The sequence below is a fragment of the Actinoplanes sp. NPDC049265 genome (assembly GCF_043197135.1).
GTDB lineage: Bacteria > Actinomycetota > Actinomycetes > Mycobacteriales > Micromonosporaceae > Actinoplanes.
In genome coordinates this window covers 196,158-252,399 of sequence record NZ_JBICSP010000010.1, presented here as the reverse complement: position 1 = coordinate 252,399, position 56,242 = coordinate 196,158, and the positions used below count along the sequence as shown (strand labels likewise).

At 67.9% G+C, this 56,242-nt stretch carries 51 protein-coding genes, 2 tRNA genes and 3 pseudogenes (2 of these 56 only partly in view); 28 read left to right on the top strand and 28 right to left on the bottom strand.

The window, feature by feature from the left end; translation table 11 throughout:
* A protein-coding gene (locus tag ACGFIO_RS24415; RefSeq protein WP_392828900.1) for a PP2C family protein-serine/threonine phosphatase crosses the window boundary here: on the bottom strand, positions 1 to 664 show its 5' portion. 449 nt of this gene lie to the left of the window's left edge; the window shows 664 of its 1,113 coding nt (coding positions 1-664); its start codon is at positions 662 to 664; the stop codon falls past the left edge of the window.
* 141 nt (positions 665 to 805) lie between these two features.
* Here ACGFIO_RS24415 and ACGFIO_RS24410 point away from each other — a divergent pair, with 141 nt between their 5' ends.
* The 8 genes from ACGFIO_RS24410 (at position 806) to ACGFIO_RS24375 (ending at position 6,873) form a co-directional block, all read left to right on the top strand.
* Complete coding sequence (locus ACGFIO_RS24410) at positions 806 to 1,348, top strand: phosphoribosyltransferase family protein (RefSeq protein WP_392828898.1); 543 nt, start codon at positions 806 to 808, stop codon at positions 1,346 to 1,348.
* A gap of 75 nt (positions 1,349 to 1,423) precedes the next feature.
* The gene (locus tag ACGFIO_RS24405) at positions 1,424 to 1,870 is read left to right on the top strand and encodes a helix-turn-helix transcriptional regulator (RefSeq protein WP_392828897.1); all 447 of its coding nucleotides are present in this window, start codon (positions 1,424 to 1,426) and stop codon (positions 1,868 to 1,870) included.
* Positions 1,871 to 1,880: 10 nt separating this feature from the next.
* Complete coding sequence (locus ACGFIO_RS24400; RefSeq protein ID WP_392828895.1) at positions 1,881 to 2,294, top strand: VOC family protein; 414 nt, start codon at positions 1,881 to 1,883, stop codon at positions 2,292 to 2,294.
* Positions 2,295 to 2,391: 97 nt separating this feature from the next.
* On the top strand, positions 2,392 to 2,835 hold the full coding sequence (locus ACGFIO_RS24395) for a hypothetical protein (protein ID WP_392828893.1): 444 nt from the start codon (positions 2,392 to 2,394) through the stop codon (positions 2,833 to 2,835).
* Between the two features lie 614 nt (positions 2,836 to 3,449).
* Positions 3,450 to 4,304 (top strand): LamG-like jellyroll fold domain-containing protein, encoded by an 855-nt coding sequence (locus tag ACGFIO_RS24390; protein ID WP_392828891.1) that lies wholly within the window; start codon positions 3,450 to 3,452, stop codon positions 4,302 to 4,304.
* A gap of 387 nt (positions 4,305 to 4,691) precedes the next feature.
* Positions 4,692 to 5,012: a PadR family transcriptional regulator gene (locus tag ACGFIO_RS24385; protein ID WP_392828889.1), complete on the top strand. Its 321-nt coding sequence runs from the start codon at positions 4,692 to 4,694 to the stop codon at positions 5,010 to 5,012.
* Positions 5,009 to 5,839, top strand: coding sequence for a hypothetical protein (locus tag ACGFIO_RS24380; RefSeq protein WP_392828887.1), 831 nt, complete (start codon positions 5,009 to 5,011; stop codon positions 5,837 to 5,839). The genes ACGFIO_RS24385 and ACGFIO_RS24380 overlap by 4 nt, the downstream gene beginning before the upstream one ends.
* A 101-nt stretch (positions 5,840 to 5,940) precedes the next feature.
* Complete coding sequence (locus ACGFIO_RS24375; RefSeq protein WP_392828885.1) at positions 5,941 to 6,873, top strand: hypothetical protein; 933 nt, start codon at positions 5,941 to 5,943, stop codon at positions 6,871 to 6,873.
* A gap of 13 nt (positions 6,874 to 6,886) precedes the next feature.
* On the opposite strand, the gene dcd is transcribed toward ACGFIO_RS24375, so the two are convergent.
* Positions 6,887 to 7,465: a dCTP deaminase gene (gene dcd, locus ACGFIO_RS24370; protein ID WP_392828883.1), complete on the bottom strand. Its 579-nt coding sequence runs from the start codon at positions 7,463 to 7,465 to the stop codon at positions 6,887 to 6,889.
* A gap of 54 nt (positions 7,466 to 7,519) precedes the next feature.
* Here dcd and ACGFIO_RS24365 point away from each other — a divergent pair, with 54 nt between their 5' ends.
* A complete protein-coding gene (locus tag ACGFIO_RS24365) occupies positions 7,520 to 8,020 on the top strand; it encodes a pyridoxamine 5'-phosphate oxidase family protein (protein ID WP_392828881.1) in 501 nt (166 codons plus the stop codon).
* Between the two features lie 27 nt (positions 8,021 to 8,047).
* Positions 8,048 to 8,118: transfer RNA gene (locus ACGFIO_RS24360), tRNA-Gly, on the top strand.
* A gap of 152 nt (positions 8,119 to 8,270) precedes the next feature.
* Here the strand turns inward: ACGFIO_RS24360 and ACGFIO_RS24355 are convergent.
* The 4 genes and pseudogenes from ACGFIO_RS24355 to ACGFIO_RS24340 all read right to left on the bottom strand — a co-directional run bounded on the left by ACGFIO_RS24355 (position 8,271) and on the right by ACGFIO_RS24340 (position 12,488).
* Positions 8,271 to 9,449 (bottom strand): annotated as a pseudogene (locus ACGFIO_RS24355) (tyrosine-type recombinase/integrase).
* 2 nt (positions 9,450 to 9,451) lie between these two features.
* A complete protein-coding gene (locus ACGFIO_RS24350; RefSeq protein WP_392829026.1) occupies positions 9,452 to 9,673 on the bottom strand; it encodes a helix-turn-helix domain-containing protein in 222 nt (73 codons plus the stop codon).
* A gap of 168 nt (positions 9,674 to 9,841) precedes the next feature.
* The gene (locus ACGFIO_RS24345) at positions 9,842 to 11,497 is read right to left on the bottom strand and encodes a YfjI family protein (RefSeq protein WP_392828879.1); all 1,656 of its coding nucleotides are present in this window, start codon (positions 11,495 to 11,497) and stop codon (positions 9,842 to 9,844) included.
* 511 nt (positions 11,498 to 12,008) lie between these two features.
* Positions 12,009 to 12,488 carry a hypothetical protein gene (locus tag ACGFIO_RS24340; protein WP_392828877.1) on the bottom strand — a complete coding sequence of 160 codons (480 nt, stop codon included), beginning with the start codon at positions 12,486 to 12,488 and terminating at the stop codon, positions 12,009 to 12,011.
* On the opposite strand from ACGFIO_RS24340, the gene ACGFIO_RS24335 reads away from it, so the two are divergent.
* Positions 12,487 to 12,900: a hypothetical protein gene (locus ACGFIO_RS24335; RefSeq protein ID WP_392828875.1), complete on the top strand. Its 414-nt coding sequence runs from the start codon at positions 12,487 to 12,489 to the stop codon at positions 12,898 to 12,900. The genes ACGFIO_RS24340 and ACGFIO_RS24335 overlap by 2 nt on opposite strands.
* A 165-nt stretch (positions 12,901 to 13,065) precedes the next feature.
* Here the strand turns inward: ACGFIO_RS24335 and ACGFIO_RS24330 are convergent.
* Positions 13,066 to 13,310 (bottom strand): annotated as a pseudogene (locus tag ACGFIO_RS24330) (DUF6284 family protein).
* 412 nt (positions 13,311 to 13,722) lie between these two features.
* Here ACGFIO_RS24330 and ACGFIO_RS24325 point away from each other — a divergent pair.
* Together ACGFIO_RS24325 and ACGFIO_RS24320 are read left to right on the top strand one after the other, a co-directional pair.
* Positions 13,723 to 14,589 (top strand): GntR family transcriptional regulator, encoded by an 867-nt coding sequence (locus ACGFIO_RS24325; protein ID WP_392828873.1) that lies wholly within the window; start codon positions 13,723 to 13,725, stop codon positions 14,587 to 14,589.
* Positions 14,586 to 15,275, top strand: coding sequence for an HAD family hydrolase (locus ACGFIO_RS24320; RefSeq protein WP_392828871.1), 690 nt, complete (start codon positions 14,586 to 14,588; stop codon positions 15,273 to 15,275). Before ACGFIO_RS24325 ends, ACGFIO_RS24320 begins: the two co-directional genes overlap by 4 nt.
* Before the next feature lie 12 nt (positions 15,276 to 15,287).
* Here ACGFIO_RS24320 and ACGFIO_RS24315 read toward each other — a convergent pair whose 3' ends face one another.
* On the bottom strand, positions 15,288 to 15,521 hold the full coding sequence (locus ACGFIO_RS24315) for a winged helix-turn-helix domain-containing protein (RefSeq protein ID WP_392828869.1): 234 nt from the start codon (positions 15,519 to 15,521) through the stop codon (positions 15,288 to 15,290).
* A 306-nt stretch (positions 15,522 to 15,827) separates the two neighbouring features.
* Between ACGFIO_RS24315 and ACGFIO_RS24310 the strand changes: the two genes are divergently transcribed.
* The 3 genes from ACGFIO_RS24310 (at position 15,828) to ACGFIO_RS24300 (ending at position 19,963) form a co-directional block, all read left to right on the top strand.
* A complete protein-coding gene (locus ACGFIO_RS24310; RefSeq protein WP_392828867.1) occupies positions 15,828 to 17,519 on the top strand; it encodes a class I SAM-dependent DNA methyltransferase in 1,692 nt (563 codons plus the stop codon).
* Positions 17,506 to 18,258 carry a hypothetical protein gene (locus ACGFIO_RS24305; protein WP_392828865.1) on the top strand — a complete coding sequence of 251 codons (753 nt, stop codon included), beginning with the start codon at positions 17,506 to 17,508 and terminating at the stop codon, positions 18,256 to 18,258. Before ACGFIO_RS24310 ends, ACGFIO_RS24305 begins: the two co-directional genes overlap by 14 nt.
* Before the next feature lie 103 nt (positions 18,259 to 18,361).
* Positions 18,362 to 19,963 carry an ATP-dependent endonuclease gene (locus tag ACGFIO_RS24300; protein ID WP_392828864.1) on the top strand — a complete coding sequence of 534 codons (1,602 nt, stop codon included), beginning with the start codon at positions 18,362 to 18,364 and terminating at the stop codon, positions 19,961 to 19,963.
* 582 nt (positions 19,964 to 20,545) lie between these two features.
* Here ACGFIO_RS24300 and ACGFIO_RS24295 read toward each other — a convergent pair.
* The 3 genes from ACGFIO_RS24295 to ACGFIO_RS24285 form a co-directional block, all read right to left on the bottom strand.
* Positions 20,546 to 21,244, bottom strand: a complete 699-nt coding sequence (locus tag ACGFIO_RS24295; RefSeq protein ID WP_392829025.1) for a hypothetical protein — start codon at positions 21,242 to 21,244, stop codon at positions 20,546 to 20,548.
* A gap of 175 nt (positions 21,245 to 21,419) precedes the next feature.
* A complete protein-coding gene (locus ACGFIO_RS24290; RefSeq protein WP_392828862.1) occupies positions 21,420 to 23,516 on the bottom strand; it encodes a hypothetical protein in 2,097 nt (698 codons plus the stop codon).
* A complete protein-coding gene (locus ACGFIO_RS24285) occupies positions 23,509 to 24,234 on the bottom strand; it encodes a hypothetical protein (RefSeq protein WP_392828860.1) in 726 nt (241 codons plus the stop codon). The genes ACGFIO_RS24290 and ACGFIO_RS24285 overlap by 8 nt, the downstream gene beginning before the upstream one ends.
* Positions 24,235 to 24,391: 157 nt before the next feature.
* Between ACGFIO_RS24285 and ACGFIO_RS24280 the strand changes: the two genes are divergently transcribed.
* Positions 24,392 to 24,895 carry a hypothetical protein gene (locus ACGFIO_RS24280; RefSeq protein WP_392828858.1) on the top strand — a complete coding sequence of 168 codons (504 nt, stop codon included), beginning with the start codon at positions 24,392 to 24,394 and terminating at the stop codon, positions 24,893 to 24,895.
* Between the two features lie 73 nt (positions 24,896 to 24,968).
* On the top strand, positions 24,969 to 25,652 hold the full coding sequence (locus ACGFIO_RS24275; RefSeq protein WP_392828856.1) for a Crp/Fnr family transcriptional regulator: 684 nt from the start codon (positions 24,969 to 24,971) through the stop codon (positions 25,650 to 25,652).
* A 346-nt stretch (positions 25,653 to 25,998) separates the two neighbouring features.
* Here ACGFIO_RS24275 and ACGFIO_RS24270 read toward each other — a convergent pair whose 3' ends face one another.
* The 3 genes from ACGFIO_RS24270 to ACGFIO_RS24260 all read right to left on the bottom strand — a co-directional run bounded on the left by ACGFIO_RS24270 (position 25,999) and on the right by ACGFIO_RS24260 (position 29,284).
* The gene (locus ACGFIO_RS24270; RefSeq protein WP_392829023.1) at positions 25,999 to 26,457 is read right to left on the bottom strand and encodes an excisionase family DNA-binding protein; all 459 of its coding nucleotides are present in this window, start codon (positions 26,455 to 26,457) and stop codon (positions 25,999 to 26,001) included.
* 474 nt (positions 26,458 to 26,931) lie between these two features.
* Complete coding sequence (locus ACGFIO_RS24265) at positions 26,932 to 27,966, bottom strand: hemolysin family protein (protein WP_392828855.1); 1,035 nt, start codon at positions 27,964 to 27,966, stop codon at positions 26,932 to 26,934.
* The gene (locus ACGFIO_RS24260) at positions 27,959 to 29,284 is read right to left on the bottom strand and encodes a hemolysin family protein (protein ID WP_392828854.1); all 1,326 of its coding nucleotides are present in this window, start codon (positions 29,282 to 29,284) and stop codon (positions 27,959 to 27,961) included. The genes ACGFIO_RS24265 and ACGFIO_RS24260 overlap by 8 nt, the downstream gene beginning before the upstream one ends.
* Positions 29,285 to 29,372: 88 nt before the next feature.
* On the opposite strand from ACGFIO_RS24260, the gene ACGFIO_RS24255 reads away from it, so the two are divergent.
* Positions 29,373 to 30,041: a GPP34 family phosphoprotein gene (locus ACGFIO_RS24255; RefSeq protein WP_392828852.1), complete on the top strand. Its 669-nt coding sequence runs from the start codon at positions 29,373 to 29,375 to the stop codon at positions 30,039 to 30,041.
* A 64-nt stretch (positions 30,042 to 30,105) separates the two neighbouring features.
* Here the strand turns inward: ACGFIO_RS24255 and ACGFIO_RS24250 are convergent, their stop codons facing one another.
* The 3 genes from ACGFIO_RS24250 to ACGFIO_RS24240 form a co-directional block, all read right to left on the bottom strand.
* A complete protein-coding gene (locus ACGFIO_RS24250) occupies positions 30,106 to 31,794 on the bottom strand; it encodes an RCC1 domain-containing protein (RefSeq protein ID WP_392828850.1) in 1,689 nt (562 codons plus the stop codon).
* 78 nt (positions 31,795 to 31,872) lie between these two features.
* Complete coding sequence (locus ACGFIO_RS24245; RefSeq protein WP_392828848.1) at positions 31,873 to 33,948, bottom strand: heterodisulfide reductase-related iron-sulfur binding cluster; 2,076 nt, start codon at positions 33,946 to 33,948, stop codon at positions 31,873 to 31,875.
* 91 nt (positions 33,949 to 34,039) lie between these two features.
* Positions 34,040 to 34,303: a cell division protein CrgA gene (locus ACGFIO_RS24240; RefSeq protein ID WP_392828846.1), complete on the bottom strand. Its 264-nt coding sequence runs from the start codon at positions 34,301 to 34,303 to the stop codon at positions 34,040 to 34,042.
* Between the two features lie 197 nt (positions 34,304 to 34,500).
* On the opposite strand from ACGFIO_RS24240, the gene ACGFIO_RS24235 reads away from it, so the two are divergent.
* The 4 genes from ACGFIO_RS24235 to ACGFIO_RS24220 all read left to right on the top strand — a co-directional run bounded on the left by ACGFIO_RS24235 (position 34,501) and on the right by ACGFIO_RS24220 (position 41,294).
* Entirely contained in the window at positions 34,501 to 35,310 is an 810-nt protein-coding gene (locus tag ACGFIO_RS24235; RefSeq protein ID WP_392828844.1) for a DUF881 domain-containing protein, read from the top strand.
* Positions 35,311 to 37,748: 2,438 nt separating this feature from the next.
* Positions 37,749 to 40,337: a class E sortase gene (locus ACGFIO_RS24230; RefSeq protein ID WP_392828842.1), complete on the top strand. Its 2,589-nt coding sequence runs from the start codon at positions 37,749 to 37,751 to the stop codon at positions 40,335 to 40,337.
* A gap of 11 nt (positions 40,338 to 40,348) precedes the next feature.
* Complete coding sequence (locus ACGFIO_RS24225; RefSeq protein WP_392828841.1) at positions 40,349 to 40,639, top strand: hypothetical protein; 291 nt, start codon at positions 40,349 to 40,351, stop codon at positions 40,637 to 40,639.
* 4 nt (positions 40,640 to 40,643) lie between these two features.
* Positions 40,644 to 41,294, top strand: a complete 651-nt coding sequence (locus ACGFIO_RS24220) for an aminodeoxychorismate/anthranilate synthase component II (RefSeq protein WP_392828839.1) — start codon at positions 40,644 to 40,646, stop codon at positions 41,292 to 41,294.
* Positions 41,295 to 41,432: 138 nt separating this feature from the next.
* Here the strand turns inward: ACGFIO_RS24220 and pknB are convergent, their stop codons facing one another.
* The 7 genes from pknB to ACGFIO_RS24185 form a co-directional block, all read right to left on the bottom strand.
* Positions 41,433 to 43,223, bottom strand: coding sequence for a Stk1 family PASTA domain-containing Ser/Thr kinase (gene pknB, locus ACGFIO_RS24215; protein ID WP_392828837.1), 1,791 nt, complete (start codon positions 43,221 to 43,223; stop codon positions 41,433 to 41,435).
* Positions 43,220 to 44,578, bottom strand: coding sequence for a protein kinase (locus ACGFIO_RS24210; protein ID WP_392828835.1), 1,359 nt, complete (start codon positions 44,576 to 44,578; stop codon positions 43,220 to 43,222). Before ACGFIO_RS24210 ends, pknB begins: the two co-directional genes overlap by 4 nt.
* Before the next feature lies 1 nt (position 44,579).
* Positions 44,580 to 46,082: a peptidoglycan D,D-transpeptidase FtsI family protein gene (locus tag ACGFIO_RS24205; RefSeq protein WP_392828833.1), complete on the bottom strand. Its 1,503-nt coding sequence runs from the start codon at positions 46,080 to 46,082 to the stop codon at positions 44,580 to 44,582.
* Complete coding sequence (locus tag ACGFIO_RS24200; protein ID WP_392828831.1) at positions 46,079 to 47,533, bottom strand: FtsW/RodA/SpoVE family cell cycle protein; 1,455 nt, start codon at positions 47,531 to 47,533, stop codon at positions 46,079 to 46,081. The genes ACGFIO_RS24205 and ACGFIO_RS24200 overlap by 4 nt, the downstream gene beginning before the upstream one ends.
* A 79-nt stretch (positions 47,534 to 47,612) precedes the next feature.
* Positions 47,613 to 49,046 (bottom strand): PP2C family protein-serine/threonine phosphatase, encoded by a 1,434-nt coding sequence (locus ACGFIO_RS24195; RefSeq protein WP_392828830.1) that lies wholly within the window; start codon positions 49,044 to 49,046, stop codon positions 47,613 to 47,615.
* A complete protein-coding gene (locus ACGFIO_RS24190; RefSeq protein WP_392828829.1) occupies positions 49,043 to 49,528 on the bottom strand; it encodes an FHA domain-containing protein in 486 nt (161 codons plus the stop codon). The genes ACGFIO_RS24195 and ACGFIO_RS24190 overlap by 4 nt, the downstream gene beginning before the upstream one ends.
* A 5-nt stretch (positions 49,529 to 49,533) precedes the next feature.
* Positions 49,534 to 50,322, bottom strand: a complete 789-nt coding sequence (locus tag ACGFIO_RS24185) for an FhaA domain-containing protein (RefSeq protein ID WP_392828827.1) — start codon at positions 50,320 to 50,322, stop codon at positions 49,534 to 49,536.
* 165 nt (positions 50,323 to 50,487) lie between these two features.
* Here ACGFIO_RS24185 and ACGFIO_RS24180 point away from each other — a divergent pair.
* The 4 genes from ACGFIO_RS24180 (at position 50,488) to ACGFIO_RS24165 (ending at position 53,874) form a co-directional block, all read left to right on the top strand.
* Positions 50,488 to 50,570, top strand: a tRNA-Leu gene (locus ACGFIO_RS24180).
* A gap of 658 nt (positions 50,571 to 51,228) precedes the next feature.
* Complete coding sequence (locus tag ACGFIO_RS24175; RefSeq protein ID WP_392828825.1) at positions 51,229 to 52,302, top strand: NAD-dependent epimerase/dehydratase family protein; 1,074 nt, start codon at positions 51,229 to 51,231, stop codon at positions 52,300 to 52,302.
* A complete protein-coding gene (locus ACGFIO_RS24170) occupies positions 52,299 to 53,105 on the top strand; it encodes a WecB/TagA/CpsF family glycosyltransferase (RefSeq protein WP_392828823.1) in 807 nt (268 codons plus the stop codon). Before ACGFIO_RS24175 ends, ACGFIO_RS24170 begins: the two co-directional genes overlap by 4 nt.
* Before the next feature lie 178 nt (positions 53,106 to 53,283).
* Positions 53,284 to 53,874, top strand: a complete 591-nt coding sequence (locus ACGFIO_RS24165; RefSeq protein ID WP_392828822.1) for a hypothetical protein — start codon at positions 53,284 to 53,286, stop codon at positions 53,872 to 53,874.
* Positions 53,875 to 53,883: 9 nt separating this feature from the next.
* On the opposite strand, the gene ACGFIO_RS24160 is transcribed toward ACGFIO_RS24165, so the two are convergent.
* The 3 genes from ACGFIO_RS24160 to ACGFIO_RS24150 all read right to left on the bottom strand — a co-directional run bounded on the left by ACGFIO_RS24160 (position 53,884) and on the right by ACGFIO_RS24150 (position 55,554).
* Entirely contained in the window at positions 53,884 to 54,324 is a 441-nt protein-coding gene (locus ACGFIO_RS24160; protein ID WP_392828821.1) for a hypothetical protein, read from the bottom strand.
* 160 nt (positions 54,325 to 54,484) lie between these two features.
* Positions 54,485 to 54,703, bottom strand: coding sequence for a DUF397 domain-containing protein (locus ACGFIO_RS24155; protein ID WP_392829021.1), 219 nt, complete (start codon positions 54,701 to 54,703; stop codon positions 54,485 to 54,487).
* Positions 54,673 to 55,554 (bottom strand): helix-turn-helix domain-containing protein, encoded by an 882-nt coding sequence (locus ACGFIO_RS24150; protein ID WP_392828819.1) that lies wholly within the window; start codon positions 55,552 to 55,554, stop codon positions 54,673 to 54,675. The genes ACGFIO_RS24155 and ACGFIO_RS24150 overlap by 31 nt, the downstream gene beginning before the upstream one ends.
* Before the next feature lie 354 nt (positions 55,555 to 55,908).
* Between ACGFIO_RS24150 and ACGFIO_RS24145 the strand changes: the two are divergent.
* Positions 55,909 to 56,182, top strand: a pseudogene (locus tag ACGFIO_RS24145) (hypothetical protein); the annotation flags it as partial.
* A 21-nt stretch (positions 56,183 to 56,203) separates the two neighbouring features.
* On the opposite strand, the gene ACGFIO_RS24140 reads toward ACGFIO_RS24145, so the two are convergent.
* Positions 56,204 to 56,242: the end of a PASTA domain-containing protein gene (locus ACGFIO_RS24140; RefSeq protein ID WP_392828817.1), read on the bottom strand. It continues 717 nt past the right edge of the window; 39 of the gene's 756 nt are visible here — the last part of the coding sequence; its start codon lies beyond the right edge, outside the window — the gene reads right to left on this strand; the stop codon is at positions 56,204 to 56,206.

Genomic DNA, 56,242 nt, shown 5'->3' with positions numbered 1-56,242 from the left:
CGCCGACACTGCGCGCCACGGCCCGGTCGAGATCGGTCACGATGGCCCGCAGATCGGCCCGCTCGTACGCGACATGCCGGTACGACCCCAACACGATGCTGGCCAGCCGGACCGCGTCCAGACCCTTTCCGCGTACGTCGCCGATGATGATCCGGACCCCGTACGGCGTGTCCAGCGCCTCGTAGAGGTCTCCACCGATGTCCGCCGCGGCCGTGGCCGAGATGTACCGGCCGGCCACCGCCAGCGCACCCACCTGCGGCCCGATCGGGCGCAGGACCGCCTGCTGGGCGACCGCGGCCAGGCGCAGCAACTCGCCGATCTGGTCGGCCTGCCGCTGCCGGATCGTCGCCACCGCCGACGCGATGCCGGTGGCCAGCATGATCCCGACCACATTGGCCAGCCCGGCGACGCTGTGCTCACTGTCCGTGCTGGCGAACACCATGCCGGCCACCGTGGCCACGGCACCGATCCCCAACGTGGCCTGCCAGCCCGCGAAAACGGCGGCCAGGAACGGCACGGTCGCGAAAAGTCCGATGAAATTCGCGCGGCTCGGCTCGGTCAGCTCCATGGCGGACAACAGCCCGAGCAGCACGAAAGCCGCGCCGAGACCGGCGCGGGATCCTGGGCTCAGCGGGCTACGGCCCGACGCAAAGAAATTAGCCATGGGTACGCGGACAGCATGCCTGATCGAACCCGGCAACCGCACCAACTTGACCCGTAGTCTGATGAGGTTCTGACCGGCGGAGCAGGTCCGGCTCGTTCGGTCGGCGGCGACACCCCTCACCGGCGATGTCAGGATGTGCCGGTGACATCCGATCTGCGTGACCGACTGATCGCCGCCTTCCGCTGGACCGACCCCGGTCCGGACAGCGAGGTCCTGGTCAGCGACCGCTCCGGCTGGTGGCGGGATCCCCATATTCTCGACGGTTTGGGGCAGGCGCTGGCCGGCCTGTTCGCCCACGAACAGCCCACGGTCGTGGTGTCGCCCGAGGTGACCGGATTCCTGGTCGGGCCGCTGGTCGCGCGGGCGCTGGGCGTCGGTTTCGTGGAGGCGTACCGGCACGGCGCCCGCCGGCCCATCGCCGAGCCGATGACCTGGGCCGACGTACCCGCCGACCATCGCGGTGAGCCGCAGCGCCTGGGCGTACGCTCCCGCCTGATCGGCCCCGACGACCGTGTCCTGGTGGTCGACGACTGGGCCGCCACGGGCTCGCAGTCCCGGGCGATCTACAAGCTGGTGTCCGAACTTGGGGCGATTCCGGTGGGTACGGCGGTGATCATCGACGAGTGTCCGCAGAACGTGAGCATCCGCGGCCTGCTGACCAGCGACGACCTCACCTCTACATAGGACTTTTCCACCTCCCGGGCGCGTGTTCCCGGTATCTACTTCCATCGCGCCTGTCCACCAGGCACCCTGGTGTCCGTGGAGGCGACCGACGCGAAGCACGAGCAGCGGCTCCGTGACCTGGCTCTGCTCCGCCGGGTCCGGGACCGGATCGACCGCGAGTACGCCCAGCCGCTCGACGTGGAGGCACTGGCCCGCGGCGTACACATGTCGGCCGGGCACCTGAGCCGGGAGTTCCGGGCGGCGTTCGGCGAGTCGCCGTACAGCTATCTGATGACCCGCCGCATCGAACGCGCGATGGCCCTGCTGAGGCGGGGCGACCTGTCCGTGACGGATGTCTGTTTCACTGTCGGTTGTCAGTCCCTGGGCACGTTCAGCACCCGTTTCTCCGAACTCGTCGGCATGTCACCCAGCGCGTACCGCAAGGATGCCGCCGACCAGGCCGCCGGCATCCCGCCGTGCGTGGCCAAACAGGTCACCAGACCGGTCAGGAATCGAGAAGCACAGGCCCTCCACCAGCCCTAACGTGGATCGCATGAGCCTGATCATCCACAACACGCTGCTTCCGGCCAACGACCCCGACGAGTCCCTGACCTTCTGGCGCGACGCCCTCGGTTTCGAGGTCCGCAACGAGGTCGGCTACGGCGGAATGCGCTGGATCACCCTCGGTTCCAGCGACCAGCCCGACATGTCGGTGGTCCTCTACCCGCCTAAGTCCAACACCGGCGTCACCGACACCGAACGCAAGACCATCGCTGAGCTGATGGCCAAGGGCAGCTACGCCACCATCGTCCTGGCCACGTCCGACGTCGACAAGACGTTCGACCGCATCCAGGCCACCGGCGCCGAGGTCGTCCAGGAGCCCACCGACCAGCCGTACGGCATCCGCGACTGCGCCTTCCGCGACCCCTCCGGCACGATGGTCCGCATCAACCAGACCCCCGTTTAGGCGTGGCACGATTCAGGGAGTTGGGGCTCGGCCGGGTTGCCTAATGTTCTTGGCGGGCACCAGGGAGGTGTCCGGGGGGCGAAGGGACACGACGGTCATGAGCTTTGGCGAGACGTTCTTCGAGGGCCAGGAGATGGGCTATGTCGAGGAGCTCGACACCAATGAGGACGGCCTGATCGACACCATCACGTACGACGTGGACCACGACGGTCAGATCGACTTCACCGAGACCGACGCCGACCGCGACGGCACGACCGACAGCATCTACGGTGACCTCGACCACGACGGTGTCAACGAGGTCCAGCAGTTCGACACCGACGGCGACAACCGCGCCGACGTCTTCCTCTACGACACCGACCTGAACGGCGAGGCCGACCGGGCCGAGTTCGACGGTGACGGCGACGGCAAGATCGACCAGGTCTTCGTCGACAAGGATGAGGACAGCTTCGCCGACGTCGCCTACTACGGCGAGCCCGGCCACGCGACGGCGGTCGACGTCAGCGACGAGAACTACGCGATGCACCCGTACGCGAACGCCTGACCCCCACCGGGGCACGCCGGGCCGCGCACGCCGCTCTCACCGAGCGACGTACGCGGCCCGCCCCGCATCCAGCCGAGAGCACCCACCACACCGTGACGGATTGACGGTCTGTGTTGCTGGGTGTCAGTCACGCCGCGGGAATTGGTCGTCGGCTGATGAGGGTGCTTGCATGCGTTGGTCCTGTATTTGGATTTCCTGCCGCGATCGGTGGGCGCCTGGGTTGTAGATCTCGTCGATGGGGCCCATCAGCCTCGCGCCTGTGCCGCTGCGGCGGACGCGACGGGCCAGCCAGATGAGGCCGGCTGAGATCGCGGCGAGGCTGCCGACCACGATCAGTAGGGCCAGGACCGCTTCGATGGGGCACAGTCAATCACCTGCGCCGGCGCTGGATGGGTGGAAGCGGTCGGCGCTGAACGGGGACTGGTCGGCACCGAAGGCTGTAGCTGCGGTGGCGCTGACGTCGGCGGTGCGGCCGCCGCGTGATCGCGTCACCCAGGAGGGTGGCGGCCTGTGGGGGCGTCACCACTCGCAGCTGCACCCGCCACCGCGCTCCGCATTCCGGACAAGCTGGACCCTGCGTCGCGTCGATATCTGGCTATCCGGACAATAACCCCATGTCTCACAGCCGTCGTCTGGCCGGCCCGATCGCCGCAGTGCTCGTCTTCGGCGCGGGCGTGATCGGCGCCGTGCACCTGACCCGGGCCGAGGCCATGCCGGCCCGGGATCCGGCGCCCGAGCAGGTGCGGTTGCCGCCGCCGGCGGCCGGCGTGATCACCAGCAGCGGGAGTCCGTCCGAGCGCGAGCAGCCGGGCCGGATCGCGGTCGCCGCCCGGCCGGTCAGCGTCCGCTACACTTTCGACGGCGGCGTCGACAAGCCGATCGTGGACGCTCAGGGCGGCCACGAGCTGCGGGCCGTCGGGCAGAACGGCGGCCTGCTCAGCCTGGTGCCGCAGGGCCCGGGCCTGGCCGTCGAGTATCCGGACCGGTGCACGATGCCGCGGGAACGGGACTGCCCGCGCGCCATCCTGGAGGGCCGCCGGGACGACGCGCTCAACCCCGGGACCAGGTCTTTGGAGTACGGGGCGTCGGTGCTGATGACGCACGCCGACCTGGCCGACGGGGCGAATGTCGTCCAGAAGGGCTACTCGGTCGGCGGGGTGAGCCAGTTCAAACTGCAGGTCGACCACCGGCAGGGGCATCCGAGCTGCGTCATTGCCAGCCGCGCCCGGATCTATCGGGCCGAGCCGCCACTGGACGTGGCCGACGGCGCATGGCACCAGCTGACCTGTACCCGTACGAAGGACCGCCTCGCCCTGGTCGTGGACGGCAGCGAGCGGGCGGCCGTACCCGTCCCGGCGAACCTCTCCATCGCCAACGCGGAACCGCTGCGCATCGGCGGAAAGGGTGCGAACCGTGGCAACGACCAGTTCGCCGGCCTCATCGACAACGTCTTTCTGACGATCGCCTAGCGATCCTTCTTGTTGTTCGTCGCCCGGATGATCGCGACCAGCGCCGCGGCGCCGCCCGCGACAACGATCAGGCAGAACAGCAGGACAAGGATGTGCCACGGTCTCAACGCGCCCATGACGACACCCTAGAGGTCGGCCCCCAGCCGGCCCGGCAGCCTGTGGACAGCCAGTTCCCGCTGTGGCGGTCACTGCCGTTGCGGCCTGGCGCCCCGATGCATATGTGTGCTCAGAGCGGCTCTGAGCACACATATGCATCACGCTTGTGGCCGGGGGCGTGACCACGCATCGGGCCTACGCCAAGATCAATCCGGGGGTACGAGCGGCCACGACGCGACCACTCGACGCGGTTCTCGACATAAGTAGTTGAGCGACATATATAGTCGACGCATGCGTGAACCCACGTACTTCATCCTCGCTGCGCTCCAGGACGAGCCGCGGCACGGCTACGCGATCATCAAGCGGGCCGACGAGCTGTCCCACGGGCGGGTGCGCCTGGCCACCGGCACGCTCTACACGGCCCTCGACCGGCTCACCACCGAGGCGTACATCCAGGTGGTCAGCGAGGAGATCGTCAACGGGCGGGCGCGGCGCTATTACGCACTCACCCCCGCGGGCCGCGACGCACTCCAGGCCGAGGCCGAGCACCTGGCCGCGGCCGCCCGCGTCGTCACCCGCCCACAACCCCGGCCCGCGGCAGGCCTGGCATGAGAAACCTCGAGCGCCGGTACGCCCGGCTGATCCGCCTGTACCCCGCTGCCTACCGGGCCGCCCGTGGCCCCGAGATGCTGGACACGCTCCTCCAGGCCGGCCCGAGCGCACGCGAGACCCGGGCCCTGATCGTCGGGGCGCTCCGGGCCCACGCCGCCCGCGACCACGCCCCGTCCCGCCGGCTGGACTGGCTGACCGCCTTCCGCGCCGCCGCCCTGATGCTCCTGGCCGGCGACCTCGTCGACCTGGGCGGACACCTGATCTCGGCGTTCTGGGGGCCGAGCCTGGCGGCCCTGGTCCTCGGCGCGGTGGCCCTGGTGACCGCCGTCCGCGGCCGCTACCTGATCGCGTCGGCCGCGGCCCTGCTCGGGATCGGGGCGGCGGTGATCTGGCCGCTGTACGGAGGGGGCGGGCTCGGCCTGCCGCTGCGGTCCCCGCTGGCCGTCCTGCTGCTGATCGTCCTGCACCGGTACCGGCCGGCGCGAGCATCCGGCGCACTCCGCTACCTGCCCCTGCTGCCGATCCTGCTCGCAGTCGGCGACCAGCTTTACGGTGCGATGTTCCCGGCCGTCTCCGGCATCCTGCAGCGCGGCGCCCTGCTCGGTGTGGTCATGGCCGCCCTGCTGTGGCTGACCATCGACGAACGGGTGACCATGGCCGTCGGCCTGCTCTTCCTCAACACGCTGCTCATCCAGCTGGCGCTGATCACGGTCGGCGGCCCACCGCACCTCCCGGCGATGCTGCTGGGGCTGGCCGTCACCGCGCTGCCGCCACTGGTCCTGTTGAGCACCGCGGCCCGTCGTCGAACACAGTGGACTACGCCATAGTGGCCGCTATCGATCTCCGCTAGGCTTCGATCGCTTGTTCGATGGGCCAGGGTTCATTCGCTCTGGTCGTACGGGGAATCGAGAAGAAGGAGCCACCACCCATGCGCACCATGCTGCGCGCGGGCGCCATCGCGCTCGCCGCCAGTTCCGTCCTGCTCGCCGGCGGCGTCGCCGCCCAGGCCGCACCGGCCGCCGCGGACGTGACCTTCACCGTCGGCAACCTGATCTTCGAGCCCCAGCAGTGGGGCCACACCGGCAGCCTCGAAGTCACCATCACCAACCACACCGACCAGGACGTCGACAAGGCCGTGACGGTGCTCGAGCCGCTGGCCGGCACGTTCGACGACGCGACCGGCACCCAGGGCTGCCTGATCGCCGCTCCGCAGGACGGTCGCCAGGCCTGGGACTGCTACCTCGGCACGATCCCGGCGGGCGAGAGCGTCACGGTGAACGTCGTCTTCTACTCGCCCGCCGCGGGCAAGCCCGTCGCCCGGCGCGCCACCACGTCCGGCAGCATCGAGATCGACGGCAAGACCGTGGCGTTCCCCGCCGTCTTCCGCTCCACCAGCGGTTCGGTGGCCAACCCGGTCGCGTACACCCCCGACCAGACCGCCAACCTGACCGTGACCACACCCGGCAACGTCACGCTGACCCGCCAGGACGACGGCACGTTCGCCGGCCGCATCCCGGTCACCCTCACCGGAAACGGCGACGCCGGCCACCAGTTGCTCGGCGGCCAGATGGCGGCGCCGGCCGGCCTGACCGACTGGCCGTACGCGGTCGACGGAAACTGCGGTCCCGGCGACGTCGACCTGCCGGTCCCGCCCGGAGGCACCGGCGTCGGATGCGCCTTCTTCGAACGGCTGGCCCAGGGCCAGACCCGCACCTACGACTGGCTGTTCACCGCACCGGCCGATTCCCAGCCCGGCCCCCTCGGCACCGCCACCACCTCGGGCCTGCTCAACAGCCCGCTGATCGGGGCCCAGACCGACGGCGCCAACAAGGCGACCTTCACGGTGACGATCGCCGGCTGACGCCGCGAGACCCTCAGCCGGTCGGCCAGGTGCGGAAGTTCTGCGCCGACCGGCTCGGGGTCGGGCCGCGCTGCCCCTGATAACGGCTGCCGTACACGGCCGAGCCGTACGGGTGCTCGGCCGGGCTCGACAGGCGGAAGATGCAGAGCTGGCCGATCTTCATGCCCGGATAGAGCTTGATCGGCAGGTTGGCCACGTTGGACAGCTCCAACGTGACATGGCCCGAAAAACCCGGGTCGATAAACCCGGCCGTGCTGTGCGTGAGCAGACCCAGGCGGCCCAGGCTGCTCTTGCCCTCGAGACGGCCGGCCAACTGGTCGCCCAGCGTGATGACCTCCAGCGTCGAGGCCAGCACGAACTCGCCCGGGTGCAGCACGAACGCCTCACCCTCGCCCACCTCGACCATCGCGGTCAGGTCGTCCTGCTGCACCGACGGGTCGATGTGCGTGTAGAGGTGGTTGTTGAACACCCGGAAGAAGCGGTCGAGGCGCACGTCGATGCTGGACGGCTGCATCAGCTCCGGCGCGAACGGCTCCAGCGAGAGGTTTTCCGACTTGATCTCGGAGACCAGGTCACGGTCGGAGAGCAGCATCGCAACACCATACTTCGGTGGCTGATTCGTACGTGTGTTCGATATGATCGGGCGATGGCAACCTGGTCCAGCTTCGCCGCCGCCGCGCCCGCCCTGGCCGCCGGCGTGCGCATGCTGCTGCAACAGTACGGTCCCGGCCTCGGCTACCTCGCGACCGTGCGCCCCGACGGCTCACCCCGCGTCCACCCCGTGTCACCCGTCATCACCGACGACGCCCTGTATTGCTTCGTCGTCGACTCCCCCAAACGCCGCGACCTAGAACGCGACGGCCGCTACGCCCTGCACTCCTACCCTCCCGAGCAAAACGACGACGAAGCCATGCTCAGCGGCGTCGCCACCCCCGTCCACGACCCGGTCGTCATCGCCCGCCTGGCCGACGCCCTCAACGCTTCCCCCGTCATCGACTGGCGCCTCTTCGAGCTCACCATCGATACCGCCATGCTCCGCCACCACGGCGCCGCCGGCGCCCTCCCCTTCGCCACCCGAGTCCCCCCGATCACCCAGAAGTGGCACGACCCGGCGGCCCACTTAGGCCGTTCACTGGTCCCATCCTGATCGGGTACAGTGGCGGGGCCACACCTCGCGGGTGTAGTTCAATGGCAGAACATCAGCTTCCCAAGCTGACAGTGCGGGTTCGATTCCCGTCACCCGCTCAAAGCCGAAAAGCCCCTGTCCGCAAAGAGCGCGGGACCAGGGGCTTTTCGCATATCTGCTCCGGGGCCGAGCCCCGGAAACCCCACGTCGCGGTGACCGCCCTGGGAGCGTCAGGTGCCGGGTCGTGCCATTAGCGTGCCATTGGCTTCGCCTACGCGACCTCGTCGGCGCCCTCGGCCGGCTGCGGCGGCTTCCTTCGAGACGGCTTGCGGCGGGCTGCCTTGACCGCCTGGTCGATCGCCTCAGCTATGCCCTGGTCGGCCTCACGGCTGGCGTGCTGGTAGATCAGGGCCGCTCTTGGGCTGTCGTGGCCCATCCGGGCCATGACGTCTCGGAGGCTTGCGCCGGGTGCGCGCGAGGCCAAGGTGTTTCCCGTGTGTCGGAGGTCGTGGAAGTGGAGTCCGGGTGCTCCTACGGTCGCGACCGCCTCGGACCACTTGACCAGCTTGTTGAAGGTGCCGCGCCACACCGTTCGGCCGTTCTCGCCGGTGAAGACGAACGCCTCGGCGCTGTTCTGTACGTGGGAGGCCATGTGGGCAGCGACGGCCGGCATCACGGCCTTGGGGAGCGCAACGACTCGCATTCCTGCCCGTGACTTCGGTGGGCCGAGGACCAGGCCGACGCCGCGCTGTTCGACAAACGCCTGACGTACGCGGACGGTGCCGGCCGCGAGGTCGATGTCGCATCGCTGGAGCCCCATCGCCTCGCCCCAGCGGAGAGAGGCGAACGTCGTAACCAGGATCAGCGCACGGAATCGGCCGGGCATTCGTTCGGCCAGGGCGAAGACCTGCGGGACGGAAAGCACGGGCCGCTCGGCGGCCTTCTCCTGGTCGGCACCTTTGATACGGCAGGGGTTGATACGGATCAGCTCGTCTTCCTTTGTCGCGGTCATGAGGACTGCGCGTAGCAGCCGGTAAGCCTTGGCGGCCATCGTCACGGAGACGCCCTCGGCGAGAAGCCGGCTACGCCACTCGCGGACCATCGGGGTGTCGAGGCGGTTCAGGGGGACGCCGCCGAGGTACGGAGTGATGTGCTTTCCGAGCGTTCAGGTGTAAAGGTGAACCGTCCTCGGTCGCAGGTTGGGGCGCTCGGCGATCCAGCGCTCGGCGTAATCCTGCAAGCGGATCTTGCCTCGCTCGGGATCGATCCACTCCCGTTTTGCCATCTGCGTCTCGACCAGCGACAGGTAGCGCTCGGCCTCAGCCTTCTTCGCGAAGGTGGTTTCTCCCGGTCGCATCGTGCCGTCGGGGGCGGGGTAGCGGACCTGATAGCGGCCAGATGGGAGCTTTCGAACGCTGCCGAATCGGCGATGTCCTTTGCTGTTCGCCATGGTCAGGCAACGCTCCTCAATCCGCGCCATACGGACTCGGGGGTCATGGGCTCTACGCGGCCGGCTTGGACGAAGGCTGCGAGGTCGGCCGGATCGAAACGGACGGAACGGCCGAGGCGGTGGAAAGCGACACGCCTTTCTGCGACGGCGCGGCGCAGGTAGCGAACGCTCATGTTGAGCCGTTGTGCGGCCTCTTCGATCGTCAGGAGCTCTGTTGGGAGCATCGGAACAGGTGTAGTCGGATTCGTGATCCGCTTAGCCATCGAGGTCCCTTTCCGGGGCGGTACTTCGGCGAGGCAGGGAAGGGCGAAGCGCGGCTGACAGAACCGACAGAACTGACAGAACCTCGATCGGGATGGGTTGTGTCAGTTCTGTCGGTTCCGTCAGGCCGACTACGAGGCTCGGCGCGCGCCGAGCGGGTGCACGGTCGCGGCCGGTCGATGCACCTCGGGATGCACGAGGTAGCTGGGCGAAGGTGGACGGCCGCCGGCTCGTTTTGGAAGGGGCGGGTCGAGCTGCCGGAGATATCCGTGCGCCTCCAGGACAGCAAGGGCGGGATCGAGATCAGCGACCGTCTTGAGCTGGGCGGATTGAACCGCCCGAAACGCCTCGCGCTTGGTGAATGCGCTCGTCGCGGTTCGTTCGATCCAGGCGAGAACGTGCCGGGCGTTGCGGGTGGCTGCGTTGGCACCCATGTCGTCGAACGCGGCCAGCGCGTGAGCGGCGTAGTAGTCGCCGATCATCGCCGCGCGCTCGATCGTGTCGGCGTCGACGCTGCTGCCCCACCCGTTGCCAGGGTGCTCGGCGAGGTGCAGTAGCCCGGCGATACGGACCACGGCACCGGTGTACTTGCTGCCCCAATCCACGACGTGAGACCAGGCGCCGCCGGGTGCCAGCCGAGGCTCAACTTCACGCTCAATTTCCAAGACTCGTTGATTGGCCTCGGGCGCCAGCACGATCACGGCCGGATCGGTCCAGTCCGCGAGCGCGGCGACCAGGGCGTGAAGACCGCTGTGATAGTCGGCCGCTACCTGAGATGGAATCGGATCGGCTCCTACCTTTCGTCGGCCGACGGTGTTCTCCGGCACGGCGAACAGGATGCGAGCGAGTAGGCCGAGGCCTCGGAATCCGGGCATGCCGGCGATATCCCGCAGGATCTCTGGCTGAACTGCAAGGCCCATGGTGAGAGCGGGCTTGTCGACGTGCTCGGCCTCTCGTGAGCGCCGATCCACGCGCATGAGGTCTCCGGCATGGCCCTTGAGGAACACCTCCAGGTTTGGAGTGCCGGAGTAGCGGCCGGCGATCGTTGCGAAGATGCCGCCTTCCGGCGATAGGACGGCGAGTCGGCCGCCCTCTTCGGCCAGCAGTGATGCGGCAGTCTCGCTGGTGATGTCGTCCGCGACGAGCCGAGGCTTGGCCGGAACGGTGATGGCCTCAGCGTTCATGGCTGCTGCGGTCGCTTCGGCTATGAGGGTGTCTCTACCAGCAGCGTCCGCGCTGGCAGCCGCTAAAGCCGCCTTTTCGGCTGCCTTCCCAGCGACCTTCGCGGACAACTCGGCCTCGATGATCGCCGGAGCGGTGCGCTGGATCAGGTCTTTCTCGGCCGACAGGATTGGGGCGACCATGGCGGCGAAGACCGCGGACTTACGCGAGCCCGGTGGCAGCACCACGACCGTGTAGAGGTTGGTCGGTTCCCGCCAGGAACCACGTACCTCGACCTCGGCCCGTCCGCCGGCCGCCGTCGACAGACACGCCAAGGCGAGGCTGCCGGCGAGGTCTGTCGGAGTCTGAGTGAACTCCGCGACCGCGAACACCTGTTCGGCCAGCCAATCGGGCAGCACCTCGGCAGGAAACGGCGGGAGATGCCGCCAACGGGGCGCGACGTGGAACAGCAACTCGCGCATGAGGCCGAGAGCGGTCGCGAGTTGCTTCCTGGCGACCGTGTCGTGAGCGTGCAGCGGAATCCGCGCACGAACCTCGACGTACTCCTGATCTCCCGCACGCACCCGCGTCAGCCAGGCTCGTCCGCCGACGCCGTCAGCGGTCATGTCTGGTGAGCGGTGCTCGGCGACGCCGCAGCGGTGGTCTCGGGTGCACCATGCCGTGTGAGGCGATTCAGCGCGGCTGAATCGCGCCATGGTCCGGGCGCCCATCAGTGGACGCCCTTGTCGTGCAGCTCGCGAAGGCTGTTGATGATCCGGCGTCCAACGCGGAGACGACGGCCGTCGCCGTGACAGCGCCGGCAGAGACCGAACGCGCGGCCGAACGGGGACCGGCGTTTGCCGGTGCCCTTGCAGCGTCGGCAGTTGCCGAACGGCCAGAGCCACCAACCAACGGCGTAACAGATAGTGGCGATCAAGAGAGCAAGGAGAAGTAGGCCGAGAAGGCCTGCGGTCGGGGCTGCGGTCGCGGCGAGGGTGGACACCCGATGCCTCCCTGGACGGTATTTCAAGGCTTTGTGATGGAGGGGCGACCCGCGACCGGCGAATGTCTGTGCTGACCAGGCCGGTCGCGGGTCGGGTCGCGTCAACGCGACCGGTCGCGGGTCGTCCGCGACCGTCAGGCGGCCTTGCGTCGGTGAATAGCCGCGTCGATGTCCTCGGCCTTGGCGCCCTTCAAGGCCTTGCCGCCGCACTTGACGTCAACGCTGCGTACACCGAACGAACGGACCTGCGCAGAGATCGACTCGGCTGTCACGTCCGCGTAGAACTCCCTGAGACGGTCGTCGAGGCGGCCGGCGATGTCCTCCCGCTGGAGGCCGCGCTCGGTCGGCTCGAACATCGCCCGAACATCGGCGAGCACGTCTCGGGAGACTCGCGCGACGTCTTCCCCGGCGGCCATGCCGGACAGGGTGCCGGCGGCCTCGCGTAGCTTCCGAGCCTCGATAAGGATCTTCTCCGCGTCGTCGGCATCCGCGAGGTACGTGCGGACAGTCGGCGTCGCGTCCGAGGCTCCCCGGAGGATGCCCACGCCCTTGTACGCCGCCGGCCTCGGGCACCCGGACAAGCCGTACCAACAGATCGCCTTTGGCTCGACCATGGCGCGCGATTCCTCCGGCACCGGCTCCCAGGTGTCGATCGATCTGCCGTACGGGAAGACCTTCGACGACGCGGTAAGAGCGCGCGGCGCCATCGCCTCGGGACTCGACGTCGCCGTGTCACAGGTCTTCATCACCCGTGACGCGACCTCGCACCGACGGCACACCCTCTGGGTGGCCGACCGCGACCCGCTTTCGGTGGGGGCCGGGCGTACGCCGCTGCTGCGCTGCAAGCCCACGGACATCTGGCAGGCCGCCCCGTTCGGCCTGGACGAGCGCGGTATAGAGCTGATTTCCCGAGTCCCGGTCCGGCGAGGCATAACCGCATACGCCCGGCTCGCCGCAACCGCCGTCATCGCCGGCATCGCGGCGTGGGTCTCGTACTGGCACATGGTCGGAGTGGCCATCCGCTAACCGTCAGCAGCAGTGCGAGCGGCGACCAGGCCGAGATGGCTTGGCTGATGGCGTTGTCTTCGGCGTGCAGCACGTTTCCGGCCAGGGATGCCGCGATGCCGAGCGCGAAGACGGCGCGGATGGCCCAGCTGATGCGCTTGAGGCGGTGCAGGTCTTGGTTGGTCATCAGGCGACCGCTTTCCGGTCGGCCGGACACGCGGCCAGGTCTGCGGCCACGCGGGTGACGTGTGCCTCGGCTCGGCGCAGCCGGCGCCAGTCCAAGGCGGTCGGGCCGCCCCGGTCGGGGCGTTGATAAGGGTGATCTCGGCGTCCAGTACGTCGAGCTCGGCGGCGATCAGCGGCCATTCGGCTTCGATCAGGTCCAGCTCGTCAGCCGACGGCCCGTCAGCGTCCAGTTGAAGCTTCCGCACGGGAAATACCTCCGGAGATGAGGCCGGCGAACACAGCGACTGCCGGCCTTCGGATGGGGAAATTGAGGCGGCCGCGCCGATCGGCGCGGCCCCGCGACCAGCGAGGTAAGGCGTGAAGCGCTGCCTAGCGCTTCACGTTGAGCTGGCGGACAGGTCTGGCAGCCGGACAAGTCAACGGCCGAACACCCGAGCAACCCCGCAGGTCACGGTATTTAGTTCTCAATGAGCAATGAGGACTCGGCGGTGTCGCGGGCGCACGGCAACCACGTGCCGTCGTACCGGTCCTTGCCGACCTCTTGGCTCGCCTGGCTAGTCAGGTTGACCGAGATCAACGTAAGGGGACATGGCTAGTCAGGTCAAGGCCTAAAGCCGACACTTTCCTAACTTGGCTAGTCAGCGCTATCGTGATGCGGTGACCGAAAACCTCGATTTCCTGGGACAACTCGATCCGGACGACCCCAAACAGGCCTCGCAGCAGATCGCCAACAAGCTGCGGGCGGCCATCCTCACGCGCCGGCTGCAGCCCGGCGACAAGCTCCCGTCGCAACCAGACCTATCCGCTCGGTACGGGGTCGCTCGCGAGACGGTGAAGCGCGCGCTGGAGATCCTGCGGACCGAACGACTGATCGTCACCCGCCAGGGCAGCGGCGCCTTTGTGCGTGCTCAGACTCAGCGTGCGATGGAGCTCCGGCCGCACATCGAAGCGTCATTCGAGCGGCCGCATGTCTCCATCGACTTCGCCGGCTTCTCAGGGGAGACCCTGCGCGACGCTCTCGCCGAGGCACTCGACAAGGTGCGCGTCGGCCGGCTCACACCGGAAAGCATCGCCGTCCGCGTGCTCATCTCGGACATGACGGTTCCTATGGCGCTGCCGGCCCGCGCCGAGACACAGTCCGACGACCCGGCCGTACGGGAACGGGCCGAGCGCATCACTCGCCGAGCAGCAGACGGCATCCTCGACCAGGTCGCCGAGCTGGGCGACCTCGGCCTAGTTCGCTCCACCACCGTCGACGTCCGCATGCATCGCGCGTCGCCGCTGTTCAAGCTCTACATCCTCAACAACGAAGAGGTCTTCTACGGCTTCTATCCGGTCGTAGAGCGAACCGTCTCCATCAAAGGCGAGCCCATGGCGATCTACGACCGCATGGGCAAGGACGTGCCGCTGTTCCACTACGCCGTAACCGACGACGACGCTTCCCACGGCACGCAGTTCGTAGAAGCATCCCGTCAATGGTTCGACTCGGTGTGGTCGACCATCGCCTACCGGTACGAAGGATGAGCGCCGACCTCGCTCGGCTCCTAGCCGAGGTTGACGCGATCCTTTTGGACTTCGACGGCCCGGTGTGCGGCATCTTCGCCGGCTACCCGGCACCGAAGATCGCCGCGGAACTGGTCGAACTGCTGCAACGTCGAGGTGTCGACCTGCCACCGGACCTGGCGGCCGAGACCGACCCGCTCGAGATTTTGCGCTGGACGGGCTCAGTCGGCGACCAGGCGGTGACACGGGCGGTGGAGGACGCGCTGTGTGCGGCCGAATGCCGCGCGGTGGAAAGCGCCTCGCCAACTCCATACGGCCGAGAGGTCATCGTCGCGGCACAGCAGGCGGGCCTACTCGTCGCAGCAGTCAGCAACAACTCGGCCGGCGCCGTTACCGCCTACCTCACGGCCCATCGGTTAGCCGGCTATGTATCGCCGGTGATCGGCCGGGCCTACGCGGAGCCAAGCCGGATGAAGCCCAACCCAGAACCGATCCTGCAAGCGGTGCAAGCGCTCGACATCCCGCCGGGCCAGGCCGTGCTGGTGGGCGACTCGCTGTCCGACATCGTCGGAGCGACGGCCGCCGGCGTACGCAGCATCGGATACGCAAATCGGCCGGCGAAGGTCGACGCCTTCCAAGAGGCCGACGTCGTGATCGAGAGCATGGGCGCCCTCGCTAAGGCCCTGGTCGAGATGGCTGACGGTTGAGCAGGTCTGAGGCTAGGAACCGCTGGGTGCGTCGTCACGGACGAACACACCGACGCCGGCCAGCGTCTCGGTGACGCCCAGGACCCGAAGGATCTGCATCGCACGGTCGATGACCGGCTCGGTTACCTCGTACTGGACCGTCAGCTCACGTCGGCTCGGCAAGCGTGAGCCGGGCGGGAACTCCCCAGCGTCGATCCGCTGACGCAGGTCGTCGGCGATCTCTTCGTATCGGTAACGCGGCGGCACCCTGATCTCCTCGGTTGGCTCCCCGAGTAGACCACCCTCAACTAGCCCTTGACCACCCAACGCTAGCTGTGGGAGGTTGCTTATGGGCAACCTCGGTTGGCGCTTAGGCAGCCCAGACAGCGCGGCGGACGGGTACAGGTTCGCTCGTGGTCAAGACGAAGGCCCGGAGCAGTCATAGTGCTCCGGGCCTTCGCCTTTGCGGACTCTACGCGTACATGGATCTCGGAGACGCGCCATCGATCCGGCTTCGACGACACGCTCGACCGTAAAGCCGATCACGGAGAGGTATGCGCAAGGATGGTTCTCATGGTCTCTACCTCCGCAGCAGTCGACACCGATGTGCTGCGGAAGGCTCGCGGGGCATTCTTCACACCCGAGCCCTTGGCCCGCTACATCACGGACTGGGCAATCCGGACACCCACCGACCGAGTGCTTGAACCATCTTGCGGGGAGGCTGCGTTTCTTCTCGCGGCGGTCAAGCGTATGGCCGCTCTACGCGCCGGACAGCCGGGGCACATACCGGCACCGATCCTTGACGGCGTAGAGCTGCATCCCGAGTCTGCGCAGGCCGCTCAGTCCTTGTTGGTTCGAGCCGGCGTCGATGCTCGTGTCGTATGTGCCGACTTCTTCACGGTCGCCCCAAGGCAGGAGTACGACGCGGTAGTTGGTAACCCGCCGTACATCCGCTACCAAGAGTTCACCGGTGAGGCTCGTCGCAGATCTCGTGCAGCAGCGTTCGAAGCCGGCGTCCCGCTCACGGGGCTCGCGTCATCGTGGGCAGCCTTCACAGTGCACTCGTCGCTGTTCCTCAAGGCGGGCGGCCGGATAGGCCTGGTTTTGCCCGCCGAACTCATGACTGTCAACTATGCCGCCGAGGTTCGACGATTCTTGATGAGTCGCTTCAGGACCGTGCGGCTCGTTCTGTTTACGGAACGCGTCTTTCCCGGTGTTCTAGAAGAAGTGGTCCTTCTACTTGCCGAAGGCTATGACCCGGAAGGAAAAGTCGGAACAGACCAATGTGAACTCATACAAGTACAAAACGCAGAATCTCTCAGTAGCTCTGCGGTCGCCCGTATCTGGAAGCCCGAAAGTGTCGAAGGAAAGTGGACTCCGTCGCTTCTGTCAGCAGAAGCGCTGAGCGCCTATAGCGGACTCACCGGCGGTTCAGACTTCACCGTTTTAGAGCAGTGGGGCGACACGACGCTTGGCATGGTCACTGGGAATAATAAGTTCTTTGCCCTGAGCGGCACACGGGTAGCCGAGCTGGGCCTTCAGGCGACAGACCTCATTAGTCTATCGCCGCCAGGATCCAGTCATCTTCGAGGGCTGACACTTACCGATTCGGCGCTAAAGGAGCTACAGCGCAACGGCGCTCCGACATTTCTGTTTCGTCCTGCCGCGGAACCATCCGAGGCAGGGTGGCGCTATATCGAGCACGGCGAACAGTTAAACGTTCAGACTGCCTACAAGTGTCGCGTCCGAAAGCCTTGGTGGCGAGTTCCAATGGTTCCGCCCGCGGACCTTCTTCTCACTTATATGAACGCGGACACGCCTCGGCTGTGCACCAATCGGGCGAGAACACACAACCTAAACTCGGTTCATGGCGTTTATCTCAAGCCGAGTCTAAAGCGCCTAGGTATGGATCTTCTTCCACTTGCCGCGCTCAATTCATTGACTTTGGTCGGAGCTGAGACAGTGGGTCGCGCCTACGGCGGAGGGATGCTCAAGCTGGAGCCGAGGGAGGCGGACCGGCTGCCTGTTCCGAGCCCTTCGCTGGTCACATCGGCGCGCAAGTCGCTCTCCGAGATTCGACCTCAGATGGCAACTCACCTCCGTGGGGGCCGTCTCACTGAGGCTGCCAAGTTGGTGGATGATGTGCTCCTGGTCGGCACCCTAGGTGTGAGCCGATCCGATGTTAAGGCACTTCGCGCGGCACATGCGGAGCTCACCGCACGAAGAACCGCGCGTGGGGGAGGAGTGGGGCGTGGCAAGAATTGACGATCTGCTGATTGCAGGAATCAAGGGACTTGGACCGCGTCCTAGCGATGAAGCGCCGCAGGGAGAGAAGAACCCATGGGTGAGCAAGTTAAGTAACGTGATTGCGGGCGCTTTTGGTGAGGAGTTGCGGCTTCGAGGAATGCTCGAAGCTCGGCCGGCAGGCCCAGGGGAAGTAGGGCTCTCCGGTGTCGAGCGGAGACTTGCCGGCGGTATCGGCGCAAAGAAGGTGGATGTAACGTGGGCCACGGAAGAAAGTGGTCTGCTGTTTGCAGCATCTATTAAAACGATCATGTACCGCGACAAACAAAGCCGAAACTACCAAAAGAATTTAACTAATCGGCGTGCAGACATGCTCTTCGAGGCAATCACCCTGCATCGCAGATTCCCGTATGCGGTACTCAGCGGCTGGCTCTTCCTCGATGTCGGGGCGGCGAGTGATGGCACTGATCGCCGGAAGTCGACCCTGCAGAACGTCTTTCCGCGATTCCGGCTCTTCACCGGCCGAGATGATCCGGCTGGGCGCGAAGAACAGTTCGAACGGCTATTCGTCTTGTTGCTTGACGCCAATAAGTTCCAGCCCTCCGTGACCTGTTATGAGGTCAACAATTCTGTCGCGCCGATCGAGATTAACGAGGCGCTGACGGAGCTGACTACGTTGACGGCAATTCGAAACTTTGACACTTATGATGCGAACAACGGCAAGATCTACAAGATCAGGCCGGGTGGTGACATCGACTAGCATCGGCCCCTGCGCGAGCTGACGTCAGTGCCGCAAGCGGCAGATGCCAACCCAACTGAAATCCCATTGATTTGTGGGCGCCGAATCTGATATTTAGTGTGACATGTTCTACTCCCTGCAAGTCAAAAACCTGCGTTCGATCGAAGACTCTGGCCCCCTCCCGCTGGGTCCGATCACAGTGATCGTCGGGCGTAACAACGCGGGGAAGTCGACACTCTTGCGCGCCATTGGCGTCGTACAAGAAAACCTTGACTTGTTCTATAGCGATGTCCGAGTCGGTGCGCAGAGCGCCGAGATATTGCTGGGTTTCATGGACCTGCCGATGAAAGACGGCGGCGGAAACCTAATTGGGAATCGCTTCGGTTCTCCCTCCGTGCTGGGCGCGACGATTAGTTCCGCAGGACCGACTGACAGAGCGAACCGCGGAACTATATCGCTCGCAGCTACGAGTATCGGCGGGGAAGATACCGTCCGAGTTGATCGAGCGCCGAGCAGCGAGCCGGGCAACGTGATTTACCCGATCTTCTCGGCGCGTTTGCCGACTTCATACCAGCAGCAGACTAATAGCACTATTGGAAGGGCAGTTCACGCTAGCGACAACAACATAGTTGCGAGAGTTCGCCGCTTGGCCGGCCTGGATGTCCCTGAGGCTATTCGCTTTAGATCCATGTGCAAGGACATCTTGGGACTAAACTTCGATGTTGTAGACACTCCCGAAAGCTCGGTACAGCAGCTTGGTGTTGCGATTGACCTCGATAGGTATATACCTGTCGAGGCTATGGGTGCTGGGATCGCTACGACACTGAGTCTATTGGTTACGCTCAGTGTAGCAAAAGGTCGAGTCATTCTGATCGAAGAGCCGGAGAACGACCTCCATCCGGCTGCGCTTAAGAAACTCCTTGAAGAGGTAAAGCGATCGTCGCAAGACAACCAGTTCGTCATCACAACCCATAGCAGCGTCGTATTGACGAGGCTTGGTGCAGTTGCCGACACTACCGTCCTCCATGTGACGAGGGGAGAAAGCTTTCCTCCAAAATCTGAGGTCAGAGTCGTAGCATCGTCTGAAGAACGTCTGGAAGTTCTTTCGGATTTAGGGTACGAGCTTCCTGACCTGGCACTTCAAGAGGGCTGGATGATCTTCGAAGAATCCAGCGCGGAGCGCCTAATCAGGCAGTACCTCTCCAAATGGTTTGCTCCAGGCTTGCTTCGCTTGACCTTTATCGGCGCTCGGGGCGACTCTCGCGTGAAGCCGTTGATGTTGAGTTACCGGGAGATGCTACTATTTTCGCACCTATCCGAGGTATATAGAGGGCGGGCATGGGTCTTCCTGGACGCTGGCCCTGTCGGCTCGAACATCGTGCAGGATCTTCGAAAGACCTTCAAAGATTGGCCTGCGGATCACTTCCAGCAGTGGGACGAACGGGAGTTTGAGCGGTATTATCCCGAGGATTTTGCCGACGCTGTTGAGCGGGCGCTCTCGGAGCAAGATAAGAAGCTGAAAAAGGAGCTTAAGGAAGCGCTTTTGAAGCAGGTGTTGCATTGGATCGAGGAAGACGAGGATCGAGCAAGAGAGGCTTTCCAGTCGAGTGCAGCCGAGGTGATCGCCAAGCTTCGAGCAGTTGAATCTGAGGTCCTAGAGTTGCGCCTGAAGCCGCCCGTTGTCTCGGGAAGGCCGGCTGAAGGTGGTGGGGACGCGACGAGCTAACACGACCCTGCCCACGTCGATGGGCTAATCAGCAAGGTCGTGTGCCATTGACGTGCCATTAGCGCAGGCTCGCTGCGGTTACTCCAGGCCGCTCCCGGCACCCCCAGACCGGGAAGGATCCCACGCCGAACCCCACTCTGTACGGTTCCCAAGCTGACAGTGCGAGTTCGATTCCCGTCACCCGCTCCAAAGTTTTTGCTACTCAGGGCCCATTTGTGCGCGTCTTTTCATCGATAGGTGGTCGATGGTTTGTTGGGGAACGAGACTCGACTGCTACTCGCACCGCTCCGAGATCTCAGCCAGCGGTGACATACAAAGCGCCCTCATGGGGGTAAGGCGGTAGCGGCCGGGAGCCGAAGAGTGGCACGGTCAGATCGGAAATCTGACGGTGCCATCGTGCCGTCGTTCAGCGCGCGACATCCATTTGCCGTCCACCTAAACCTCGACTTGATTAGCGAGCTGGCGCCGGTTCAATCTGCGGTGCGCGCGGCTTACCGGACGAACTACCCAACGTGTCACCCGGCGTGCTGACCCATTCCCTCGACCGGACGTCTCATTGTCGAGTCGTTCTTCCATCCTGAGTCACGCTGGGCCGCCTCCATCCCCGGCTGGGGCGGTCGAGGCTGGGTGGAACAGTCCGTCCGCGCGGCGCTCCAACCGCTCGCGCAACTGCTCGAAATGCTCGGAACGCTCCTGCATATCGGCGCTGTTGGCCTTCTCCGCCATCATGTCTTCGAGCTTCTCCGCAGCCGCACGCTGCTCCGCAACGATCCGCCCCACAACCTCGGCAAGCTCCTTCTCGGTCATCTCGGCAGCACCCGCGGCCGCCGGGCTGCCCAGCAGGTCGGTCAAGATGTCCGTCCACTGCCGGCTGAGCCGCTCGGTGTATTCGGCGCGGCGCACTCGCACGTCATGCTCGCAATCCAGCCTGATCAACTGCTCCCAGTACGGCCGGACCGCCTCCTTGACCTGCTCGTCCAGCTCCACCCACACGTACGGCCGGCAGCTCGCCGAGATTCCCCGCCAGGTGAACGGCCAGGGGCCGCCCTCGGTGAGCGCCTGCTGCAGTTCCTGCTCCATTTCCCGGGCGCGATGGGGTGCGTGGTTACGCGCGTACCGCGCCGCGAGCGCCTTCAGCCGCCTGACCGGATACGGCGCCAAGGCGTCCATAAGGCTTGACAACTGCTCCTGGTAGAGGCCCTCCGCGGACCAATGAAAGGTGGCGTGCACCAGGAAGGTAAAGACGTAACCGCTGGCCGGGACCACTAGGGGGGTCTGCAACGTCCGTCGCCCGCGAACCTGCGGAGGCGGGGGCGGAGGACCCGGCGCGGGCGAGACCAGTGCCGGCGGCACCGGTCTCGGTGGGCTCAACGCCCGGACGAACGCCCGCCAGATCCGGCCGAGCCAGGCGCTGAACCGCAACCACCACCCCACCGAAGGCCTCACCGGGCCGGTCTCAACGCTCATGGGTCGTCCGTCCTTCCAGCCGTGCCCACTCCGGGATGCCATGGGCGAGTTCGCGCGTTCTGGTCAGGTAGAAGGTGACCCGGCGACGGTTCGCCGGGGTCGTGATGATCGCGTCGAGCAGGGCGACGACATGTTTCCGCATGTCGTCGTTGCCGTCCGCGTAACTAATCCACGAAGCGAGCGTGGTCGCAGCCTCCGGCGCGTAGGCCGAGTCGAAGAACCCGCCGCGCCAGAGGCGACCGAGCGCCTCGGGGTCGACCCGCCCTTCGACGATCCGTTGCAGCAGATCGGGCCGGCCGTCGAGGGACATCGACTCGATCCGGGCGGTCAGCGCCACAACCGCCCGCGCGACATGCACGCGGAATGGCGGGGCGAGTGGCCAGCAATTCAGCTCGTCAAGGATCCTGCCGGCCCGCTCCGGGCGGTAGAGCTGATTCACCGCCGCCGCAACCGCGTGGCGGGGCTCCTGCATCTTGTCCTCGGCGATCCGCGCCAGATCCAGCATGCTCCACGCCAGAATCGGCTGTTCGAAGCCGCTCGCATAGACGCGTGCGGCTGTGTCGTGCTGGTACTTGTAATTCCCGGAGCACCACTCGCGGAGTTTGGCACGCACCTTGGGTGCCGCGTCGCCACCCTTAGCCGAGTAGGTCAGCGCCCACGCCGCGGCCTGACGGACCGCTCTCCTCGGCGACTTCGCCCAGTCGTCGATCAGATCCTGGTACACCCGGGCGAAGTCGTGATCCGCGAGCAGCCCGGCGGCCTCGGCGGCCGCCCGCTGCATGACCTCGTCGTTGTCCCGGCCCAGCCGATCAAGCCATCTCAGCAGGGATAGACGGGTGCCGTCGAAGTCGTGCCAGGCCACATCGATGATCGCTCCACGCAGGCCGGGATCGCGGATCCACGCGGTACGGGACGACCCGACATGCTCGGCGCCTGGTTCGGAGGCGGCCAACCAGTCCTTCTCCAACTCCCCACCGAGCAAATGCAGGACCGGATGCTGTAGTGCCATGTTGCCCCAGTCAGGCCGAAGCGCCGCGCTGTCGATCTCCCGCAGGAGCAGGTTCGCGGCTTCGAAGACGTAGTGCAACGGGCGGCGCCGGAAAACCGCGTACGCCAACCGGAAGGCCCGCTCGTGCTGGCTCGCCCGGCGCCGCCCCGCGAGCCCGTCCGGTTTCGGCAGCAGGATCTCCGAAGCGCGTTCCCGGCGCTTCGGCTGGGACTGCTGGAGGATGGCGTCCAAAGCCTCCGGGTCTGACGGTTGCTTGATGGTGATCGCCGTCGCGAGAGCGACACATTCCTTGGGTCCGTAGGTCGCCTTGAGTGCCGCGTCCACCGCCGGCCGGCATTCCTCAACCGTCAGCTGCACGGCGGACGGCAGCGCAGCGAGACGGTTATTGAAGACGGCGATCGGATCGGGTGCCCGGTGCGGTACCTCACCGCCGTGCCGGTCCCACTGTCGCGGCCGGCCTTCCTTGATCAGTAGAAGGCTCGATTTCCGGCTGCGGAACAGGGGCGCGAGCTTGCGCATCACAGCGACCTGATCGCCCTCCGCAAGCCTCATCACAAACCCGCTGTCTGTCGCCACCAGATCCGGTGTCCCGGTCAGCCTCTCGGGCGGTACGCCGGTGGGCAGCACCACCTCGTGAATGTGATGTGGGCCGTACCGGCGGGCGAGCGCGGCTCGAGCCGTACTGAAACGCCCGGAGTTCCGAGGCCCGAGGAGGCAGACCGTCGATCGCTCCGCCAACAGGGCATCTAGGGCTTCGTCGGCGTCAGTCTGCGCATAGACCTTTTGTAGGCCTTCGACACCGGGAAGCTCGCCGATGATCGGGTCGAGTGGCTTCTCCCCGTAGTAGTTGTTCGTCATCGTGTTGTCCGAGCCGAGCTGAGCCGGTCCGACCGTGGTCGTATCGGTGAGAACGGTTGTCGGGGCGGTGTAGCGTGCGCCGAACAACTCCTCGGCGACGTCCGGGTCGACTCTCAGCGCGTCGGGGTCGATGGCGGCCCCGTCGTCCTCCTGCGGCGCCTCGGGCTCCGGCGGAGACTCCGAAGCGCCGGGCGGCTCCTGCGGTTGCTCGTCATCCACGGGAAGTCCCCATAGTGTTGTGATTGCCGAACTGAGTGGGCCCGTGAGTGGTAACGCCGTGGAAGACCTGTCCGGCGGCAGGAGCCGGGGCCGGCGGCACCGGGCGCGGCTCGTCCATCCGGGGACCGCCGTCCCCCGGGGTCTCGCCCGGCACATGGATCCATGCCGTGGCGGCGAAGTTCTTGTCCGGGATCTCGGCCACCACCTCGGCGAACTGGTCCGGGCGCAGATCTTGGTAGTGCACGATGACGTCGCGGTAGACCGCGTCCGACACGATCAGTACGGCGTTCGCTCCCTGGTGGGTCCGCAGCATCTGCTTGAGCTGCGGCGAGTCGTTCAACCGGCAGACGTGCACGACCGCGTCGCTGGGATAGCCGTTGGCACCGTCCAGATGAACGAGTCCCTGGTGGACCGCGAGACGTAGCCGGACCTTGGCGTCGGGCGCCAGCCCTTGATTGTGTTCCCGCAGCAGCCGATCGATGACCGGCGCGAGCCTCCCAACAACCGCACGCTCGCTGACCTGCGGCGGCAGAATGGCCAACTCGCCGTCACCGCCTGGCTGGATGCGCCAGCCGTTGCGGTCGAGTCCGGCCTCTGCGCAGGCCTTCTCCATGATCTGCTTAAACGCGACCTGGGCGCGATGCTGTAAGACGTTGCTGCGCTTGCTATAGCTCTCCATGTCCACGGCGACGACGACTCGGCGGTGCGGATCCTGCATGACGGGCCCTTCGATGACGAGGTGTGGGTCGCACTCCTTCCTACCGATGCGGCCACTAACCAACTACCTACTTCTATGGGTTGTCCGTAACCTGATCTTTGGCCCGACCACATAAGAAGAGGCCTTCTCTCCGGTGTCGCGGGATGCACTAAATGGCATGACCCCTGCCGCTCAGTCCGACGTCCACGTCGACCTCCGCTCTGCCCTATGCCCCGCCACGTCGTTGCAGGCCACGATCCGCCACGCCGACGCCAAGGCGCAGATCATGCTCGGCCTGCTGGGCGGTTCGGTTGTCGTCGTCCTGCAGCAGGCACCGACCCTGGGCCGCTGCGACAGCACGGCCATGCTGACCGCCACCGCCGTCGCGGCTGTCGTCTGGCTTGCCGCCCTGGCCGTTGGCGGCTGGCATCTGCTGGCGGCGGTGTCGCCGCGCCTGTCCGCGGCCAGCCGCGCCAACCGTTTCGCCTTCACCGCCACGCGACCCGCTCCGACCGGCGTCTGTGAGCAGCGCAACGAGGCGTGGGATCTGGGTATCGGCCCTGGCCAGTTACGCAGTGGAAAACATTCTCGGGTACGGCAGGCCCGCCTCGCCGTGGCCGTCGCCATGCTCGCGGCGGGGAAATTGACGGTGCTCACCGCCATCGTGGCGATCGCCATGTAGCGCAGACGCTGATGGCGTGCTGTAGTCAGGATTGTACGGAAAGTCAGTAACCTGGACCGCGCGGAGGCGGAGTGTGACCGACACCCCCTGGCTACCCGGCACGCTATTGCGCCGCATCGACGAAACGAGTCGCCGCGCGCTGCTCCGGCTGGGAATCGAGCGGACCGCGGCGGCGTCCCGGGTCCTGCTGCGCGAGGGCATCCACGAGTCACACGTGATCCTCCTGGACGACGCTCTCGCGAAGGTCACTGTGGCGATGACCGACGGCCGCCAAGCCCTTATCGATGTCCGGGTCTCGGGCGACATAGTCGGTGAGATGTCCGCTCTCAATGGCGAGCCGCGCTCGGCAACCGTGACAACGTGCCGAACCTCGAAGATCCGGATCATCCAGCGTAGTGAGCTCCGCGCCTTCCTTCGCGGCCACCCCGACGCGGCCATGGAACTGACTGGCATCGTCGCGAACCGCCTGCGCACTGCGAATCGCCGCCGCGTCGACTTCGCCGCCCACCCCGTCAAGATCCGTCTGGCCCGGGTCCTATGGGAGATCGCCGACGCCTACGGCTATCGCGACCGCGACGGCATCGTCGTCGACATCCACCTGACCCAGGACGAGCTGGCGACCATGTGCGGCGCCGCCGAGATCACGCTGCAGAAGGCCCTGCGCGACCTGCGAATGGCCGGCATCGTCGCCACCGGCTACCGCCGGATGCTGGTACGCGACGCCGCCGCCCTCCAGCAGTGCGCGGACACCCCCTGACACCGGCCTACCAAGGCGTCGTTGGCCTTCGCATTCAGCCCCGGGCGCATCGAAATATTACGAGCCAGCTGGCAGTGGGTGCGACACGCACCCACTGCATCGATAAGGACCTCATAATGGGTAATTTTCCAGTCGCGAACCGCGCGCCCCATCAACTCACGAGTTCTGCCGAGCCGCAAACTGTCGAGATCCGGTCGTTGCCTCCGAAGCGCATCGAACATCTCGTCGAGAATGTGGTCGGTCCATTTCGCCTGCGCGAGACCCGACTGAGCGATCCGGATCAATAGGTCCCGCAGAGTGCTCGGATAAAGGACGCTTGCGTCGTAGACGACAACGAAGCCATGAACTAACTCAGGTCCATGTCCTGGGCAAGCTCCGCCAGTTCATCGGCTGCGGAGCGTCTTCGCAGGTCCTCTCGGTGCTTGTAGCTCAAGACCGAGCCGGCCAGCACCCTGCGGTGAGTCCCGACCTTTCGATACTCGATCTCGCCTGCCTCCAGCAGCCCGATGAGGTAGGGCCTCGAAACGTTCAGCAGCTCCGCCGCCTGCTGTGTGGTCAGCTCGGCGTGAGCCGGCACCACCGAGACGCTGTGCCCGTTGGCCATGTGCGCCAACACTCGTGCGAGCAGTTCAACGGCGCCGCGCGGCACGACCAACTGCTCGCCGTCCTCGCCGTCAACCACTCGGACCACGGCGTGTCCCTCGGTGTGCCGGCGGAGATAATCCTGCACGCGGGGCAGAGCCTCCGCGGCCACCGCGATCGAATCCTCGTCTGGGCTGACCGGGCTGACTGCCGCTGTTGTCATTGCCACCCCCTCACCGTATTCGAATTATCCGCAACATTCGAATTAAACGCAACGACGGGTCGCGGTGACCCGGCAGGCTGCAGTGACGGTGCTCGACCCGGCAGGGGCGGCACGGTGGCTGGCTGCACCGCGTTCCGGTGCACCCCGCTAGCCGGCCGGTGGGATTCGTGGTCACTGAGCAGGTCCGGACCGTCGCCCGGTCGCGTCTGCAGGGACAGCGGCCAGCATGGGTGCTCGGCGACGACGAGATTTCAGCCGTGAAGGCCGTGCTACGACAGATGATCGATACGTAGTCGGTCCGCGGAACCATCGAGCGAATGCAACTGGCGTTCGTAGTGGTCCGATCAAGCGGCGACTGAGCCGTGCGGGCGGCACGCTATGTCCGAGCACGTGTGATCGTCCGGATCGGACGGCCTCGACGCTCCGCGAGTTCGTCGGCGGCGCAATGATCGCAACGCCGGCTTGCGGAAGTGGTCAGGGGGCGGGAGCCGGGGATGCGGTGTGGGACGGTTCGCCGACTACGGCGTGGAGGACGTCGTCGAAGGTGACCACGCCCAGGGGACGGCGGCCGTCGCTGACCAGGAGGATGTGGCGGCGGTCGCGGCGCATGGTCAGGAGGAGGTCGGCCAGGGAGCGCTCGGGTGGGATCACCGCCAGGGGGCGGATGATCTCGGGGGGAATGGCGCGGCGGCGCTGGCTTTCGTCGTACCCGAGGATGTCTTTGATGTGGACGAAGCCGAGGACGCGCCTTGTGTCGCGTTGGACCACCGGGAATCTGGAGCGGCCGCTGTTGGTGGCGACCGTCTCGAGTTCGGCCGGGGTCATGTCGTCGGTGACGGTGGTGACGCGGGTCCACGGGCGGAGCGTGTCGGCGGCGGTGCGGTCGTTCAGGCCGAGCGCGGCGTGGATGCGCTCGTACTGCTCGGTGCCCAGCAGGCCCTCGGTGCGGGCCTGGGTGACCATGCCGGCCAGTTCCTCGGCTGTGAATACCGTCTTCACCGCGTCGGTGGCCTCGATTTTCCAGAGGGTCAGGACCTGGCGGGCCAGCCAGCGCATCGCGGTCAGCACCGGCTTGGTCGCCGTGCAGAAGGCGAGCATGAACGGGCCGAGGATCAGCGCCGAGCGTTCGGGGCCGGCCAGCGTGATGTTCTTGGGAACCATCTCGCCGACCACCGTGTGCAGGAAGACCACCACGCCCAGGGCCAGCACGAACGCCACCGGATGGACCGTGCCGGCGGGCAGGCCGGCCGCCTCGAACGGGCCCTCGAGCAGGTGGGCCAGGGCCGGCTCGGAGATCGCGCCGAGGCCCAGTGAGCAGATCGTGATGCCGAGCTGCGCGCCGGCGATCATCAGGGGGATCTGGCTCATCGCGGCCAGCGCCCAGCGGGCCCGCTTGGCCGGCAGCAGCGGTTCCAGGGCGGTACGCCGGGACGCGATCAGCGCGAACTCACCGCCCACGAACAGCGCGTTGCCCAGCAGCAGCAGGGCCGTGACCAGGAGCTCAAGCATCGAGCGGCTCCGTGGGGGCGACCACCCGGACCTGTTCGATGCGGTGCCGGTCGACCTGCGTCACGGTGAACTCCCAGCCGTCCTCGGTCAGTGACTCGCCGGGCACCGGAATGTGGCCGAGGCGGGCCAGCAGAAAACCGGCGAGTGTTTCGTACGGGCCCTCGGGCAGCGCGAACCCGGTCTGTTCGAGCACCTCGTCCTCGCGCAGCAGCCCGTCGACGAGGAACGCGCCGGGCGCGGTCAGCACCTGCGTGCCGGTCTCGGGCAGGTCCACGTCGTACTCGTCGGAGATCTCACCGACCAGTTCCTCGATCAGGTCCTCGACGGTGACCACGCCGTCGGTGCCGCCGTATTCGTCGACCACGATGGCCAGGTCGGCGTCGGCGGCGCGAAGGGCGGCCAGCACCTTGTCCAGGTCGAGGCTCTCCGGCACGTAGACCGGTTCCCGTGCGATGGACGAGACCGGAGTGGTGGCCCGCTGAGCGAGCGCGACACCCAGCGCCTCGGGCACCGCCGCCACGCCGGTGACCAGGTCGAGCGTGGTCTCGTAGACCGGAAACCGGGTGTGGCCGGTCTCCATCGAGAGCGCGAGCAGGTCGGCGACGCTGGCCGTCACCTTGAGGCCGACCACGTCGACGCGTGGGGTCATCGCCCAGGCGGCGCGTTTCTCGCCGAACCGGATCGTGCGCCGCAGCAGCGTCGCCGTCTCGGTCGGTAGCGCGCCGGCCCGGGCGCTGATGGCCGCGAGCAGGCCGAGTTCCTCGGGGCTGCGGGCGCTGGCCAGCTCTTCCTGCGGTTCGATGCCGAGGCGGCGGACGAGCCAGTTGGCCGAACCGTTGAGCACGCCGATCGGCAGCCGGAAGAGCCGCGCGAAGGTACGCAGGGGCATGGCCGCGGAGAGCGCGGCACGCATCGGGCGGGCCAGGGCCGCGTTCTTGGGTACGAGTTCCCCGAACAGCATCGACAGCAGGGTGGCCAGCACCAGGGCGAGCACGTGGGTCACGGTGTCGGTGGCGCCCCGGGCGACGGGCTCGATCACCGGTGTGATGACCCGGGACAGGGCCGGCTCGGCCAGGTAGCCGGTGAGCACGGTCGTGATGGTGATGCCGAGCTGCGCGCCGGACAGTTGGAAGGACAACTCGTGCAGAGCGTGCTGGACGGTACGTGCGCGGCGCTCACCGCCGGCGGCACGCTTGTCGATCTCGGCCCGGTCCACCGTGACCAGACCGAACTCGGCGACCACGAAGAACGCGTTGCCCGCCGTGAGCAGCACAAACGCCACCAGGGGGAGCACCGCGGTCAGGAGCAGGCCGTCCATGATCGGTTCACCTCGGCCCTCATTCTGCCAGTGCCGGGCCCGGCGCTGTCGGCCAGCGGACGTTGATAGCCGGCGCTACGGTCGGTGAATGAACCTGATCGAAGAGCTAGCCCTGATCGGGTACGCGGACGACGGCACCCCGGTCACCGACGGCATGCACCTCGACAACGGTCTCGGCGGCGCGCTGCTGCTGGAGCTGGCGATGACAGAGAGGATCGACGTCGAAAGCGACCGGGTGGTGGTCCGTGATCCGTCCCCGGCCGGGCACCCGATGCTCGATGCCGCCCTGCTGCGCATCGCCCAGGACAGACCCCGCAAGCCCAAGGACTGGGTGGCCAAGCTGGCCAAGGACACCCGTGGTCAGGTGATGGCCGGGTTGGTCGCTCAGGGCGTGGTGCGGGAAGAGAAAGGCAAGGTGCTGCTGATCTTCCCGCGTACGAGATATCCGGCCACGCACGGCGTCGAACCGGCGGCCGAGACCGATGCCCGGCAGCGGATGCGGGCCGCGGTGGCCGGCGACGGGCCGGTCGAGCCGCGTACCGCCGCGCTCTGCGCCCTGGTCGCCGCGACCGGCCTGGACCGCAAGGTCTTCGCCGACCTGGACCGCCGACGGGTCAAGGCGCGGCTGAGAGAGATCTCGCAGGGCGAATGGGCGGCCACCGCCGTGAAGAAGGCGATCGAGCAGGTCCAGGCGGCGGTAATGGCGGCGGTCACAGCCAGTACGGCCGCCACCGCCGCCACCGCGGGTGGTTCTTAGGAAACGTCACCGCGGGTGGTTCTCAGGAAACCGCGGGCGGCTCTCAGGAAACCGCGGGCGGCCCTTAGGAGGCCCGGCGGCGGATCAGCCAACCGCCGATGATCATCGCGCCGCCGATCGCGAGGAGCAGGGAGATCGCGGCGCCGGTGATCGGCAGCTGGCCGCCGCCACCGCCGGCGACCGGTGCGGGGGACGGCTGCCCGTGCGGGGTCGCCCGGACCGCCGGCGAGATGGCCGCGCCGGCGCTGGTCACGGTCGCCACGAAGATCGCGTACTCCTGGTCGTTGACCAGGTTGGTGATCGTGCAGCCGGTCTCGTCGGAGACGCACTGCTCGAATTCCTTCTCCGCGACCGCGATGACGCCGTACGTGTCGAAGGTGCCGGCGCCGAGGTCGGCCGGCGCGTCCCAGTCGACCCCGATCTCGGCGTCCCGGGCCTGCGCCTGCACCCCGGTGGCCAGGCCCGGCAGCAGCCTGGTCGGTGCCGGAACCAGATGGTCGGTGGTGGTGCCGTCACCGAGCTGGCCGTCGGCGTTGGCGCCCCAGCAGTACACGTTGCCGCCGGTGTCGATCGCGCAGGCGTGCCCGGCCCCGATCGAGATCTCGGCCAGCATGCCCTCGTCCACGCCGATCAGGTCGGCCAGGATCGGCGAGCCCAGCACCTTGGTCATGTCCACGGCGGCCGGGGCCGGGCGGTCGACCCGGTCGCCGACGCCGAGCTGGCCGCCGCCGTTGTCACCCCAGCAGGTGGCGACGCCGTCCTGGTCGATCGCGCAGTTGCTGTCGCCGCCGGCGCTGATCAGATAGAGGTCACTCAGGCCGGGTACGACCACCGGCAGTGGGTGGTCGGTCAGCGGCGTACCGTCGCCGAGCTGGCCGTGCGCGTCCGAACCCCAGCAGATGGCCTTGCCGCGCTCGGTCGTCGCGCAGGTGTGCCGGGCTCCGACGGTGATCTGTGTCAGGTCGGCGTTCGGCACCCCGGACACGTCGACCGGGGTGGGCGTCGGCACCGGCGTCGCGCTCACGTTGCCGTCGCCGATCTGCCCGTCCGAGTTCGAACCCCAGCAGCCGGCCACCAGGTTTTCGTCGATCACGCAGGTGGTGTCGCCACCAGCGGCCAGATCGATCACGTCGTCGGTCAGGCCGGGCACCGCCTGCGGCGAGGTCACCGGCACGCCGACGCTGCCCTGGCCGAGCTGACCGCTGTCGTTCCGGCCCCAGCAGTTCAGGGTCTGGTCATCGAGGACGGCACAGGTGTGGTCGGCCCCGGCCGCGACCTGGAGCACGTGGTCGAGCACCTTGACCGGGGCCGGGCGGTCGGTCGTGGTCCCGTCGCCGACCTGGCCGTACGTGTTGTCACCCCAGCAGTAGAGGTCGCCGCCCTCGTCGCTTTCGTCGAACCACTGCAACACGCACTGGTGGGCCCGGCCGGCGGCGACCGTGCCGGCCACCTCGATCGGCGTGGCCGGGGTGGCCGGGTCGGGGTCGCCGGCACCCCAGCACCAGAGCGTGGGGGTGGCCGTCGAGCAGGACATCGTGCCGCCCGCGGCGATGGACAGGCCGCCCGGGTAGCCGTCCTGCAGCGACGAGGTGATCCTGCGCTGCTTGAACAGTTCGGCTTGCGCCTTCAAGGCCTTGACCAGCGGCGGGTCGTCCGCCGGAGCGGAGTGGGCGGGTGCGGCGGCAGCGGCCGGTACGAGGAGCGCGATCGTCGCCGCGGCGAGGATCCGCCACCGGCGGGTCGAGGTGATCATCAGCATCAGGCAAACACACGCGTCACCGTCGCCGGGGCGGTTTCGGCAGACTGGCCGGCGCCTGACGCGACCGATGCCTCAGACGTCTTGCTTGAGCGACCTCAGCAACACGGTGGCGACGTCCACGACCTCGACGTTGTCCTGCTCGCCCTGGCCGGTGACCCCGTCGCCGATCATCGTGTAGCAGAACGGGCAGCCGACCGCGATCGTCTTGGCCCCGGTGGCCAGCGCCTCTTCGGTGCGCTCGACGTTGATCCGCTTGCCGATCTTCTCTTCCATCCACATCCGGGCGCCGCCGGCCCCGCAGCAGAACGAACGCTCCTGGTTACGCGGCATCTCGGTGATCTCGTTGCCGATGGCGGAGGTCAGCACCTCGCGCGGGGCGTCGAAGACCCGGTTGTGCCGGCCTAGGTAGCACGGGTCGTGGTAGGTGACGTCGCCCTCGATCGGCTGGACCGGGGTGAGCTTGCCCTCCTTGACCAGGTGTGCGAGCAGCTGGGTGTGGTGCACGACCTCGACCTCGAGGCCGAGTTGCTCGTACTCGTTGCCCAGGGTGTTGAAGCAGTGCGGGCAGGTGGCGACGATCCGCTTGACCTTGGCTTCCTGCAGCGTCTCGACGTTCTGCTGGGCCAGCATCTGGAAGACGAACTCGTTGCCGATGCGGCGGGCCGGGTCGCCCGTACACGTCTCGCCCTCGCCGAGGATCGCGTAGTTGACGCCGGCCTCGTGCAGCAGCGTCGCGACGGCCCGGGTGGTCTTCTTGGCGCGGTCCTCGAACGCGCCGGCGCAGCCGACCCAGAACAGGTAGTCGAAGTCCTCGGTCTCGCCGACCCGCGGCACCTCGAAGTCCAGGCCCTTGGTCCAGTCCTCGCGGGTGTTCTGCGGCGCGCCCCACGGGTTGCCCTTGTTCTCCAGGTTGCGCAGCATCACGCCGGCCTCGGAGGGGAAGCTCGACTCGATCAGCACCTGGTAGCGGCGCATGTCGACGATGTGGTCGACGTGCTCGATGTCCACCGGGCACTGTTCGACGCAGGCGCCGCAGGTGGTGCAGCTCCACAGCACGTCCGGGTCGATGACGCCCATCTCTTCGGCGGTGCCGATCAAGGGACGCTCGGCTTCGGCCAGCACGTCGACGTTGTTCAAAAGATAAGGAGCTTTGTCGTACGCGTGATCGCGCAGGCTCGTGATCAGCAGTTTCGGCGACAGCGGCTTGGCCGTGTTCCAGGCCGGGCACTGCGACTGGCACCGCCCGCACTCCGTACACGTGGAGAAGTCGAGCAACCCCTTCCAGGTGAATTCCTCGACCTTGGACACGCCGAACTGGTCTTTCTCCGGGTCGGCCTCCTCGAAGTCGAGGGGCTTGCCGTCGCTCATCATCGGCCGCAGCGGACCCAGGCCCGACCCGGCCGGCTTACCCGGCTCACGCTTGAAGAAGATGTTGAAGAAGGCCAGGAAGCGGTGCCAGGCGACGCCCATCGTCACGTTCAGCGCGATGGTGATCAGCCAGGCCATCGAAATGTAGATCTTGACCAGGGCAACCCAGGTGGCCCCGTTTTCCCAGGCCGGGAGCGCGTTACCGATCGCGTGGCTGACCGGGGTGGCCCACAGCGGGTACTCGAAGTGATCCGTCGCGACCTTGAAACCCCGGATCAGGAACCCGCAGATGAGTACGGCGACGATGATCGCCTCGACGAAGTACCCCTGCCACATGTTCGAGCCGGTGAAGCGACTCCGCTTCTTGCCCTTGTCGCTCTGCCGGCGGTAGATCAGGTAGAGGATCCCGACCAGGCCTAACACGCCGATCCACTCGGTGGCGAACCCGAAGACCGTCCACGAGCCGATGATCGGCAGCCCCAGCTCTGGGCCGACCACCTCGAAGTACGCCTCGAGCACCAACAGCGACAGCACGACGAACGCGACCATCACGAACCAGTGGGCCGCCCCGACCACACCCCACTTGAGCATCCGGGTGTGGCCGGCGATCTCCACCAGCATCGTTCTGGCGCGGGTGCCCTTGTCGGTGGTACGCGCCGGGTCGGGCCGGCCGAGCCGGATGACCGCGGTCATTTTTCGGACAGCACGCACCGCGAGTACGACAGCGACCACCGTGACAGCGGCGGCCAAGACGGTGGCGATGATCTGCGCAGTGCCCATGGCGGCATGTTACCCGTCAGTAAGTTCAAAATAAACGCACCTAAAGTGCACAAACACTTCAGGCGCGTTTCGTCCCTTTGTACGTCAGTCGTCAGCGCCAGCGGGCCAGGATCGCCAGAGACGCCACCATCGCACCGAAGCCCACCGCAAGGTTCCAGTACTTCCAGGCCTCGACCGGGTACTGCTGCTCGGACAGGTAGTACACCACCAGCCACGCGATGCCGAGCACGATCAGCGTCACGGCGCTGACCGGCAGCCACACCGGACTCGGCTTCTTGCTGTTGGCGTTAGCGGCCGGCCGGATGTCCGTCGGCGGCGTGTAGACCTTCTTCTTGCGAACCTGCGACTTCGGCACGGTGCTCTCCTGCGGGGCGGATCCCCGAATCGGGACGTGTGGTGAACAACCCACCGCTGAGCGGCTCCGGGGACCCCGAATGCTGCCCGTGGCGAATACTGTTCGACAGCTAGCGTAGTCAAGGCGGCACGCAGACCGGCACCCGCCGGGGTAACTTTCGTTCCGCTTGGACCACTTACGACGTCGGAGGGTAGCGCGTGGAGTACACCACCGGCGCCCCCTCGTGGCGCCTCGTGCTGCGGCGCGCCGCCGGCGGCCTCCGGCCCCGCCTGCGCGATCAGAGGCAGCGAGGATGGTCGATCGGGGTTCCGCTGATCGCCCTGGCCGCGGGTCTGCTGTTCACCACCTCGGCGACAACCGCTGGGGGTACGGCGCTCCGCGACGACCGGCGGCCTCAGGTGACCCAGCTGATCGCCGACAAGCGGGTGCGGCTCGACGGACGCGAGGCACGGGCAGCTCAGCTGCGTACCCAGGTCGACCAGGACACCGAACGCCTGGCCGAAGTCTCCGCACCGGTCCGGGCGGCCCGGAAACGGGCCGACGGCATGCAGGCCGCGGCCGGCTTCACCAAGCTCCAGGGCCCCGGCCTGACCGTCGTCCTGAACGACTCGCCCCGCCGGGTCGGCGACGGCGGCCCGAACAACCCGAAGAACGATGACCTGGTCGTTCACCAGGGCGACGTCCAGGCCGTGGTCAACGCCCTGTGGGCCGGCGGCGCCGAGGCGATGACCATCATGGATATCCGGGTCATCTCCACGAGCGCGGTACGATGCGTCGGCAACACACTGCTTCTGCATGGCCAGCCCTTCTCGCCGCCGTTCAAGATCACGGCGATCGGCGAACCCACAAGACTGCATCAAGCGTTGGAGTCCGCGGAGGGCGTCCAGCAGTTCCGAGATGCGGTCGCCGACTTCGGCCTCGGGTATTCCGAAACCACCGAGAGGAACGTGACAGTGCGGGCGTACGACGGGTCGAGTGACCTCCGATCCGCGCGGACCGGTCAGTGACGGTTCCGCCGAACTCAGGACGTCACAGAGCACCGGACGCGTTGACCTCACCGAGCGCGACTGAACCACCACAGGCCGCTGATCCCGGCCCCGGTCCATCCGCAACGGGAGCAGCCCGCGATCGGCGACCCAAGCCGAGCATCGGCGAGTGGGTGAGCGGCCTCGGCGACGACACGATGCCCCATCCCTCGATGGGTCCCACCCAGGTCCCCGGCCGCCCCGGCGACCAAGGCCCCGTGCCCCCCGCGCAAGTGCCAGACGGCCGGCCCGACGCCGCACCCGCGCAAGTGCCAGACGGCTGGCCCGACGCCACTCCCGCCGCTCCACCGCGGACCGTCAGTGATCATGGCGCCGAGGCACCGGCCACCTGGACCGGCCCCGCCGAGACCATCTGGAACAGCGACGAGTTCCCCGTGGCGGGCGGCGCGACCGGAACCGCCGACCACCCGTCCGCCCAGATGGACTGGTCTGCCCAGCCCGCGGCTGCCGGCAATCCGTGGCCCGACCCCCCTGCTTCTGTTTCCGGCCATCCGCAGCCCGACGCTCCCGGCAGTTTCTGGTCCGGCGATCCGTCCTACTCGGGTGCGGGTGACGCCCATCCCATCGCCGAGCAGCAACTCCCTCAGCGCACCCGCTCCCGCACCGCCGAGGACGCACCCCCATCCGGCAGTGGCTTGACCAGCGACACCCCCTGGCCATCCCAGCCTGCCCCCGGCGGTGCGCGGATTGACGCCCCCTGGGTGACCGACCAGGACCTCCACACCGGAGAGTCCGCATCGAGCCCCAGCCGCGACGGCGCCACCCCCACCGGGCCGGCCGGCGTCAGCGACTGGCCGACCGCGACCGACATGCCGGTGCCTCGACGTGACCTGGAGCCGGACGCCGGAGCGTGGACTCCGCAGCCCGATCCGAGCCTGCCGTCCGCTTCCCCGAGCGACCCGTTCGCGACAACCGGCCGACGTGCGCGATCCTTGGAAGACGCCGCTCCCCAGAGCGACGCGGAAATCGACTCCGCGCCGGTCCCTCCGCAAACCGCCGGCTCCCCCGACCAGGTGAATGCCGCCGATGCGCGCCCCTGGGCGGCGCCTACAGGCACTGAGGACGCAGACGGTGAGCCAAGCCATTGGATCGCCGAGGGGATCACTGGGCAGGCCTTGGGCGGCCGTCGTTCCGTCCGGCCGGACTGGCCGGTAGCCGGCGACGGCCAGGACAGCGAATGGGCCGCGGCCGGCGGCGTCGCGGGCGGCCCGCTCGACGACGCCGACGACTGGCGCAACCCCCGACCGGCCGTAGGCCCGACGCCCGCAACCGAGGCCGCCCCCACCGTCGGCCGTCGCGCTCAAGTGCCCCCCGACCAGGCGGTTGTCCGTTCCGCCGTCCCGTCAAACAGCCGGCCCGAGCCCCACCGCACACCGGCAGCCGCCGACCAGCCCTTCAGCAGCCCGACCCAAGCCGTCGCGCCGCCAACCGGCATCCCACGCCACCCCGGCGCGAGCCCTACCCAGGCTGCCGGCGACACGGTCACGAACCTCACAGCACCCCCGACCGGCGCACCCCCGGCCACGCCCGGCGACACAGCCACCAACCTCGCCGCCACGCCGAACCGCAGCTCATCTCCCGCCGCGCCCACGCCGAACGGCACCGGCTCCCCCACGATGCCCACGCCGGCCGACACGGTCACCAACCTCGGCGCCCCGCCCAACGGCCGAGCACCGCAGGCCGCCCCCCTGCCCAACCGCGCGGCATCACCAGCAGCCCCCGCGCCTAACCGCATGCCGCCGCCGTCCGCTCCGCCGAGCCGCACGCAACCGCCGGCCGTCCCGCCCAACCGCACGACGCCGCACGCGGCTCCCCCTGCCAACCGCGCAGCGCCGCAGGCCGGTCCCGCGATGAACGGCCCGGTGCCGTTCGCCGCCGCACCCCCGAACGGCACCTCCACCCGCGGCACGAACGCGCCTGGCGACACCGTCTCCAACCTCGACGCCACCCCGCTTCGCAGGGGCGCACCCACTGAAACCGCCACCAACCTCGGCGCCACCCCGCCTCACAGAGGCGCACCCACTGACGCCGCCACCAACCCGCCCCACAGGGGCGCACCCACTGAGGCCGCCACCAACCTCGGCGCCACTCGGAACGTCACCGCTGCCCAAATGGGCGCGCCTGGCGACGCCGCCGCGGGTCTCCGCACCAACCCGAACGCAACCCCGCCCCGCGTGAGCGCACCCGGCGACACCGCCGCCCGCCTCGGGGTTACGCCGAACGGCATTTCGGCCGGCCGAGCCACCCCGACCCCAGCGCCGCCATTTGCGACCCCGACCGGGGCAGCGTCGATCCCGAACGGAACTCCCTCCGTGCCGAGCGAGACGTCCTCGGGCTCGGCCAGGACCTCGCCGGCCGGGTCGGCGTCCGTTGGCGGGGTGTCGGCTTCAGTGCCGGGCGTGGCGAACGACATGCGCGGCCGCAACGTCACTGACGGGATGGTCGGCGACCAACGCGGTTCGACGCGGTTCTTCACCAGCCCCGACGACACACCCGAGCGGCACGACGTCACGCGTCCCGGCCCGGGCGGTTTCGGCGAGCCACAGTCCGGCTTCGGCGGAGACCTCTCGCCGAGGATGAGCGGCCAAGGTGGTTCCGGCGAGCAGCGGCCCGACTTCGGCGGAGACGTCTCGCCGAGGGTGAGCGGGCAGCCTGTGACCCGTACCCCTGCCCAGAACGGTCTGGCCAACGACTGGATCAATCGTGCCGGAGTCGGTGATTCCGCGGAGGCCTGGGACGCATTCGGCCGAGCTTCCGACAACGGTCATCAGGGCACGAACGACCCCAACGGCTGGCAGCCGACCGACGATGGCCGACGCGGCCGCCAGCAGGCCGACGACTGGCAGCCCGGTCCCGGCCAGCAGCCCGGCGGCCGCCGCCGCGTGGAGGTCGCCCCGACGACCAACGCCCAGCCACCCACGGACGGCCGACCGCCCGCCAACGGCTGGCATACCCCTGCTGACCAGCAAGAACCCAACGGCTGGCAGTCACCCGCCGACGACCGCACCCTGGCGGCCAATGGCTGGCCGCCCCCCGGCGAGCAGCCCAGCAACGGCCGGCGCAGCCGGGAGGACAACGCCGATGGCTGGCCGAACCAGTCCGGCGCGGGTCGAAGCAACCGCAGTGACGCAGCCAACGGCTGGAGCGCCGCCGACGCGGGAGCAAGCAGCCCGGGCAACGACGCCACCAACGGCTGGACCGGCACCGACGCAGGAGCGCGCAGCCAGGGCAACGACGCCACCAACGGCTGGACCGGCACCGACGCAGGAGCGCGCAGCCAGGGCAACGACGCCACCAACGGCTGGGGCGCTCCTGATTCGCAGGCCAGCGCAGGCGGACGCGGCCAAGGCAACGACGCCACCAACGGCTGGGGCGCTCCCAACACGCAGTCCGGCGGCGGGCGACGCAGCCGGGCGGACGCGGCCGCGTCCATCGGCTGGCAGCCGGGCGGCGGACGGCGGAGCCGCGCGGACGACGCCGCGGGCACGGCGTGGGAGACGGAGCAGCAGCATGACGGCGGGCGGCACAACAACGGCGCCGCCGCGGCCAGCGAATGGCAGTCCGGTGGAGGACGACGCACCAGCGACGGTGCCACGACACCCGTCGGTGATCGACGGCCAGGCAACCCCGGCCCGGCAGGACACGGCCCGGCAGGACACGGCCCGGCAGGACACGGCCCGGGCAATCCCGGCATGGGCAACCCCGGCATGGGCAACCCCGGCGCAGTAGGACTCGGCTCTGATCATCTCGGCGGCGGCGCTGGCGAGGTCGGCGGCACAGGGGCCGGACGTGCTGGTGCGGGCGACTGGCAGCAACGAGCCGACGACCCCGACGAGGACTGGCTTGGCGCGTTGCGTGGCGGCGGCCCCGAGGAAGGTCAGGGACGCCGGGGCTTGCGCGGGCACGGCGAGACGCGTGGGATGGGTGACGCGGGGCTGGTCGAGGCCGGAGTTGCGGCGCGGGATGCCTGGCGGGCCGCTTCGGGTGGTTACCCTCAGGTCGGTGGGGGTGAGCCGGACGCCGCGCGTACGGCGATCATCAACACCGCTGACGCACCGACCGGGCTGTTGCCGATCGTGCCGATGAGGGGCGACAAGGCCAAGCCGGCCCGCGAAGGCGAAGCCAAGGGGGCCGCCAACGTGGCCGCGGCGGCGGCCAAGGCGGCGGCCGAGCCGGCCATCGAGAACGAAGACGCAGAGGACGCGGTGCCGAAACGGGGCGAGAAGGTCGTCAAGTTGCGTCCTGAGCAGACGAGCGACGGATACAAGAGCGTGTACTCCGAGCTGACCCGGCCCACGGTGGGCTCTCGCGTTCGCGCCGGCGTCCGGGCGACCGGTGAGTTGATGATCACGTTCGGGGTGATCGTGTTGTTGTTCGCCGGGTACGAGGTGTTCGGAAACACGGCCGCGGTCAACGACGAGCAGTCGAGTCTGAACGACGCGCTGGCCCAGGAGTGGAACTCGCCGACGGTGGGGCCGTCGAGTGCGCCGGCGATCGGGCCCGACGCGCCGGGGAAGGGCCTGATCGGGCGCCTCTACATCCCACGGTTGAACAAGAACTGGGTGGTCGTCAACGGCACACGCCCGCAGGACATCAAGCTCGCACCCGGTCATTACCCGGACACCGCGATGCCGGGCAAGATCGGCAACTTCTCGGTGGCGGGGCACCGCATCCGGTCGATCTTCTGGCGGCTCGACGAGCTGAAGAAGGGCGACGTCATCGGTGTGGAGACCCGGAACGACTGGTTCATCTACAAGGTGACCAGCACCGAGGTCGTGTTGCCGAGGGCCGTCGAGGTGGTCGCGCCGGTGCCGGACAAGCCAGGGGCCAAGCCGACCAAGGCGATGCTGACGCTGACCACCTGCAACCCCAAGTTCAACAACTACGAGCGACTGATTGTGCACGCACAGCTCGACTCGACCACCACCCGCGACCAGACCCTCTCGGATGCCGGCATGCCGCCGGAGCTGGCGAAGAAGAAGTCGTAGGAGAGGTTCTGATGTACGCCTGGATCTGGCGCAAGTTGCCGTTCGGCCTGCCCGGGAAGATCAGCGGGTCGGTCGTGCTCGTGGCGGCGGTCGGTGTGCTGCTCTGGTATGTGGTGTTCCCGTGGGCGACGCCGCTGCTGCCGTTCGACGACGTGCAGGTGGGCACCGGCTCGCAGCAGGATCAGGGGCCGGCCCAGCAGGACCCGAACGCGGTGCACCCCAGCGACGAGGGCGCGCCCGAGGACATCCCGTACAGCACCGAGTCGAACGCACCGCACCCGTCGTCGATCCCGGGAGGGTGATCGCATGCGCATCCTGGTGATCGACAACTACGACTCGTTCGTTTTCAACATCGTCCAGTATCTCGGCCAGCTCGGCGCCGAGTGCGAGGTGCGCCGCAACGACGAGATCACGGTGACCGACGTCGCCGGGTTCGGCGCGGCCGGTGTTCTGTTGTCGCCGGGGCCGGGCACGCCCGAACGGGCCGGGATCATGATGGATGTGATTCGGGAGTACGCCGGGAAGCTGCCGCTCTTCGGTGTCTGCCTGGGTCATCAGGCGATCGGTGCGGCCTTCGGCGGCACGGTCGAGCGGGCGCCGGAACTGCTGCACGGCAAGACGTCCGAGGTACACCACAAGGGCGCCGGCGTGCTGGCGGGGCTGCCCGACCCGTTCACCGCGACGCGTTACCACTCGCTGGCCGTGCGGCCCGAGACGTTGCCCGACGAGCTCGAGGTCACCGGGCTGACCGACTCGGGCATCGTGATGGCGATGCGGCACCGCGAGCTGCCGGTCGAGGGCGTCCAGTTCCACCCCGAGTCGGTTCTCACCGAGGGCGGCCACACCATGCTCGCCAACTGGCTGGCGACCTGCGGCCTGCCTTCCGCCCTGGACCGCGCCCCGGCCCTCGCCGCCGAGGTCGAGTCCCGCCGCCGGGCGGCCTTCGCCACCGCCTGATTCGCCCCCGCGACCGTCGCCACTGAAACACCCGAACGCCGTCCCGGAAAGGTGCGGGCGGCAACGCACGTGCCCCCTCGAAGCCAACAGAACCGCGGCGCGACCATGATGGCCGCGCCGCGTCAGTAAGAAGAAGAGCTAGAAGAGCCCACCCGGGTTGGTGTTGCCTCCACCGTTGCCCGGGTTGTTCGGGTCGTCCGGCGGCGGGTCGTCCGACGGATCCGGGTTCGGGTCGGGCTGTGCGACCACCGAGATCGTCACCGTGGACCCGCGCTTGGCCGTGGTCTTGCCCTTCGGGCTCTGGTCGACGACCGTGCCGGGCTCACCCCCGGTCGGAACCGATCGCACGCTGACGTTGAAGCCCTCGAGCAGCGCCTTGGCGACGTCCTCGGTCTTGCCGGTCACGTCCGGCACCGGGATCTTGTTGCCCCGGGAGACGGTCACGGTGATCCTCGTGCCCGGGTCGACCTGCTGCCCGGCCTTTTCGACCTTGAGGACCTGGCCCTCGGGCTTGTCGCTGTCGACCGGGTCGAAGTCGGCCTCGAGCTTCAGTTTGTTCAGCGCCGACTCGGCCGCGTCCCGCGTGCTGCCGACCAGATTGTCGGGGACCTGCACCTTGTCGGGGGCCTTGCACAGCGTGTAAGTGACCGGCTGGTCGACGGCGGTCTGCGCGTTCGCTTCCGGCGTCTGAGTCACCACCGTGGGCGTGCTGGGGCAGTCGCTGGTCTCCTGTGGCTCGGTGGCCGTGAAGTTAATGAACTTCAGGTCGGTCAGCTTCTTGGTCGCCTCGTCCTCGGTCGCGCCCTTCAGCTTGGGCATCGCGACCACGGCGGCTTTCGGCGCCTCGGGCTTGTCGTCGCCGCGGGACAGCGCCAGGCCCACACCCAGCGCGACCACGGCCAGCACACCGAGCGCGGCCAGGACGGCCATCACCCAGGACGACGATTTGCGCTGCGGCGGGCGCGCCGACGGGACCCCGCCGGCGAGCGGCCGGTTGATCTGGGTGGCGGCGGCGGGCGTACGCATCGGCCCGGTCATCGCCATCGTCTCGGCCTCGGACATCACCGGGGTGGCCATGACCGGCCGGCCGGAGACGGCGCGGAGGGCGTCCGCCCGCATCTCCTGCGCGCTCTGGTAGCGGTTGGCCGGGTTCTTGGCGAGCGCCTTGAGCACGATCGCGTCGACGTCCGGCGGCACCTCCCGGTTGATCGAGCTCGGGGCGCGCGGGTCTTCGCGTACGTGCTGGTAGGCCACACTGACCGGACTGTCGCCGACGAACGGCGGGTGCCCGACCACCAGCTCGAACAGGACGCAGCCGGCCGCGTACACGTCGGAGCGGGCGTCGACCGACTCGCCGCGGGCCTGCTCCGGCGAAAGGTATTGGGCCGTGCCGATGACCGCGCTGGTCTGCGTCATCGTGGTGGCCCCGCTGGCCAGGGCCCGGGCGATGCCGAAGTCCATCACCTTGACCTGGCCGTTCGGGGTGACCATGACGTTGCCGGGCTTGATGTCGCGGTGGATGATGCCGTGCCGGTGGCTGAACTCCAGGGCGGCGCAGATGTCGGCGATCATCTCCAGGGCGCGGCGCGGCTGGATGCGCTGCTCCTGGGCGAGGACCTCTTTCAGCGTGCGGCCGTTCACGTACTCCATGACGATGAACGGCAGCTTCTCGCCGGTGGAGGAGATCTCCTCGCCGGTGTCGTAGACCGCGACGATGGCCGGGTGGTTCAGGGCGGCCGAGTTTTGCGCCTCGCGCCGGAACCGCTCCTGGAACGTCGCGTCGCGCGCCAGGTCGGTACGCAGCATTTTGATGGCCACGTCGCGGCCGAGCCGGAGGTCACGTCCCTTGTGCACCTCGGCCATGCCGCCGTAGCCAAGCAGTTCGCCGACCTGATACCTGCCACCGAGCAGGCGGGCCTGCGCCGTCATAGCGTCTGTCGTCCTTCGCTCGCGCTGGTCGGCGCCCGCGGATCGGACGCCTGCTCTCTAAGACGGTACGACGTTGCCGGCGTTCCCTCGCCGGCCACGCCCGTGCGGACGACCGCGGCATTGCCCCCGGAATCGCCCAGGGCAGTCGTGTCACCCTGTTTGAGCAGGAAAGAGATGACACCTGCGCACAACAAAACGAGCAGTGCGAGCACCACGGCCAGCACGATCAGAACCTGCCGGCCGCCGGAGCCCTCCGCCTTCTGCGCCGCGGGTTGGTGCTGCGCCATCGGCGGTGCCGACGGGTGACGATACGGCTGTTGTGCCGGGGGCACGGAGGCGGCCCCCCGCGCTTGGCCGCCGGACACCGGACGCGGCACCGGCGGGTAGGGCGGACGTGCGGCTCCGCCCATCGGAGAGTGCATGACGGGCGCCGACGGTCCACCGGAGTGCGGGTGGTTGATCATCGGGCTGCCGGACTGCGGGCGGCTCTGCGGCGGACCGGACGAGCCGTTCACGGCCGGCTGGTGCGCGGCGGTGGTCAGGGACGAGGCCGCCTGCCGGGCCACGCCGGCCATGGCGGCCGCGGTGGGCCAGCGGGCCGACGGGTCCTTGGCCATTGCGCGGTCGACGATCGCCCGGACGTCGTGCGGGATGTCCGCCGGCAGCGGCCGCGGGGAGTCCCGGACGTGCTTCATGGCGATCTCGATCGGGGTGGACCCGTCGAAGGGGCGATGACCGGAGAGACATTGGTACGCGACCACGCCGAGCGCGTACACGTCGGAGGCGGCCGTGGCCACCGCGCCGGACGCCTGCTCGGGCGAGATGTAGGAGGCGGTGCCGAGCACCGACCCGGCCACGGTCAGCTGGCCGACCAGGGCGGACCGGGCGATGCCGAAGTCGGTCAGGACGAGCGTGCCGTTCGGGCGTACCAGCAGGTTGCCGGGTTTGACGTCGCGGTGGACGATCCCGTTGGCGTGGGCGGCCTGCAGTGCGTCGGCGGCCTGGGCCACCAGCGCCATCGTGCGGGCCGGGGTGAGCCGGCCGACCCGGCTCAGCGTGCGGGACAGCGCGTCGCCTTCGACGTACTCCATGACCAGGAAGGCGAGCTGCTGGTCGCTGCCGTAGTCGTAGACGTCGACCACGCCGGGATGGTTGATCGTGGCCATGGTGCGGGCCTCGCCGCGGAACCGCTCGGCGAAGCCGGGCTCGTCGAGCAGCGCCGGCAGCAGGATCTTGACGGCGACCGTGCGGCCCAGCACCTCGTCGGTGCCCCGCCAGACGTCGCCCATGCCGCCACCGGCGATGCGCTCGTCCAGCCGGTAGCGTCCACCGAGGGTCACCCCAGGGCTGATCATGTCAGTCCCCTCCCCGGCCGGCCGCGGCCCGCATGATGAGCCCGGAGATCCGGGCCGCCTCGGCGCTGGCACTTCCGCCGGGCACGTTCTCCAGCATGACGCACGACGCCGAGACCGCCTCGCCCTTCTCGTTGTAGGCGAATCCGATGAACCAGCCGTGCGGCGGCCGGCCCTCACCGTTCTGCGCGGTGCCGGTCTTGCCGCCGACCTCGAACCCGCTGATCTTGGCTTTGCGGCCGGTGCCGTTCTTGACGACGCTGACCATCATCTCGCGCAGGTCCTTGGCGACGTCGCTGTTGACCGGCGTACGCAGGACCTTGGGGCTGGCTGTGTACAGCGGCCGGCGTTCCGAGCTGAGTTCCTGCTGCACCAGGTAGGGCTTCATCTGCTTGCCGTCGTTGGCCACCGTGGCGGCGATCAGCGCACCCTGCAGCACGGTCATCCGCACGTCACGCTGCCCGATCGACGACTGGGCCAGCGCGGCCTGGTCGGTGCTGCCGTCCGGGTTGGCCATGGCGCCGGTGCGGCTGGCCGTGACCGCGAGCCCGCTGCCTTCGAGGTTGCCGATGGTCAGGTCGGTCTGTTCGAACCCGAACGCCTGGGCGGTCTTCTTGACCCGCTCGGCGCCGAGCTCGACGCCGAGCCGGGCGAAGCCGGTGTTGCAGCTGGTGGTCAGCGCTTCCTTGAGGGTGACCTGGGTGCTCGGGCAGGTTTCGGACTCGGCGTTCTTGATCGTCGCGCCGCTGCCCGGCGGGGTGTAGCTGTCGCCGGCCTGGATCTGGCTCTCCTGCGTCTTGCCGGCCTGCAGCGCCGCCGCCGAGATGATCACCTTCATGGCCGAGCCGGGCGGCTTGGTGTCGGCGATCGCCCGGTTGAGCATGGGGTTGTCCTTATCCCCGTTCAGCTCCTTGAACGTCGCCGTGAAGGTCTTGGGGTCGTGGCTGGCCAGCGGGTTGGGGTCGTAGCTGGGCATCGTCACCATGGCCTGAATGGCGCCGGTACGCGGGTCGATCGCGATCGCCGCGCCCTTCTTGACGCCCTTCTGGTTGTCGGTGAGCTCTTTCCAGGCCGTCTCCTGGGCCCGGGTCTTGAGCGTCAGCACGATGTTGCCGCCGCCGGTGTTGTCGCCGGTGAACATGTCCCCGATCCGGTCGGCGATCAGTTTGTCGCTGGTCCCGGCCAGGAACTCGTTCTCGCTCTTCTCGATGCCGGTGGCCGCGTTGTCGACCGGCTTGTAGCCGATGACCGGCGCGTAGATCTCCTTCTTGGGGTAGACCCGCAGGTATTTGAGCTGGTCGTCGGTCACCTTGCTGCTGGCCAGGGGCTGCCCGTCGGCTTCGATGACGCCGCGGGCGCGCTCGTACTCGGCCACCGTGACCCGGCGGTTGTGCTCGTTGTTGCGGTACTCGTCGGCCTTGTAGCCCTGCACCCAGTTGAGGTTGGCGAACAGCAACCCGAACAGCACGAGGATGACCACGCCGGCCTTACGCAGTGGTGCGTTCACGGCTGGATCACCTCCGTCATGGCGCCGTGCAGCTGGGCCGGCGGCTGTTTGGGGCCGGCCGCCCGTTCCTGCGGTCCGCCGGACGCCGGGCGGCGTCCGGCATCGGAGATGCGGAGCAGCATGGCGATGAGAAGCCAGTTCGCCATCAGTGATGAGCCTCCGGACGACAGGAACGGCGTCGTCTGCCCGGTCAGCGGGATCAGCCCGGTGATGCCACCAACGATGACGAAGACCTGCAAGCCCAGTGTGAACGCGAGGCCACCGGCGACCAGCTTGCCGAAGGAGTCGCGGACCGCGATGGCCGCGCGCAGCCCGCGCTCGACGATGAGCAGGTAGACCACCAGGAGTGAGGTGAGACCGAAGAGCCCGATCTCCTCACCCATGCCGGCGAAGATGAAGTCGTTGCGTACCTCGGGCACGAAGCCCGGCGACCCGGCGCCCGGCCCGGTGCCGAACAAGCCGCCGGTGCCCAGCCCGAGCAAGCCCTGGACCAGCTGATAGCTGCCGCCGGCGCGTTCGTACTGGTGCGGGTCGAACGGGTTGAGCCAGACCTGCGCGCGGTCGTAGAAGTTGGCGAACGGGCCGCCGACCGAGGCGCCCAGCAGGTATGCCACGTAGACGCCGCCGAAGAACATCAGCAGGCCGATGATCAGCCAGCTGGCCCGTTCGGTGGCGACGTACAGCGTGACCACGAACAGTCCGAAGTACATCAGCGCCGTACCCAGGTCCTTCTCGAACACCAGGACCAGGAGGCTGAGCAGCCAGACGGTGATGACGGGACCGAGGTCACGGCCGCGCGGGAAGTCGATGCCGAGGAACCGCTTGCTGGCCAGCGACAGCACCTCGCGTTTGCGGACCAGGTAATACGCGAAGAAGGAGACCAGCGCGAGCTTGGCGAACTCACCGGGCTGCAGTGAGATACCGCCGACCCGGATCCACAGCTTGGCCCCGTTGATCTCGGAGATGCTGCCTGGCAGCACGGCCGGGATCATGACCAGGACGATGCCGATCAGACCCAGGGTGTACGCGTATTTCGATACCTGTTTGTGATCCCGGATGACCAGCAGCAGCACCGCGGCCAGGATCAGTGACGCCAAGGTCCAGGCCAGCTGACGCCCGCCGTACCCGGAGAACAGGCCCGGCTCGGGCAGCTTCTTGTCCAGCGCGCGGGCGATGTCGAGCCGCCGCAGGAACGCCACGCCGAGGCCGTTGACCAGGGCTACCGCGGGCAGCAGGACCGGGTCGGCGTACGGAGCGATGAACCGGATCACCACGTGCAGGGCCAGGAACAGGATGCTGAGCAGCACGGCCGGCACCCAGAAGGTTCCGCTGATCTTGCCGTACTGGTTCGCCTCGACCGTGGCCGCGTACACCCCGACCAGAATCATCGCGAAGGCGAGTAGACCCAGCTCGGCGTTGCGGTGGGTCTTCAGCCCCGGGATACGCGGCATCTCACCCGTCGACGCGGGTGTGGGAGCCGGTACTGCGGGCGCGGTCAAGAAGATGTCCCCAGACGTGGTGAGCGGAGGCTCAGTCCACCGGGCGGCAGCCGACCGGCGGGATGACCGGCGGCGCAGCGTCGGAGGGCGAAGCGTCCGGAACAGTGGCGGGCGTGGTGGCCGGCGCCGAGGAGGCGGTCCGGCCCGGTACGGAGGATCCTCCCGACGCGGAGGGCGCGGCGGGCGGCGTCGGTGGTGTGCTGGCCGGCGCGGACGCCGACGTGCTCGGGCCGGCCGACGTGCAGATCGGTTTGAGGTTGGGGTTGGACGGCTCGTTGGCGGTCAGCTCGGCCAGCCGGCGCTGGGCGTCCGGCCGGTTGTCGGCCTGGATGCCCTCCTTGACGCGGTCCTGAGCCGTGGTGGTCAGGTCGTCCAGCCGGGCCGTGCTGGTCTCGTTGACGCTGGACAGGTCGAACCCGGCGACCTCACCCGGCACACCGCGGAAGATCGCCAGCTGTCCGGAATCGGTCGCGCCCACGTAGTACTGATCTTGTGTGTAGCGCCAGCCCAGGAACAGGCCGCCGCCGAGCATGGCGAGAAGCAGGAGCAGGAGCAGGCTGGTACGGACGGGATGCCGCTTCGGCTCCGGTTCGGGCGTCTCGTAGGCGGCCGTGTCGGGCTGGGCCGAGCGCGGCGGGGCCTGCAGGGCGGCTGCTCTCGCGGCGGCGCTGGAGGAGTCGGCCATCGTCGTGTTGCCGCGGTCGCGGGCCGCCGCACCGCCGACGATCGGCGCCTGTTCCATGATGTCGGCGTCGGTCGCGTCGGCGACCACCACGGTGATGTTGTCCGGTCCGCCGCCGCGCAGCGCCAGCTGCACGAGACGCTCGACACAGGCTTGAGCATCCGGAATGTCGCGCATGCTCTCGCCGATCGTCTCGGCGCTCACCACGCCGGACAGGCCGTCGCTGCAGATCAGGTACCGGTCGCCCTTGAGGACCTGGCGGACGGAGTATTCCGGGTCGATGTCCCGGCCGTCGAGCGCCCGGGTCAGCAGGGATCGCTGGGGGTGGCTGCTCGCCTCCTCCGGGCTGATCCGGCCCTCGTCGACCAGCATCTGTACGTACGTGTCGTCCTTGGTGATCTGGGCGAACTCGCCGTGCCGGAGCATGTAGGCACGGCTGTCACCGATGTGCACCATGCCCATCTTGCTGCCGGAGAACAGCACCGCGGTCAGCGTCGTGCCCATGCCCTCGAGCTGCGGGTTGGCGTCGACGGTGTCGCGGAGCGTCTGGTTGGCGTTGCCGACGGCGTGCCGCAGCGCGTCGACCAGGGCGTCGCCGGGCACGTCTTCGTCCAGTGGGGCCATCGCGGCGATCACGATGTTGCTGGCGACGTCACCGGCCGCCATTCCGCCCATGCCGTCGGCGACAGCGAGCAGCCGCGGTCCGGCGTAGACGGAGTCTTGGTTTCCGTCTCGGATCAGACCGCGGTCGCTTTGAGCGGCGTAGCGCAGGGTCAGGGTCATGGCCGTAGCTCTAGTGAAGTGCGGCCGATCCGGATCGGCACGCCAAGGGGGACGGGGGTAGGTCCGGAGACCTTACCGCGATCGAGATAGGTCCCGTTCGTCGAGCCGAGGTCCTCGACGAACCACTGGCCGTCGCGGTTGACCAGACGGGCGTGCCGAGCCGAGGCGTAGTCGTCGGTGATGACGAGGGTGGAGTCCTCGGCTCGTCCGATCGTGATCTGCGCCTCCCCCAGGGTGATCCGCGTGCCGGCCAGCTGACCGGCGGTCACCACGAGCTGCCGGGGCGCCTTACCGCGTTTCGCCTTCGCCGGGGCCGGCCCGCCGAGCACCGCGCCACCCACCCCACGGGGGCTGGCGACGATGCTCTTGGAGCGCGAGCTGCCGAAAAGGTCCCGGCGAATGACCCCCACCACGGTGAACACAAAGATCCACAGGAGGATGAGGAAGCCGAACCGGGCAACGGTGAGGACGAATTCGGGCAAGGTGCTTAGCCGTCCACTCGGAACGTAAGGGTGGTCGTACCCAACTGGATCATGTCGCCCGGGTTGAGCGCCACCGCGGACACCCGCTGCCCGTTGACCATGGTCCCGTTGGTCGAGCCCAGATCGGTCAGCACAACCTGGCTGCCGTCGTAGTCCAGCCGGGCGTGGCGCCGGGAGATGCCCACGTCCGGAAGACGCAGGTTGGCCTGGTCGCCGCGACCGATAACGGTCGAGCCCATCTGCAGCGGGTAGGTACGCCCGTCACCGGACACCAGCCCCACGTTGCGGCCGTTGTGCCCGCCGCCGTGCTGCTGGTAACCCCCGCCCTGCTGGTCGTACGGCGAGTACTGCGGCCCCGCGTCGTACGCGGGTTGCTGCACCGGCGCGACCTCGCCACCGGTGTAGACCTCGGCCGTCACCCGGAACATGCCGGTGTCCAGCCCGTCCCCCCGCTCGATCTCGACGATGACGTCGCCGTACACCGTCCAGGCCTGCTCACCGATGAACTCGGCCTGCGACTGAGCCAGCTCCTGAGCCAGCGCCGCCGCATACGGCGCCAACCGGCTGTGGTCATAAGGTGACAGATCAATCACATAACGGTTCGGCACCAGCGTCCGGCCACCGGCCAGGATGGCCTTGTGCGCCTCGGCCTCCCGCTGCATGGCGTTAAGAATCTCCACCGGGTGCACGACACCCTTGAACACCTTCGCGAAGGCCCCCTCGACCAGGCCTTCCAACCGCTTCTCGAAGCGCTGCAGCACGCTCACCGGCTCCTCCTCGGGTTCCGAGGACATGATGGTATCCGGCCGCCGCTTCCCCGTCCCTGTGAAGAGCGACCGGCACTTCTGACCCTCGTATAACGCCCTGCCGCGCCGTGCTAATGTTCTCGACGTCGCAGGGCTAGTTAGCTCTCGCGGTAACTGTGACAGCCTAGTCTGCCGCAGCTAGCAACACGTCACGGGGATGTGGCGGAATGGCAGACGCGCACGGTTCAGGTCCGTGTGTCCGAAAGGACGTGGGGGTTCAACTCCCCCCATCCCCACGAGTGAGTCGGGGCCCCGTGCGAGCAGAAAGCGCTCGCCGGGGCCTCACTCGTATTCCGCTCCGGGGGCCGAGCCCCCGGAAGCCCCGCGCTGTAGGCGCGAGCGCAGCGATCCGCGAACGCTGAGCGTCACCCGATTCGGGGCCAAAGCCAAGGTCAAAGACCAACGCCAAACGCCAGGCCGCAAACGCCAAGCGCCGGGCACCGGGCGCAAACGCCAAGGCCGAGCGCCGAAATCCCAGCCTGAGCGTCCCCCAGATCGGCAAAAAACCGGCAGCGACCGCAACCAACAACGGCCCGCACCGCGAGAACCACCACAACCAGCAACGGCACCGCCGCTTGGCAGCCTTTGACCTAACCGGGCCAACCCAACAAGCCGCAGAGGGGCCACCCACCCCAGCCCCCACCCACACCAACCCCCTCCCGCCGCTGCCCGCCGTTGACCTGACCGCACCCAACCACCCAGCCGGCCCAGCCTCACCCAGCAAGCCCAGCCACACCTGGCAAGCCCAGCCACACCCGGCAAGCCCAGCCACCCAGCAAGCCCAGCCACACCCGGCAAACCCAGCCACACCCAACCCACCAAGCCAACCAAGCCCCCCAAGCCCAAGGAAGCTATGCTCGCGGCTGTTTCCCAGAGGCCCGGAGGTTTGCTGAAGTGAGTGTTGCGCTGGTTACCGGTTCCGGGGGCCTGATCGGCTCAGAGGCGGTGCGACACTTCGCCAACCTGGGCCTCGACGTCGTAGGCATCGACAACGACATGCGCCAGGAGTTCTTCGGCCCCGAGGCCTCCACCGCCTGGAACGTGGAACGCCTCAAGGAGGACCTGGGTAGTAAGTACAGCCACCACGGCATCGACATCCGCGACCGTGAGGGCCTCCAGAAGATCTTCCAGAAGTACGGCAAGGACATCGCGGTGGTCATCCACACCGCGGCTCAGCCGTCCCACGACTGGGCGGTCAGGGACCCGTTCACCGACTTCGACGTGAACGCCACCGGCACCCTCAACGTGCTCCAGAACGTCAGGGATCACGCGATCGGGGCCCCGGTCATCCACTGTTCGACCAACAAGGTCTACGGCGACCGCCCCAACACCCTCCCGTTCGTCGAGCGGGAGACCCGCTGGGAGCTCCCCGAGGACCACCCGTATTACAACGGCATCACCGAGGACATGTCGATCGACCAGTGCCTGCACTCGGTCTTCGGCGCCTCGAAGGTGGCGGCCGACGTGATGGTTCAGGAGTATGGCCGCTATTTCGGCATGAAGACGGCCCTGTTCCGGGGCGGCACGCTGACCGGTCCGGCGCACTCGGCCACCGAGCTGCACGGCTACCTGGGCTATGTGATGCGCTGCAACATGGAACGCCGGACTTACAAGATCTTCGGCTACCAGGGCAAGATGGTCCGCGACTCGATCCACAGCCACGATGTGTTGACGGCGTTCGAGGCTTTCTTCCGCAGCCCGCGGGAGGGTGCCGTGTACAACCTGGGCGGCGGCCGCTTCTCCAACTCCTCCCACCTCGAGGCCTTCGCGCTGTGCGAGAAGATCACCGGCGAGCAGATGCGTACGGAGTACAAGGAGGAGAACCGGGTCGGCGACCACAAGTGGTGGATCGGTTCGAACGCCCGTTTCGAGGCCGACTACCCGCAGTGGAAGCAGGTTTACGACGTCCCGATGATCCTGCAGGAGATCTACGAGGCCAACGTGGGCAAGTGGGTGCCGGTCGGATGATCGACAAGGGTAAGGGCAACGTGCTGGGTGTCCTGGTCGACATCGTCGACTACGACGCCGCCACGGCCCGGATCCTGCGGGCCGCACGGGACCGCCGCCCGTACGCGGTGACCGCCCTGGCCGTGCATGGGGTGATGACCGGTGTGCAGGACCCGGCCCACAACGCCCGCCTCAACTCGTTCGACCTGGTCACACCGGATGGCCAGCCGGTTCGCGGCGCCTTGAACGTGCTGCACCACGCCGGCTTGACCGACCGCGTCTACGGCCCGGAGCTGACCTTGCGAGTGTTGCGCGAGGCCGCGGCCGAGGGTCTGCCGGTCTATCTGTACGGCTCGACCGAACCGGTTCTGGCCAGGCTGGTCCCGGCGCTGGAGGAGATGTTCCCGGCGCTGAAGATCGCCGGTGTCGAGGCGTCGAAGTTCCGCAAGTCCCAGCCGGGTGAGCCGGCTGAGATCGCCGAGCGCATCAAGGCTTCCGGGGCACGAATCGTGCTGGTCGGGCTGGGTTGTCCGCGCCAGGAGATTTTCACGTACGCGATGCGCCCGCTGCTCGACATGCCGTTGCTGGCGGTCGGCGCCGCCTTCGACTATCACGCCGGCCTGTTGAAGAACCCGCCGGCGTGGATGCAGAAGTACGCGCTGGAGTGGCTGTGGCGGCTGGGCCTGGAGCCCAAGCGGCTGTGGAAGCGCTACGTGCTGCTGAACCCGAACTACGTCGCCCGTCTCACCGCGCAGCGCTCCGGCGCCTGGAAGGCCACGCCTCCCCCGGCGACGGACGCACCGGTGGAGAGCTTCGCCGTATGAACAGCCGGGACCCCTCATCCAAGAGGTCCCGGCGCGACCTCCCCAGGTCGAGTCCCTGAACCGACATTAGATTGTTCGCCGGCCCGGTAACAGGGCGATTGTCCACTTCGCCCGGACGGATGTGGCCCCTTAGGGGTGCCGGTCCGGTGATATCCCGGTTTCGCGTGTCGTGTGACAGGTGAAGTCTGGCGCTGTGGACATCGCCTTGATCGGGTCGCTCGCCGTGCTCTGGCTCACCGCCGGCCTGATCGCCGACGGGCTGCCGGCCTCGGCTACGGCCGCCGCGCTGCACCGCCGGGCCACGCTGCTGACCGGTGTGATCGCCGCGGGCACGGCGATGCTGGTGGCGGTTCCGCTGGTCAATCTGGGCCGGCCCGGTCCGGAGCCGGCGGGTACGGCGATCGTGCTGGTCTGCGTACCCGTCGCCGTCGTGCTGACGGTCGGCGTGCGTCGCCTCGCCCGGGTCCGGCGTGGTGCGGCCGCGCTGGCCACCGCCCCGCTCGCGCCGATTCCGCCGGGCTTGACCGCCGGCGCCGCGCATCCCCTGATCGTGGTCCCGACGCAGGTGGCCGGCCTGGCCGCGGTGGCCGGCCTGCCGATCGCCGCGGGTGTCATCGACGTGTCGACGGCCCTGCTCGTGGCCGTTGTCGGCGGGGTGGCCGGCCTGGTCGCGGTGGCCATCGCGATCCGGCACGGCGTGCGGCACAGCCGCTTGAGTGTCGGCGCGATCGCCCCGATCAAACGCCGCCCCAAGCAGCTGGTGCCGTAGCCGTCCCGGCTAGTTCTTGCGGGCTTCCTGCACGTAGAGCAGTTCGAGGATGGATCGGGCGGCCTCGAACCAGCGGTCCAGCCACTCCGACGGCGGCAGGCTGCCCCGGGCCGGCAGTTCCAGCAGCAGGCCGCGCAGCAGCGGGTGGTCGGCCATCGAGGTCGCGAGGGCCGGCGTCGCGTCCGACCAGCTGCCGGGCGAGAACACCGGCTCGGTGAGGCCCTGCAGGTCGAGCGACGGCAGTTTGGCGGCCCGGTCGAGTGCGCTGGACGGCTCCAGGCCCGGCGTGGACAGCCCGGGCGAACGGGTCGGCAGCGGCGCGCCGTCCCGGCGGGTGACCAGCTCACCTTCGGTTTCGGTGGCCTCGCGGCGGCTCTGCCGGTACGCGCTGACGCCGCCGCTGAACCGGTCCTGTGCCGTGGCGGAACCGTTGCTGAGGTTCTCGTTCATCGTCTCGCCTCGCTGAAGTGATCAAACCGCGGTCCGGCCCGCGCTTAGGTCGTTCAACGAGGTTGGCCCGTTCGGGCGACGGCAATAGTGGGACAAAAGGCACACTCGCCGACCCTCCGACGGTGCGACGGAGGGCCGGGCGGGGCGCCTGGGGCTCAACTCAGAGGTCGAACTCGCCCTCCTTGGCACCGCCGACGAACGCGTCCCATTCCGCGGCGGTGAAGATCAATGCCGGGCCGGACGGGTCCTTCGAGTCGCGGACCGCGATCGCGTCCTGGATGAACGCCACCTCGACACAGTTGTCGCAGTTGGGTCCGCTCCGCGTGCTCTTGAACCACTGCGCTCTGCTCAGGTTGACCCTGAATCCCTTGGTCGTGATCTCCACAATGGCTCCTCTACCAGCGACTCGATCAGCTTTGTCGACTCGTCCGGGCCGAGAGCCAGCGCGCGGAGGTCGTCGAAGATCGAGTGGTATTTCCTCAGCTCCTCTTCCTTTTCCAGGAAAAGCCCACCCGTCGCGTTCTCGACGTACACCACGTCCGGATCAACCTGATCGGGGAAATCCAGGATCGCGAATGCGCCTTCCATGCCCGCGTGTGAGCCGGCCGCGAACGGCAGCACCTGGAGGGTCACGTTGGGCAACTCCTGCGCCTCGATCAGATGGCGCAGTTGCTCCAGCATGACCTCCTCGCCGCCGACCGGCCGGCTGAGCGCCGCCTCGTCCAGCACCGCCCAGAGGTAGATGGGATCCTCCTGGGTCAGCAACGACTGCCGGGCCAGCCGGACGTGCACACGACGATCGATGTCCTTCGGCGTGTCACTCGTCCGGGCGTTGCGGATGAGCGCGAGGGCGTATTCCTCGCTCTGCAGGAGGCCGGGGATCACCAGCTGCTCGTACGCACGGACTCCGCGCGCCGCGGCCTCGAGCCCGACGTACGCGCCGACCAGGACCGCACTGTACGGATGCCACCACCCTTTTTGTCGCGCCTCACGAGCGATTTGGACCAATTCTTCGGCTTCGTGAGTTGCGACCCGATAAATGGTCAGCATGTCGGCGACATCGCGGGGAGTTGCGCTGTTATGTCCGGTTTCTATGCGGGACACTTTGGACGGAGAGCAACCCAGACCCTCGGCCACCACCTCGATCGTGACGCCGGCGGCCTCGCGATATCGTCGCAGTTCCGCACCCAGTCGACGGCGGCGGATCGTTGGGCTTCTACGGACATTCACGCGTCCAGTTTCGCGAATGATCGTCCGATCGTTCAACATCGTTTCGTGATCAAACAATCACGGACGGCTGACATGCAACTTGCATCAATACTGCGAGTAGTGCAGTCTTTTGAGTATGGCCGATATCACCAAGATTCCTTTAGTGATCAGGTCACGCTAGCCATGATCCCCTCATGGATTCGAATGTCCACCATGGAGTGATGGAGCTTTGCGCCAAGAGTGTGCACCGGGAGGATGATTCGCCTCCGCCAAGGTTGCATAGGTGTACGCGCCGGGCACACTGGAGCATCGCCGGTCACCATGTGCGGCTGATCAACGTCCACCCCGCAGACGAGTTTCAGGACAGGAGAAGACGTGCTACCTCGGTCCGGCGATGTCATACACGTGACGAAGGCGGCGAGTGTCCAGTTCACGGCGCCGATGCTGTTTCGCGTGATTCGGGTGCACGATTGGCCGACGTACGACGGCTGGATCTGGCTGGACGGCTACGAGCTGAACGCAGCCGGCGAGGCCGTGGAGCGCCGCTCGATCTTCGTGCAGGTCAACGGATTGCGGCAGGTGGGAAAGGCCCCTGACCCGCGTACCCGCAACGGCCGGCGCCCCGGGCAGAACACCGGCTCGATCCGGATCCGCAGCACCCGCTGAGACGTCAGTTCTGCTTCGGCGTGCCGCCGGTGCTCGGCGGTGC

Excerpts from the sequence above, each read along its gene's own strand:
- ACGFIO_RS24170 (WP_392828823.1), top strand. The coding sequence starts at position 52,299 with ATGATCGACAAGGGTAAGGGCAACGTGCTGGGTGTCCTGGTCGACATC.
- ACGFIO_RS24220 (WP_392828839.1), top strand. The coding sequence starts at position 40,644 with ATGCGCATCCTGGTGATCGACAACTACGACTCGTTCGTTTTCAACATC.
- ACGFIO_RS24345 (WP_392828879.1), bottom strand. The coding sequence starts at position 11,497 with ATGACCGCTGACGGCGTCGGCGGACGAGCCTGGCTGACGCGGGTGCGT.
- ACGFIO_RS24390 (WP_392828891.1), top strand. The coding sequence starts at position 3,450 with ATGTCTCACAGCCGTCGTCTGGCCGGCCCGATCGCCGCAGTGCTCGTC.
- ACGFIO_RS24350 (WP_392829026.1), bottom strand. The coding sequence starts at position 9,673 with ATGCTCCCAACAGAGCTCCTGACGATCGAAGAGGCCGCACAACGGCTC.
- ACGFIO_RS24225 (WP_392828841.1), top strand. The coding sequence starts at position 40,349 with ATGTACGCCTGGATCTGGCGCAAGTTGCCGTTCGGCCTGCCCGGGAAG.
- ACGFIO_RS24280 (WP_392828858.1), top strand. The coding sequence starts at position 24,392 with ATGACCCCTGCCGCTCAGTCCGACGTCCACGTCGACCTCCGCTCTGCC.
- ACGFIO_RS24270 (WP_392829023.1), bottom strand. The coding sequence starts at position 26,457 with ATGACAACAGCGGCAGTCAGCCCGGTCAGCCCAGACGAGGATTCGATC.
- pknB (WP_392828837.1), bottom strand. The coding sequence starts at position 43,223 with ATGACGGCGCAGGCCCGCCTGCTCGGTGGCAGGTATCAGGTCGGCGAA.
- ACGFIO_RS24160 (WP_392828821.1), bottom strand. The coding sequence starts at position 54,324 with ATGAACGAGAACCTCAGCAACGGTTCCGCCACGGCACAGGACCGGTTC.
- ACGFIO_RS24265 (WP_392828855.1), bottom strand. The coding sequence starts at position 27,966 with ATGCTTGAGCTCCTGGTCACGGCCCTGCTGCTGCTGGGCAACGCGCTG.
- ACGFIO_RS24375 (WP_392828885.1), top strand. The coding sequence starts at position 5,941 with ATGCGCACCATGCTGCGCGCGGGCGCCATCGCGCTCGCCGCCAGTTCC.
- ACGFIO_RS24335 (WP_392828875.1), top strand. The coding sequence starts at position 12,487 with ATGGCGCGCGATTCCTCCGGCACCGGCTCCCAGGTGTCGATCGATCTG.
- ACGFIO_RS24245 (WP_392828848.1), bottom strand. The coding sequence starts at position 33,948 with ATGGGCACTGCGCAGATCATCGCCACCGTCTTGGCCGCCGCTGTCACG.
- ACGFIO_RS24310 (WP_392828867.1), top strand. The coding sequence starts at position 15,828 with ATGGTCTCTACCTCCGCAGCAGTCGACACCGATGTGCTGCGGAAGGCT.
- ACGFIO_RS24340 (WP_392828877.1), bottom strand. The coding sequence starts at position 12,488 with ATGGTCGAGCCAAAGGCGATCTGTTGGTACGGCTTGTCCGGGTGCCCG.
- ACGFIO_RS24210 (WP_392828835.1), bottom strand. The coding sequence starts at position 44,578 with ATGATCAGCCCTGGGGTGACCCTCGGTGGACGCTACCGGCTGGACGAG.
- ACGFIO_RS24400 (WP_392828895.1), top strand. The coding sequence starts at position 1,881 with ATGAGCCTGATCATCCACAACACGCTGCTTCCGGCCAACGACCCCGAC.
- ACGFIO_RS24365 (WP_392828881.1), top strand. The coding sequence starts at position 7,520 with ATGGCAACCTGGTCCAGCTTCGCCGCCGCCGCGCCCGCCCTGGCCGCC.
- ACGFIO_RS24185 (WP_392828827.1), bottom strand. The coding sequence starts at position 50,322 with ATGTCCTCGGAACCCGAGGAGGAGCCGGTGAGCGTGCTGCAGCGCTTC.
- ACGFIO_RS24300 (WP_392828864.1), top strand. The coding sequence starts at position 18,362 with ATGTTCTACTCCCTGCAAGTCAAAAACCTGCGTTCGATCGAAGACTCT.
- ACGFIO_RS24385 (WP_392828889.1), top strand. The coding sequence starts at position 4,692 with ATGCGTGAACCCACGTACTTCATCCTCGCTGCGCTCCAGGACGAGCCG.
- ACGFIO_RS24200 (WP_392828831.1), bottom strand. The coding sequence starts at position 47,533 with ATGCCGCGTATCCCGGGGCTGAAGACCCACCGCAACGCCGAGCTGGGT.
- ACGFIO_RS24380 (WP_392828887.1), top strand. The coding sequence starts at position 5,009 with ATGAGAAACCTCGAGCGCCGGTACGCCCGGCTGATCCGCCTGTACCCC.
- ACGFIO_RS24195 (WP_392828830.1), bottom strand. The coding sequence starts at position 49,046 with ATGACCCTGACCCTGCGCTACGCCGCTCAAAGCGACCGCGGTCTGATC.
- dcd (WP_392828883.1), bottom strand. The coding sequence starts at position 7,465 with ATGCTGCTCTCCGACCGTGACCTGGTCTCCGAGATCAAGTCGGAAAAC.
- ACGFIO_RS24395 (WP_392828893.1), top strand. The coding sequence starts at position 2,392 with ATGAGCTTTGGCGAGACGTTCTTCGAGGGCCAGGAGATGGGCTATGTC.
- ACGFIO_RS24320 (WP_392828871.1), top strand. The coding sequence starts at position 14,586 with ATGAGCGCCGACCTCGCTCGGCTCCTAGCCGAGGTTGACGCGATCCTT.
- ACGFIO_RS24260 (WP_392828854.1), bottom strand. The coding sequence starts at position 29,284 with ATGGACGGCCTGCTCCTGACCGCGGTGCTCCCCCTGGTGGCGTTTGTG.
- ACGFIO_RS24255 (WP_392828852.1), top strand. The coding sequence starts at position 29,373 with ATGAACCTGATCGAAGAGCTAGCCCTGATCGGGTACGCGGACGACGGC.
- ACGFIO_RS24250 (WP_392828850.1), bottom strand. The coding sequence starts at position 31,794 with ATGATCACCTCGACCCGCCGGTGGCGGATCCTCGCCGCGGCGACGATC.
- ACGFIO_RS24285 (WP_392828860.1), bottom strand. The coding sequence starts at position 24,234 with ATGCAGGATCCGCACCGCCGAGTCGTCGTCGCCGTGGACATGGAGAGC.